We start from the raw sequence: 57,671 nt of genomic DNA, 5'->3' as shown, positions 1-57,671 counted from the left end.
GCTCTTTTTCGCATTTGATCTCCCCTTCTGTTGCCGTGCCGAACCGGATTTTCTCCCCTTTGTTCCATCAGAAGATCGTCACTCAACTACGGTCGGTACGCTCGCGTACCGCAACGTAAGCTGCCGGGATGCATTGGTTCCATATCAACGAAGGGGAATATGGATACTCATGCCACCAAGACCACATCCGAAATCACGACGACTGAAGCGCAGCTTGAAGAGTTGCGCGCAGGTATCGCCGATCTGAGCCCGGCATTGTCGGCGTTCGCACGACGTTTCGTGCGAACGGAAGAAGACGTCAATGATCTCGTTCAGGAAACCATGCTGAGAGGCCTGCGTGCCATTCACCGCTTCACACCTGGAACGGCTTTGAAATCCTGGCTCTTCACCATCATGCGCAATACATTCTGCACCCGTTACAAGGTTGCCCAGCGAGAGCGTGTCGGCCTACCTCTCGGCATTGAAAACACGATTTCGACATTGCCCAGCCAGGAATGGCGGCTGGAACATCAGCAGGTCATGCGCGCCATTGGCGATCTCGATGCCGATCAGAAGAAGGCGCTTCTGTTGATTGCGGATGGTACCAGCTATGCCGATGCCGCCGATCTTTGCGGATGCCGCATTGGCACCATCAAGAGCAGGGTCAGCCGCGCGCGCGAAGCGTTGAGACGCGATCTCTACTGATCTCAAACCGACAAGTTATAGAGCGCGGCGTTTCCTCTGGAAGCGCCGCACTCGATTTTTCTCTGTGTTTTTGATCATGGATGAAGGAGAATTTCGCGGCTGCTTTCCAACAACTCGTCGGTGCTGACGAGCGTGAGTTGCGAGGCGAAACGTCCGCCGAGAAGCACGAGCGACGCATCATGGGTATCGTTCTGCGCACTGCACACGGCATCCCGAACCAGAAATACGCGGTAGCCAAGATCGATTGCACCCAAGACCGTTGCCAGCACGCAGACATCCGTTTCACCGCCGGAGACGACCAGCGTCTCGACGCCCTCTCGCGCAAATTTTTGATGCAGCCTTCCATCGGTCCACGGGGAATATGTGGATTTCAAAAAATCCTGAGCAGGCGGAATGTAGCCGGCAAATTCGGGAATGACTTCGGTAAGCTCGCGGCGGATATGTTCGCCTGTCATCATCCACCATTTTTCGTAATATCGCTGCCACTGTCCGACTGCCGCGCGCGCATTCACCGGCGGAACGAAGCGGGTGAAAATCGTCTTGTGCGGCCATTCGTCAACCACGCGCCCGACATTATCGCGGATGTTCCCCATCCAGTCGACATGCCAGGGGGTGGGTTCGGAGAACATGCGTTGCATATCGATGCATAGATGGCGCCAGTCACCACCGCCTCTTTCACCAATGTTCATGACATCCTCGATAGCCAAGCGATGTGGTAAGATGCTCCGCTAACCGTGAAAGGGAAAGATTGTTCCTGTTAGAACAGGGAAACGTCAGGCTTGTTTCGACAGTCGGAGACGGCTTCGAAAGTGTAAGCTCGTTATCTGTTGCAGCTTCTGTGGGTCCACGATGCCCCGGTCGTACATTCTGAGAACGTAACGTGCAACTTCTGCGTGACAAGGCTCTAAGGTCTTCCAACCTTCCCCAATCACACCCGAATAAGCTGTCTGGACAATCCGCAGGTCATCATCAAGGAAGACGCCCGGGCTTTGATGTTGATAATGAAACGACATTTTACCTTCCGAGCAACGGAACTCGGCCTGCGCTTGAGGAAAGAAGAATGTCCTAAAACTATAGGCGGCATACGCGCAGCGGTAAATGTTCGCAACCGTACCTCAGCGCAAGTTTTTTGCTGCGCAGGAAGGAATTAAAGGTTGTCGCAGGTAATAATTTCTAATTCAATTGGGCAAATCTATCACAATCAGCGCTTCCCGGAATGGTACGATCTGCAACGGTGAGTTATCTTCATTGCAAATTTCGATCTTTCTCGAAGAAATATCCTTTCCTTCCAGAATCGCTTCGCTCATCAGTGCACGGGCATCTTCGATAGCGGAAACGTAAGCTTCGTCCATGCTCGGAAGATCGGTGCCTTCCGGGTCTTCCATCCTGCCGTTAACCGTCAATACGTTGAAATAGTATTTCGGCATTCTTCCGTTCCGACATGAAGAACCGCAGATAAGTATCCTGCTGCGTGCTCGGGTTATCCATCACGTACAACGTAACGTTTTCCGGTTTGGATCACTGCATTTTGCAGTGCCTACCATTTTCATCGTACCTCCTTTCTATTTTCATTGTTTTTCGTCTTCCCGCGTTTTCAATGCGTCGCTGATCTTGCGCTTTTCTGGATCCTTCAAGTTCTCACCGACGGCATCTCGGTCTTTTTCAGGATTATCCTTGGCAGGCATATAACCCCTGGGCGTCTGATTGGTTGGGCCTTCCCATCGGGGCCATTGGTCAGTCGTTCCGGCAGCGCCTTCTGATGGTGTTTTGGTGTTCATGCCCTTTTTCCTTTCGGCTCTCCTAACCTCTCGGACGATGCCGGGTTCCGGGTAAGACGCTCAAAGGTACTTGGAACCTACGATTGCTATGGTTGTTAGAGCCGACTGTCCAATAAAGGGAGATTAACAGACATGAAGGTCCTTATTACAACACTTGCCATCACTGCCGCCATAACAGGTCCTGTCGCGGCACAATCGGCGGCAGAAAGAACCGGCGTCAATTCCGTAATGGGAATTGCGCCCTCGACAGAAGACTTCGTTCGCGAGGCCTCTGCCAGCGATCTGTTCGAAATCGAGTCCAGCAAGCTTGCTTTGGAACGCGGCAACGAGCAGACGAAGGGTTTCGCGCAGCAGATGATCACCGACCATGAGAAGGTCACAGGCAGTCTCAAGCAGATGATCGAGTCGGGCAAGCTCAAAGCAACGCCATCCCCCACGCTTTCCTCATCTCAATCGGAAATGCTGGATGACCTGAAGGAGTTGAATGGCGCCGAGTTCGATGGGCAGTACCGAGAAGATCAGGTGACTGCACATGAGAATGCCGTCGATCTCTTCAAGCGATATTCGGAAGGCGGCGATCATGCAGAGCTGAAGAAGTGGGCTTCCGACAACCTTCCAGCGCTCCAGCATCATCTGGAAATGGTTCAAGCCATGGAGAAGTAGTCATTCATTTTACTCCACTGCTGACTTACAGATCGGTTTCCGTTAGACTGACGGTAGACAGGGCGCGCTACGTAGCTCCACCTCGATTTTGGCATAGACGAACTATCTCAGCGATGCCGTATCAAGCAAAAGTTTCAACCCGAGCATCCCGGATATTACATAGGCAGTCGAGAAGATTCCGCTCGTGAAGCGTGGAAATCCGCCGAATAACAGGTAACGAGCTCGCTGAGTAGAAGTATTAGCGCGCCAGCGTAGAAGAGGGTGTAAGCGAAAGAAAGTGGCGACGCCGCAAAGGCCAATTAGCGGGAAGCGTACCGCCCAACGCTCCCGCCAAAGCGTACCCGTAACCTGCTTCCTAGTCCGGCGCGGAAACCCAGAGAAACGGGAATGCCAAACAGCAGCAACTTGAAGAGCGTGACCGTGACTAGAAGCGTTAGCCGCATTGCGATCAGAGATGGTGGATCGCTGCTTTTGGAGTACGGCAGTACCAGTCCTTCTCCCGCATGGAAACCGCCTTCCGTGGGTGAGGCTGTATCGCTTGGCGTTTAGTGTAGGACAAGATGATCACGGCAAAAGGCGCCAAGAATCCGCCCCGCTTTCGTCTTTCAGCGCAATACGCCTCTTTTGCCGAACGCGGGACGGAGCCTGAGGTTCCGTGAGCGGGTAAGCGCTCAACGCCTTCCCGCTTCAAGTTTGCCGCGCATGCCCATGTTTTCCCGGAAGGTGCCTGCCGGGTGGCGCAACTCTTTTCCGGCCTTGCCGGAATGGGCGGCGTGGCGGGTCATCTCTTCTTTCACCGCCTGCAAGGCAAGGTGTCTGCTTGGATAGACCTTTGTCAGCGTGCCGTTGCGCATGATTGCCCAACCGCGTTCATGCGGCATGATTGTCGTGTTTTTTGTAATCTATTTTCCTCCCGCGCCCTAACGATGAACATTTCGTGATGTTCCGAAATGAGCATTCGATTGTTCGGAATAAATGAAGAGGTGACTACGCGGCGCGTTTTAGCTGGCAAAGCCCCGGCTTTGGGCGCTATGACCAGTCTTATAAAGTCACCAGAAGGCAATGATGCCATGGAAGGAGCAGAGCATGCCGGTTAACGACCGTCTCACGATAGCCGTGTTCGGCAAGAGCGACGCGGTGACGACCGAGATCGTCTCCTCATGGTCTGAAATTGCGATAGACCTGATGGGCCCTTACTCTCCGACCGATGGCAGCGGTCATGACTGGAACTTCGCGAGTGCCATTATCGATGTGCGCTATGGGCCTGAACTCATGCTGCCGCTTATGGATGAGCTTGAGGCGAAAGCCATTCCCTATATCTTCTTCGTACCCCTCAACGCTGTTGGCAGCGAGCAGGGGCCTTTCGTGCTGTCCACCGCAAGGGAAGATATGCGCCATATTCTGGCGGCCCTGTCCGCACAGGAACGCGGCACGACGCATTGATTTTGCTATCCTCGGCATGAAACGAAGAGGCCGACTGTCCAACGTCTTCGATAGTCTTTCATACAACTGTGTTGACATCTCACTACTGCGGAGCGAGACGACTGATATGTTCGGCAGCATTGCGGCCCATAAACCTGTAGCGGCTTGATGAAAATCTCCGAGCCGCAAGGATGAGATAACGGTAGATCGACCCACCCTTTTCAGGACTAAAGTTCGATTCCCATCAAGAGCTTAGACCGTGATTAGAGGCGCAATTTACAGTGTCCAGTTGTGATTCCTGGCAAGAGCGGTCTTGACGATAACGGTGCGGGTTTAGCAGCCTCCGTCTTGCTGTGAGGGCTCGCAATCCAACAAGCGTCGTGACGGGAATCCAGGCAAAGTTTCAAAGGAACTCTATGTGTGTTGCACGCTTTACCGGTGACATCTTGAAAGGAGTCACCAGATGGCATTTATCGAAGCAAAAGATGGCACGAAACTGCACGTCAAGGATATGGGAGAGGGTCGCCCGGTCATCCTCATCCACGGCTGGCCGCTGACCGGCGATATGTTCGAATACCAGACAGTGGCTCTGCTGGAAGCAGGCTTCAGGGTCATCACCTATGACCGTCGTGGTTTTGGCCAGTCTGGACATCCTGCAAGCGGGTACAACTATGATACCTTCGCGGACGATCTGGCCGCCGTCATTGATGGCCTTGAACTTCAGAGTGTTTCGCTTGTCGGCTTTTCCATGGGCGGCGGCGAGATAGCCCGTTATCTTTCACGCCATGGCGCGTCGAAGGTATCGAAAGCAGTTCTTGTCGCGTCGGTTGCCGGTTATCTTCTCAAGGACGAGAGCAACCCTGATGGTGTTGATGTCAGCGTCTTCGAAGGCATGAAGAAGGATATTCGCAAGGATCGCTTCGACTTCCTGCAAAGCTTTGCCAAGACATTCTACGGCGTCGGCTTCGTGACCAGTCCGGTCAGCCAAGGCGTGCTGGATTGGTCCTTCGTTCTTGGTGTCATGGCAAGCCCGAAGGCTACAATCGATTGCGTTGACGCATTCGGAAAGACGGACTTCCGGCCAGATTTCGCGGCGTTTACAGTTCCAACGCTTGTCATCCACGGCACGGGCGATAAGACGGTACCAATCGATCCGACAGGCCGAGCGGCTGCGAACGGTATCGCTGGAGCAAAGCTCATCGAGTATGACGGAGAACCTCACGGCCTGTTCGCGACCGTACCTGATCGCCTGAACCAGGACCTGATTGAGTTTCTTGCCTGATTTGAAGGGTGGGCGCATCCCAGCATGCGCCCACTGTCTCAATAATCAGACCTCATTTCAAAATATGTCAGCGCGGAAATCTCGCCAGTCCTTTGGCCAGTATAGGCCCGGTCGGACGACCGGTTGGTGATCCACCCGCCTGTTCCAGCGTGATCTCGTATAGCTGATTGTCACGCGGGGTTGGCAATGCGGGGCCGTCAAGGCGAGCCGAGTGAACGCCCTCCAGCAATCCAAGCGAAACAGGCCCCATTTCCCGGGACGGAAGCGTCCAGACCTCTATCGCTTTATCGTTTGGCACGGCAAAGTCAGCCAGCATACGGATCGTTGCCTGTTCATTGCCAAAGTCCTCAACGACGGCCTGAACCTCTCCAGCCTCATTAATTAGAACGGCGACAACAAGCGGCTCTATCGTGCGAGTGAGGCTGTATCCAAGACCGATCGCAAGCAACAAGGCAGCGGCAATCGATGAAAGTGCCGCGATCTTCCAGCCTTTTCTGCTGTTGTCATTCGCAACCGTGGAAACAGGCGTATCGTTTGTCCCACGCTGCGCAGGCAGCGCCGATTCAATGCGATGCCACAGGGCCTCGTTGACCGTTGCGGCTGCAACAGAAGTGTCCAGCGGCAGGAAGCGCTCACGGCTTGCGGCAATCGCCGCCTTCAGTTCGGGATCGCGCTCCATGGCTTCCTCGATTTCCGCGGCGGTGGCGCTCTCGGTCAAACCTAACACATATTCATCGGCGAGGTTTGGTATATCCTTACGGTCATATGTCATGCCATGCACTCCCGAAGCGTCAGAAGCCCGCGCCTGATCCAGGATTTCGCGGTCCCGATCGGAATGCGCAGTCTTCCAGCGATCTCCCCGTGAGAATATCCTCCAACATAGGCCATCAAAATCCCGTGCCGCTTCGTCTCATCGAGCGATCCAAGGCATTCGTGTAGCCGGGATTGTCGATCCAGCCGGTGCCACGCCGCCATGATTGTGTCTGCCTGCTCGGCCTCCTGAAGGGTTTCGACCTCTTCGACCGAATGTTCACGCCTGCCATCCCGCAGGAGATTGAGCGCTCTGTTCCGGACGATGGCATAAATCCATCCCCGCGCGGAACCGCGGTCGGCACTGTATTGATAAGCGTGGGTCCATATTCTGATGAAAGCTTCCTGCACCACCTCTTCGGCAAGTTCGCGACGCCTGACGATGCGTTGCGCCACAGCGACCAGCCGCCCAGCTTCCTGATCAAAAATGCGTCGCAGTGCCAATCGGTCACCCTTGGCGCAGGCGGCAAGCGCCTTATCCAGATCATCCGGCCCAGAGCCCATCAATATCCTTACCTTCCCGTGAAGCCACGCTGAAGAGCGTCATCTTTCAGTGACTATACCCAACCAGCCATCGAATGGATGCAGTCTCAAAATTATTTTTATGGCGTGCATCCAAACGCATCCTCTGCGGTGTCTTCAATAAAGAAGGGTCAAGAGCCGAGTGCCTGATGCCTTCTTGAATGTTGAACGCACGGGAGAAAGACATGAAGACCATTCGTTTCGCACTGATCGCCTCCGCTGCCTTTGCCGCCACGGCATCGACAACCTTTTCGGCACCCGTTGTCGGGCTGACGGGCGACAAGACACTCGTCATGTTCGATACTGAAAAGCCCGCGGTGACAAAGACCATGGAAGTAACCGGCGTCGATAAGCTCGTCGGCATCGACTACCGCCCCGGCAAAAAGACGGTAATCGGCGTTACCCCGGATCATCGCATCGTCACCATCAATCTCGAAAGCGGTGCTGCCACCGATCTCGCGAAAATGGACAAGATGCTGACGATGACCGAGGGTTCAGTCGTCGTCGACTTCAACCCGATGGCAGACCGTCTTCGTTTCATGACTGGCACCACCAACCACCGTGTCCATCCGGATACGGGTGCAGTCACGGTAGACGGCGTGCTGGCCTTCGAGGATGGTGACATGCACAAGGGCGAAACCCCGAACATTGTCGCTGCCGCCTATACCAACTCCATCGGCAAGCCAGAAAAGACGGCGATGTACAACATCGACGCGACCATCGGCGCTCTGATCCAGCAGACCAAGCCGAATGACGGTACGTTGAAGGCAATCGGCAAGCTCGGCCTCAAAGACAAGCCAGCCACCTATGCCTTCGACATTCAGGGCATGGAAGGCGGCAAGAACACTGCCTATCTCGCTGCAAACAAGATGCTGTACACCGTCAATCTCGAAACCGGTGCCGCGACGGAAGTCGGTGCGATTACTGGGGTCGAGAATGAAGTTCGCGACATCGCTGTTCTTCCGGCTATGTGAAACAGGAAGACGGATGGAGGCATCTAGCAGCAATTTGCCTCCGTCCGCGTTTCCGTTTTGGAGGCCGAACGTTTGCAAGAGCGATCCAGATGTCTGATTATCATTGCTTGTCCCGCGGCAAAGGTGCTTGCCTTGCGCGTACGAAACCCGAGAGTCTCAACGCGGCCGATGAGGCGTCCCTGATCGAGCCGTACAGCTGAAAGTCTTGATGCCAAGTGCTCGAGCTTCCAGCGAAACTTCGGCCATTGAGAGGATTTCAAGATATACGCCCCGGATGCGGAGAATAGAAAGTCTAATCTCCGCACGTCGCTTCAATTAGTGATGCTAGCTGGCGCCATGGGACAAAGAGGCTGATCGATCCTATGCACGTCGCACCAAGGAACTGTTTTGGTGAGACAATTTCTCAACCGGGGAGATCGATTTGCAGGCGCGCTGGTTTATATCCCTTCAGGGTGGATAAATTTACAAGTCTCCATGCAGTCAGGCCCCCGCAACCAAATAATGCAATATGCAAAAGCCCCGCGACCTCCGTTATGAGCTACGCGACCAAGCCGTTGCATAAGGCCGCGAGTTGGTTCCGCAGAGGTTGAAAGCGTGACCTGTCCGGCCGAACGCCCGAATGGCACAAGCCAGCTTTTCGTCTCATCGTCTTCTTTGTTGCATTGTTGCGTGTAGACCACAGGAGCATCGGTGGAAGCATCTCCCCCCATTCCGGTCTTTATCGAGTTCAGGTTTCCTCAAAAGGTCGCTTAGAGGCAGGACTATTAGCGCAATGGTTTAAACGCGTTATCGGTGACCTGAGACCCATCTTCCCTCCGATTTTCGGGAGAGTCTTGGGTTTTTAATCTGGCCTCATGCGGCCTGTTTTTCCATTGCCATTTTCATTGCGAACTCGCTGGGTGTTATGTTGCCCAGTGAAGAATGCGGTCTGTTCCGATTGTATCCTCCTTCCATGCCGCGATTTCTATCCTCGCCTGTGTCAGTGACGAGAACAGTGTTTCGTTGAGGCACTCGTCACGAAAGCTGCCGTTGAAGCTTTCTACGAAACCGTTCTGCATGGGTTTGCCCGGTGCGATATAATGCCATTCAACATTCGTGCTTTGGCACCATTCCAGAACGGCCATGCTGGTCATCTCCGTGCCGTTGTCGGAGACAATTGTTCGCGGCTTGCCTCGTCGAGCGATGACAGCATCGAGTTCCCGCACAAGCCGCCGGCCTGAGAGCGACGTATCGGCGACCAGCGCCAGGCATTCGCGGGTGAAGTCGTCGACGACAGCGAGAACCCGAAAGCGACGACCATCTGTGAAAGCGTCGCTGACGAAATCCAAGCTCCAGCGCTCGTTGGCACGCGAGGGCAGCGCCAGAGGGCGTCTCGTCCCCAAAGCCCGTTTGCGTCCACCACGTTTGCGCACCGTCAGCTTCTCTTCGCGATAGAGACGCCGCAGTTTCTTCAGGTTCATGATGATGCCCTGCCGACCCAGCATGACGTGCATGCGGCGATAGCCGAAACGACGGCGCTCGGACGCCACCAGCTTCATTGCTTCAGGGATATCAGCGTCATCCGGCCGAATGCTACGATATCGCACACTCGACCGATCAACGGACAGAACCTCACACGCCCGACGCTGGCTCACCCCATGTTGTTTGCAGACATGAGCCACAGCATCCCACTTCACATCGGGCGTCACCACTTTTTTGAAGCGACATCCTTCAGAATGGCATTGTCCAGCATGCTCTCAGCCAGCAGCTTCTTCAGCTTGGCGTTCTCGTCTTCCAGAGCCCTCAGCTTACGGGCATCGGATACCTCCATGCCGCCGAACTTCGCCTTGTATTTGTAGAAGGTCGCCTCGGATATCCCGTGCTTGCGGCAGACATCGGCCGTCCGCATGCCGCTCTCCTGCTCTTTCAATATCCCGATGATCTGCTCGTCCGTGAACCGTGAATGCTTCATTCCGTCCGTATCCTTGATACGACGGACTCTACCAAAATCTGGAGGAAGTTCAGGGGCTCAGGTCATAATCTATATTTGTCGAACATGGAGAGCGAGTCATGACAATTCCAGCATCAGCGCAAGAACTAGGTGGAAGGTTGCCTTCCGCCAGGGAAAAGGCCAGCGCAAACCAGCTTCGCAAAGTGCTCGCGGCACATGCGACGGGTACAAAGCTGCGGCTTTTGGATGATGCAACGAGGGAGCCAGTAAAGGTTACGCTTACTCCAGCGGTATTTGGCTTCCTCATGGAGCTCTTGCGACATATCGGTCGCGGCGATGCAGTAGCCTTGGTCCCGGTAAGCCAAATGCTGACGACACAGCAGGCTGCCGACATCCTTGACGTCTCCCGGCCGTTCATTATCACTCTGCTTGAGAGGGGCGAAATCCAACACACCCTGGTAGGCCGTCATCGAAGGATACAGGCTGAACATCTGTTCGCATACAAGAAAGCTAGGGACGAGAAGCGGACTAACGCATTGTGGGATCTGGCTAAAATGGACGCGGAGCTTTTGTAGAACGTGTTCGCCAACAGATTTACCGCTCTCATAGACGCCTGCACGCTTGCCGACACACTACGGAGAAGTCTCTTACTAACGCTGGCAGAAGAGGAATTCTTCCGCGTCCGTTGGTCACATCCCATTCTCGACGAGACACGAGGCGCGATCCATAAGATGCTGGTAGGCAGGGAGGCGGCCGATGCATCTGAAAAGAGTGCTCAGGCGATATCATATATGGAACGCGCATTCGAAGATGCCACAGTTCTCGACTTCTCCGCACATTTGCCGTCGTGTGATAGACTTCCGGACCCGGGCGACGCCCACGTCGTTGCCGCGGCACTGAAAACGCAAGCGAACTTAATAGTAACGGAAAATCTCAAGGACTTTCCTTCGGCAATTCTGGAACCTCTCAATCTTGAGGCAAAATCCGCCGATGCTTTTATCGCAGATACCATAGCCCTGGAGACGGGGAGGGCGGTACAAGCGATACAAAGGATGCGACTGAGATTTAAAAACCGGAACTGTCCGCCGATCAGTTACTGTTAGAGATGGAGGCATGCGGGCTAACCGAAACGGTGGATGTCCTCAGGCCGTATGTCCTGTCGATTTAATCAGGGTTTCCATCCTACGAAAACTCTTGGCCGGGACCTGCCCCGTATGACTTCAATATGGCAGCGATAAGAAGAAATGGCTCGGTAACCTGGATTCTCACATGATTTCAGCGGCTTAGAAGAAGGGTCTGGAAATTCCCTCTGTTTTCCCATCGCGAGCGACCGTGGATGCCACCTTTGTGCCCTGGCTTTGGGCATCAGTCAGAAGGGCAGGCGAGCGGCAATAATTTCCGCTTCGTGCCTTAAAAGGGCAGGTACAGGCGATGATGCGAGTTCAGGGCGATCTAAAAAATGCTTGCAACATATCATCGCCGGCGGCCCTCACGCTCTTTCCGGAGCAAATGGCCTTCAATTCGGAGTGGGTGATATGCACCGTGGAGAGTCCTGCCCACCGAACGCAATCCTCAAATTTTGCAAGCTTCTGCCCGTCATTCAAAGGCGCAGCTATAGAACCCTTGGCGTGAAGTCGCTCGGTGGAGAACCTACGCCCATCCTTTAACGAGATATGGACTTGATGCGGTAGGCGCTCAACGCCGCGCTCTTCTTCTGCGCTGTAAGAATTCATCGTGATCTTCGACATATGGACGCGCAAACCAGGCCGGGTTGCAGCTTGAGGAGTGAAGTCACGAAGCGACAATCCTCCGCCCGAAAGCGCGACGGCCAAGCAATACTGCATGGAAAATCTCGCCTGCATTTCATCGGAGGGATCGACGTATGGAAGGTTGTCAAATGCGGATCTTCCGACTTTCGTCTCGATCCGTTCGATGTCATCAAGCGAAAATCCATGCTTCCTTCGGAGGTCCAAGGCCGCGTCAATGGCTCTGTGAGTAGATGCGCAGCATGGGTGGAGTTTCGTGACCAGACCGCGGGTTTCGATGATGTGCTCCTCGTTCCATGAGAGGTCTGCCCACCCAGTCGCCTCGTTGCCTCCGAAGAGATCAAGGAAGCCTTGCGGGCGTTCGAGGATATCGAGCCTGCCGCCCAAATCCGATTGGGCAAGCAACGCGGCCTCGACCGCATTTCGAGCCGCGATGCCTGCGTGAAAGGGTTTTGCTCCGGTGCCAAATTGTCCTTTTAGACCTGAGGCCATGCTTGTGGCGAGGCTCATTGCGTTTGCTATCTGAGCTTCGTCAAGTCCGAGAAGGACGGCCACACCTGCGGCGGCTCCTATGCCGCCGATTGTCGAGGTTCCGTGCCAGCCCCGATTATAGTGGGAGGGGATGACGCCGAAGCCAATGGATGCCTGTGCTTCAAGCCCAGCGAGATATGCTCTGACCAGCATATGCCCCGAGAACTCGTTGCTGCTTGTTGCGACAGAGAGAAGTGCTGGCACGAGAACTGCTGATGCGTGCGCGCGTGCGGGATGAAAATTGTCATCGAAGTCCAGGCAGTGGGCGGCAGTGCCGTTGATGAGGGCAGCGATAGAGCGCGATGCGCGGCCCCCTGTGAAAACCAGCGATGAGCCGCTTTCGGTGATCTCGTCGCAAAAAGCGGCGGCCACGGACAGTGGGGCAGCGTCAATCACGCCCGCAATCATGCAGCCGATTGTATCTACAATCGCGTCTTCTGCCCGCTCTATTGCAACGGCTGAAAATGATGTTCTTGAAACGAGCTGGCCGGCAATCTTTTCGAGAACGGTTGTCATTGACGCGCTTCCTTGCAAATCTCAGAGGGAGCGGCATTTATGAACGGGCAGGTCTATCGGCGCAATCTTATGCAAATGACGGGTGACGTTATCCGGGAGAACAAGAATGAAGAGGTCGGGCGACGTCCAGATCAGCATCAAGCATATTCAGGCCTTCGACGCGATTGCGGCCACAGGCTCAACCATTGCCGCTGCCGTTGATCTCGGTATTTCTCAATCCAATACCAGCCGGCTTCTGCACCAGTTGGAAGTTTATCTCGGTGTTCGGTTGTTCGACCGGGATAAGAACCGGCTCTCCATGACACGTGAGGGTTCGAAGCTGGGACCGGAAATCCGCGCCATTGCGGACAAGCTTACGGCCCTGAAAATAACGGCGCAGGAACTGGAAGAGGGACGCTCGACGGAAATCCCGTTGAGGATAGCATTTCCTGCGAGCCTTTCCGCAACGCTTGTGCCGCGTCTGATCAAGAGATTTCTGGCCGAAGCAGGTCCCGTCAGAATCGAAATTGCCTCTGGGAATTATCTTGCAATAGAACGGATGGTAGCGGAAGGGGCGGTCGATCTTGGTTTCACGCGCCTGCCGTCGCCGACGCCGGGAATTCGCGAAGAGCACGTCATGCCGACGCAAAATATTTGTGTTCTCCGTAAGAGCCATCCGCTTGCCGGTCGGGAGAAGATCAACGTCGAACAGTTGAAGACCGAGAATCTGATTCTTCTGAACCGGGAGCGGGCAGTCCGTCATGAGCTGGAAGCGATCTTCTATCGTGCAGGGCTTCGACGCCGCCCGGCAATCGAAGCGCATTCCGTTGGTTGCGGCTGCACACTTGCGGCAGAAGGGCTGGGCATCGCAATCGTCAGCGAATTGCTGGCGCTTGAATATCAGGCCTTGCCACTGGCATTCGTTCCGCTTGAACCGACAATCTCCGTCGATTACGCCATCGTCAGTTCCGAGCTTTCCCCGCTTCCGAAAATCGCTCTGCCGTTCTTGAACTACATCCGGGAATGGGCTTAAGCATTTACGTATCGGCGGGCGAGGGAGTGGCGACGGCATGATAAATTTCAGACAGCTCGAGGTTCTGAAAACCCTGCTCGCGACAGGGTCGACCATCGCTACCGCCAAGAGCATGGGGCTCAGCCAGTCTGGCGTAAGCCGTCTTCTTCAGCAGTTAGAGACCGATTTGGAACTGAGGCTTTTTGATCGGGATAAGGGCAGACTAATTCCAACGCCTGAAGCCAGTATTCTGGCGCGAGATGCCGAAACGATCCTGCTTGGATTGAACAGGTTTTCGGGACTGGCGGAAGATCTCCGCAGTGGTGCGAAAGGGCCCGAACTGGTGCGGGTAGGGCTTCCCAGCAGCATGTGGGAGAATTTCGCGCCCGCGATGATGAAGGAATTCGTGCGTGATTATCCTTCGGTCCGGATCGAAACCTTTTTCGAAACGACATCCAACATCGCGCGGCTGGTTGAGCAGAAGGTCATTGATTTCGGCTTTCTGCGCAATGAACATCCCGCATTGCCTGGGATCGATATGGAAATCGTTGCATCAGGCACCAGCGTTTGCGTTCTGCCCGAAGGTCACGAACTGGCGTCGATGAAGGAAATTGGTGCACGGGACCTGCGTGGGGTGCCGCTCATTCTCATAGGTCGACAAAGGCCGACACGTATGCTGCTCGATCAGACCTTTACGCGAGAAGCCGTGAGGCAGAACGTGAAAATCGAAACTCATACCAACAGTTCGGCCTGCTCCTACGTGGCTCACGGTCTGGGAGTTGCCATATTGAGCAGCTTTTTTGCCAATCTCTACCGAAACCTTCCCATCGTGCAGCGTCCATTCGTTCCGGTCACCAAGCAGGAATTTGCGCTCGCTACCCCCTCTGGCACGTCTGCCTCTCTGGCAGCGAAAGCGTTGATGGACGCCCTCAAGCGCCAGATAGAAATCTCACAAAAGCATCAATCCAACGAGTAGACGACACGCCAGGGATCAATCGCTGCGCGCGCCTGCGTCTGCAAATAATGCATTAGCCTATGAGGTTAATGCATAATATTGCGCTCATTTTTTTGATCCGTCATAGTTTCACGCATAACACCCGGTGACTTTGTAGATCCGGTCCCGACAATCGTGTTCAGGGGAACCGATGATAAGATTCATAATCCATCGATTGCTGATGGCGATCCCGACATTGGTGATCGTCGCAATCACAGTCTTCGCTCTTATTCGATTCATCCCAGGTGATCCGGCAGCTCTGATGCTGGGAGACATGGCGACACCGGATCAGATCGCCGAGATGCGCACAGAGCTTGGTCTCGATACGTCACTGCCTCAGCAATTCGTTGTTTGGGCGGGCAATGTGCTGAGCGGCGATTTCGGCCAGTCCATCGTCAACAAGGAGCCGGTGCTACCGCTGGTTGTTTCGCGCTTCATGGTTTCGGCTGAGATCGTCGTCGTCGCAGTTATTCTGGCCAGCCTAATCGCAGTGCCTGCCGGTGTGATCGCGGCCTGGCGCCAGAACAGCGCGACGGACCTCGTACTGATCGGCACGGCGACAGTGCTGCTTTCGATCCCGACCTTCTGGCTTGGATTGCTTTTGCTCCTTTTCTTCGGGCTGAAGCTCGGCTGGCTGCCGGTGTTGGGATATGTGTCCCTCTCGGATAATTTCGTGTCCGGTCTACTGTATCTGGTCCTGCCCATAATGACGCTCGTCATCCATGAGGCTGGGGTTCTGATCCGCATGGCCCGTGCCTCCACGCTGGAAGTACTGCGGCTGGACTACATCACCCATGCCCGCGCCAAAGGACTTTCGGAGCAGGCGGTTCTATGGAAACACGCTTTCAAGAATGCCTTCGGTCCAACATGGACGATGATCGGCCTGATCCTTGGGAATTTGCTTGGCGGTATCGCCGTCATCGAAACGGTGTTCACCATTCCGGGCCTTGGTCGGCTGATGGTCGATAGCATCTTCCAGCGCGATTACCCCGTAATTCAAGGCTGCCTCCTCTTCGTCGCCATGTCCTATGTGATCGTCAATCTGATTGTCGATCTCCTTTACCCACTCTTTGATCCTCGCGTGGTGGCCGAATGAAACACGTTTCTCTCAATGGCCTGATCGGCGGCGTTCTCATCGCTGCTCTGCTCATCGTCGCAGGCCTGAGCCTCTTCTGGACGCCTTTCGATCCCATGAAGCTGAGCTTCACGGCAAAACTGGCTGCTCCCGGCTCACTCCATCTCCTCGGCACTGATGAATTCGGGCGAGATGTGCTCAGCCGCCTTATGGTAGGCGCACGTGCAAGTGTCTGGATCGGATGCCTTACGGTCGGTTTCGCGGTTGTCGCTGGTACATTGATCGGTCTGATCAGCGGCTATGTCCGTGGCTGGATCGATGGCCTAATCATGGCCGTGAACAATGCACTGCTGGCATTTCCCGGCATTCTGCTGGCACTCGGACTTCTCGCCGTGTTCGGCGCAAATCAATATGGCATCATCTTCGCTCTGGGCATCGCCTATACACCATCGATGGCGCGTGTCGTTCGGGGAGCAGTCCTGTCATTGCGGGAGCGCGAATTCGTTGAAGCGTCCCGCGTGATGGGCAATGGCGAAATCTTCACGATGTTCAGACACATCCTGCCTAATTGCCTTGCCCCAATTACCGTACTCGCAACCTCGATGTTCGGCTGGGCCGTTCTTTCAGAAAGTGCCTTGAGTTTCCTCGGCCTTGGCGTGCCACCCCCGGCACCCACGTGGGGCAACATGCTGGCCGCAGGTCGCCCATTCATCGAACAGGCCGTTTGGCTCGGACTATTTCCTGGCCTCTGCATCGCACTCACATTGCTTGGCATCAACCTTCTCGGAGATGCTCTGCGCGACAAACTCGACCCACGCATGAGAGGTTTGAAATGACTGAAGGAAAGCTTCTCAGCGTCCGCAATCTTTCGCTGGAAATCGTCCGCCGTGATGTTTGCGTGGTGAAGGATGTCAGCTTCGATGTCGCGCCGGGTGAAATCTTCGGCATCGTCGGCGAAAGCGGTTCGGGAAAATCGCTCGCGACGAGGGCGATGGTTTCTCTGCTGCCGCCCGTTATCCGCAAGACGGCAGGCAGAGTCATCTTCAAGGGCCGCGACATCACCACCATCAGTGAAAAGGATTTGCGCACGCTTCGTGGTGCGGAGATCGGACTAGTTTTTCAGGAGCCCATGACCTCGCTCAACCCGTCCATGACCATTGGACGGCAACTGGAGGAGGGGCTGGCTCTGCACACGCAGGATCAAGCCTCCACGAGGCGCGAGAAAATTCTCTCCATGCTGCAACGTGTCGGCATACGCGATCCTGAGCGAGCACTGACGTCCTATCCACATGAGTTCTCCGGCGGCATGCGCCAACGCATCATGCTGGCATCCGTCATGCTTTTGAAACCGGCATTGCTGATTGCCGATGAGCCAACGACGGCGCTGGATGCCGTCATTCAGCGCGATGTCATGGAACTGATGGTGGAACTGACGAAGGCAGAAGGCACGGCGGTAATTCTCATCAGCCACGACCTACCTATGGTGGCCCGCTACACAGACCGGATCGTCGTTATGGAAAAGGGCTCTATCGTTGAAGCCGGTACGACTGAGCAGATACTGGAACTCCCCCAGCACCCTTACACGCGCAAGCTTCTGTCATCCTTGCCCGTGCGCGGTGAAGTCAGGCCTATCGATATGACATCCGCACCGATGATTTCGGCCCGCAACATCGTCGTGGATTATCCTGGACGGAAATCGTTTCTCAAGAAGGGCGAGCCAAAACGCGCACTGCACGGTGTCTCGATTGACATTCATGCAGGCGAAGTCGTGGCTCTGGTGGGTGGTTCAGGCTCCGGCAAGACGACCTTGGGGCGAACCATCGCCGGACTCGTCAAGGAAACCGAGGGCGAGGTTTTCTTCCAGGGCCGAACGCGTGATCAGGACTGGCGCGATTATCGTCTCAATTGCCAGATGGTATTTCAGGACCCCTATTCCTCACTTGATCCTCGCATGACAATCCTTGCTCTTGTCGAGGAGGCCCTGCGTCTCGTTCCCGGAATAGACCGGGTGGCGAAGATGAAGCGCGCCTACGAAACGTTGGAAGAAGTTGGTCTCGACGCCGAATTCGCCCTTCGCTATCCGCATGAACTTTCGGGCGGACAGCGGCAGAGAGTGGCCATTGCCAGAGCGATTGCGCGACGACCACGCTTCCTCATTGCCGACGAGCCCGTTTCGGCGCTGGACGTGACCGTTCGCGCGCAGGTGCTCTCGCTCTTTTCCGATTTGCAGAAACGATATGGCTTCTCCTGCCTGTTTATCAGCCACGATCTCGGCGTCGTTGAACAGGTCGCTGATCGCGTCATCGTCATGCAGGACGGCAGGATCATCGAGGAAGGTGACCGCAACACAATCTTCGACATGCCGAAGGAGGCCTACACCCGGCGCCTTCTCTCGGCAATTCCCGCGCTCGATCTCAACGAGACTGGCGGCGTGAAACTCAAGTGGCGCTTGGAGGCGTGACGATGAATACAGCACCCATGACATCCGGCAACCTCGGATCAACCGCCGAAAGGCTGAACGCGATCTGTAATGGACAGCCATTCGTCACGCGCTTCAGCATTAAGAACCTGCGCAATGGCGAGATATTTGAACGCGGAGCGGATGAGGAAACTCCGTCTGCCAGCACCCGCAAGACCTCGATCATGATGGCTGCCCTGAGCGCGGTCCAAGATGGCAGGCTCGATCTGGATGAGCAGATTGTCTACGAGGCGCGCTTTGCCGAAGAAGTCGCAAGCGGAATGTTTCGCTATCTGACGCCGGGGATCGTGATTTCGCTTCGCGATGCCATCACCGGCATGATGGTGCTTTCCGACAATGTCTGCACCAAGATGGTCTTTGAGCGCCTGACGCTGGATGAAGTGGACAGCTATTGCAAGGCAATCGGCATGGAAGGCACGCATCACCGCTTTCTGATCCCGCCGCTCGCTCTGTCGCCCGATCATTCCTTAAAGTCCGTCACGACGACGACGGCGCGCGATCAAATGTTCCTGCTTCAGTCCATTCTCGATGCTCAGGGTTCCGAAGAGGCTTCGAAGCGGTTGGGCGTCTCCAAAGAATTGAGTGCCTACGCCTTGCAGACACTGAAAAATCAGATTCTGCGATACGCCATTCCTTCGCGTCTGCCGTTCGGTACGGTCGTCGCTCACAAGGGCGGCACAGGGAAGCGCGGCCGGATGAATGCGGGCATCGTCTACAGCGATGGTCAACCGCTCTACATCATCACCGCTTTCACGGATCAGGTGCCGCAGGAGATGCCGGATGGAACACCGGGATACACCATGTCTCTCGAAACCATCGGACGCCTTTCGCGCGTCTGCTGGGATGATTTTCGAGCTTGAGCCAACAGTATTAAGACCAACAATAACAGAGGGTAGAAAATGAAAAGCTTACTTCTTGCTGGAACTATATTGATGGCGCTTTCAGGCGCGACCCACGCGCGCGATATCGTGATTGCGCAGAGCTCGGATCTTCGCAGCAACATCCCCGGCGTTAACCGGGATGGGAATACGGATGGCGTCATCCTTCATATCGTCGAAGGGCTCGTGGGCTACGCCAACAACGGCGAAGTAAAGCCTTTGCTGGCGGAAAGTGTTGAAACCTCGAGCGATGGTCTGACATACACATTCAAGCTTCGCCAGAACGTCAAGTTTCACAATGGCAAGCCGCTGACCGCGGATGACGTCGTTTGGAACTGGAACCGATACATGGACCCCGCCACGAAGTGGACGTGCATCAAGGATTTCGACGGCGGTACGGTGAAGGTGACAGCGATCAAGGCTCTCGATGCGCATACCGTCACGATGTCGCTCGATAAGCCCTCCGCGGTTTTCCTCGGCCTGATGGCGCGGCCGGAGTGCGGCTACACAGGCATGATCTCGAAAGACTCCCTCAACGCTGAAGGTGCATTCGATAAGCCAATCGGAACTGGTCCGTTCAAATGGGATGGGTGGAAGAAGGGCGAATACATCCACTTGGCCAAGTTCGATGAGTACCAGTCTCCGGCTAATGACGGCAAACCGGATGGCATGGTCGGCTCGAAGCGACCACTGGTGGATGGCATCAAGTTCATGGTCATCCCCGATGCATCCACTGTGAAGGCAGGTCTCCAATCGGGTGTGCTCGACACTGCGGAAATCTCGCCTGATCTCATTCCGGAGTTTGAGAAGAGCGAAAAGGCCAAGGTCATTATTTCGCAGAACAACGGCAAAAACCTCTTCTACATCCAGACCCGCGACCCCGTCATGAGCAAACCCGGGGTTCGCCGTGCAATCGCGATGGCGCTTGACATGGACGAGCTTGTTGCTGCGGCCTCCAATGGTACCGGAAAGGCCAACGGCTCGATGGTGGCGTCGGACTCTATCTACTTCAGCGAGACACAGAAGAAGCGTCTTCCTTACGATCTTGATGCGGCGAAAAAGGAACTCGAAGCATCCGGCTACAAGGGTGAGCAAATCAACATCATCGCCAACAAGCGTGGCAATGTACCCAGCTTCCCGGCAGCCGTCATCGCTCAGGCGATGTTGCAGAAGATCGGTCTGAACGTGCAGATCGAAGTTCTGGATTATGCAACGCAGGTTGATCGCCGCCGCTCTGGCAATTACCAGATCATTTCGCAATCCGTCGCACCCCGTCTCGATCCTGCGTTGATGTACAGCTTCTATGTGGGCGATAAGGACAAGAACGCTTCGCTCATGTGGGATAATCCGAAGGCGATCGAACTGATGAAGGCTGCTTATGCGGAAATCGACCAGCAGAAGCGTCAGGCAATCTTCGACCAGTTCCACGAGCTCATGTTGCAGGATATGCCAGGCATCTTCCTCTACGACATGATCGACGTTTGGGGAGCGACCAAGTCGCTTGAGGGTCAGCCGGTCTGGCAATCCAACGCGCGGCTTTGGGAAGTGTCGGTCGGTAAATAATTCAGTCATTAGGCACGGCGAATAAGCGTTGCCTTTCATATGCACAGAAGCCCTCTGCCATCATCGATGCGCGGTGCCGGTTTCGCTTTGTCTCGAGGAACAGCATGCCAGATCAATCAGCCCTGAAATCACTAACGCAATCGATCGACGACCTAGCTCCTAATTTTACATCCATAAGTGATCAAATATGGGATCTGGCAGAACTGAAGTACGACGAATATAAATCAGCCAAACTTCTTGTTGAGACATTGAAGCAGCATGGTTTCTCCGTTGAGGAAGGCATCGCGGGAATGGAAACCGCATTTGTCGGCCAATTCGGGCATGGCAAACCTGTCATCGCATTCCTTGGCGAATATGATGCTCTTGCAGGCATGAGCCAGCTTTCGGACATCGATGAGCAACGGGAAGGTGAGCCGGGCGCCAGCGGTCACGGCTGCGGCCATAACCTATTAGGAGTCGGGTCTCTCATCGCGGCAATCTCGCTGGCAAGACATTTGGAGGCTAACGGTCTGCCGGGGACAATTCGATATTATGGTTGCCCTGGAGAGGAGGGCGGTTCCGGAAAAACCTTCATGGTGCGGGCAGGTGCCTTCGACGATGTGGACGCCGCACTGACCTGGCACCCAGCCCCATTCAATGGCGTCAGATCGACAAATAACCTCGCGGTACTTGAGTATTACTATAGGTTCAAAGGCACTGCCGCGCATGCCGCCAATGCGGCTCATCTTGGGCGGTCGGCTCTCGATGCCGTCGAACTGATGAATGTCGGTGTCAACTTCCTTCGCGAGCACATGCCGCAGGATTGCCGCGTGCATTATGCCATCACCGATGCAGGCGGACGTGCCGCTAACGTGGTTCAGGCAAAAGCAGAGGTGCTTTATCTCATTCGCGCGCCCGAAATGTCCCAGGCTCTGGCACTGGCCGAGCGCGTGGATCAGGTCGCGCGCGGTGCCGCCATGATGACCGGAACTGAGGTGGAGATCGTGTTCGACACCGCCGCCACAAACTTGCTGCCGAACCTCACGCTTGAAAACGCAATCCACGAAAATCTGATGGCGATTGGGCCGGTGCCGTTTGATGAGGCAGACATGGAGTTCGCCCGTAAAATCCAAGCCACATTTACGCAGGAAGCGATCAAGAGCAGCATCAAACTTTATCAGATCAAGGATGATGTCTTCTCCAACGAGAAGATTGACGGATCGACGCCGCTACATTTGGGATTGCGTGCTTTCGAAGGGCACTCCCATTTTCGAGCAGGATCTACCGATGTGGGCGACGTCAGCCGTGTGACACCTACCGCACAGTGCTGGGCGCCAACTTGGGCGATAGGAACAAACCCTCATACATGGCAAGTCGTGGCGCAGGGCAGAAGCCGTGCAGCCCATAAGGCAATGGTGCATGCTGCTAAAGCTCTTGCTTCGACGGGCCTTGATTTGGCAACATCTCCGAGTCTGTTGGCCAAGGCAACAGCAGAATGGAAAGCTGCAAGGGGCGACGACCCTTATGTCTGCCCAATACCTGAAAACGTCATGCCTGGTGCTTTGCATTCCAGTAAGGAGCAATCGCTGGGGTAACGGATGAATATCAAACAGACGCTAAAGCGCCCCAGTCAATAAGGAGCGAGCGTTAAAGCGAGCTTCCTGAGGTGGATGCTGTTGCGCCTTCTGGGCGTCAGCGCGCCTCAATTCGCGTTCTGGAAGCGCGTGCCGGAGGGCATTGTGAGTCCGCCTACTTGCCGATCTGACGTTGTACCGCATGGTTGTCAGACAGATACTCTATGCTTTGAGTATGTTGGTTTCAGATCGGAACGCTTCGCTAGGCGTCTTAAAGATTGTTGCTTATTTTAGAAGAATTACGGAACCAGATTCTCACGAATCGACGAACGAACGATTTTTGTTCTAAGTGAACTTGCGCTGATTTCGCTGCGACGATAAACCGCAGCGGCCCACCTGACTCATTTCCCGATGGATCTAAACAACAATTTTCAAGTGATGCCCGTCACAAAGCGAGTTGCCTATGAGAGACCTTCCAGGCCGTCCTTCACGTCGAAATTTTCTTAAAGCGTCCGCTGCAAGTGCTGCAGTCGCTGGACTCGCAGCCGTGCCGCTGAAGGCTGAGGAGCAACTAGAGCCGGTCGCGCTGGATGCGTACACGCCTATCTGTCTCAAGCCCAGCGAGTGGGCTTTCGTAGTGGCAGCGGTAGCAAGATTGATCCCTTCCGAGGGCGAGGGCCCCGGAGCCATCGAAACACGTGTCCCGGTCTTTATCGATATGCAGTTGGCTGGCGATTTCGGTCGCGCTGCCGATTGGTATATGGAAGGTCCTCATGAGGCCGACGCAAGTCCGTTGCGTGGCTGGCAGACACCGCTGACGCCGCTTCAGATTTATCAACAAGCCATCCCGGTATTTGACGAATGGTGTCGCACGACACATGGGAAGATTTTCGCGGAGCTGGATGAGGCGACGCAGGATCAGGCGCTTACCTCGCTTCAGAAAGACGAAATGAAGCTTCATCCGGAAATGCGTGATTTCTTCTCCATTCTGCTTGGAAACACCAAAGAGGGTTATTTCGCCGATCCACTGTATGGCGGAAACCATAAAATGCAGGCGTGGACCTATATCGGTTTCCCCGGCGCGCGTGGATCGTACAAGGAATGGGTTCTCAAACATAACGTCAAATATCCGCTGGGACCGGTTTCGATCTCCGGCGAGAGGGCATGAACGATGGCTAGAACTGAAAAGAAAAAAGATGTCGTCATCGTCGGTCTTGGTTGGACCGGATCGATCCTCGGCATGGAGCTTGCGCAGGACGGGCTTGAGATCGTCGCGCTCGAGCGCGGTCATGACCAGAATACCGTTCCCAATTTCCAATATCCTGAGATGATCGATGAGCTGAAATACGGCGTACGTCTCGGCATGATGCAAAAGCCGCGCAACTCGACAGTGACAATCCGTCGGAGCGAGACCGAGGTGGCATTGCCCTATCGCAGCCTCGGCTCCTTCCTTCCGGGCATCGGTGTCGGCGGTGCCGGCACGCACTGGAACGGGCTCAACTGGCGTCCTATGACGTCAGAATATCGTCTTCGATCCTATGTCGAGGAACGTTGGGGGGCGACCATTATCCCCGAAGATATGACCATTCAGGATTACCCGGTCACATATGACGAGCTCGAGCCCTATTTCGACCGTTTCGAACGGGTTGCAGGCATCTCGGGCAAGGCTGGTAACATCAAGGGTGAGAAGATCGAAGGCGGTAATCCGTTCGAGGCTCCACGCTCCCGCGATTATCCCATGCCGCCTATGCCGACGACCTGGGACGGAGCCAAGTTCGGTGAAGTCACTCAATCCATGGGCTACCATCCGTTTCCGCGCCCCGGCGGTATAGCGTCGCAAGCCTATGTCAACGAATACGGCATGCAGATGGGCCCATGTAATCATTGCGGCTTCTGCGAGCGTTATGGTTGTTATAACTATTCGAAATCTTCGCCGCAGACCGCCATTCTTGACGCCCTGAAGCGCAAGCCGAATTTCGAATATCGCACGGAATGCGAAGTGTTGCGCATCGAAATGGCACCGGATGGCAAGACCGCGACCGGCGTGACCTATTTCGACGAAAAGGCGCAGGAGGAAGTCTTCCAGCCTGCCGATCTGGTAATTCTGGCTGCCTATCAGCTGCACAACGTTCACCTGATGCTGCTATCCGGCATCGGGCAGCCCTATGATCCCAATACGGGAGAAGGCGTTACCGGCCGCAACTATGCCTATCAGATGAATGGTGGCTACACGCTGTTTTTCAAGGACGAGGTTTTCAATCCATTCATCGGCACTGGTGCCAATGGCATGACCATCGATGATTTCGGTATCGATAACATCGATTTCGGTCGGGAAGGCTTCATTGGCGGCTCCTACATCTCCGCCGGGCAATCGAATGGTCAACCGATCCGCTCCATGGCGCTTCCAGCAGGCACCCCAAGCTGGGGCGCAAAGTGGAAGCAGGCCGTGGGTGAATGGTACGGGCACTCCATGTCCATCGGTTCGCACGGGTCCCATATGGCCTATCGTGGCAATCACCTCGATCTCGATCCGACCTACAAGGACCGGCACGGGCGTCCCTTGATGCGCATGACGTTCAACTGGAATGCCAATGACATTCGCATGACCCAATTCATGAAGTCGAAGATCGAGCCGATTGCGAAGGCTCTCAACCCGACATCCATGCAGGAAGGCTTCAAGAAGGAAGGTGCCATGTATGATGTCAGGCCCTATCAAACCACGCACAATGTCGGCGGCTCCGTAATGGGCGACGATCCCAAGACATCGGCGGTCAACCGGTACCTTCAGGCCTGGGACAAGCACAATATCTTCGTTCTTGGCGCCGGGGCATTTCCGCAGAATACGCAGTATAACCCCACCGGCATGGTGGGTGGTCTCGCCTATTGGGCAGCTGAGCATATCCGCAAGGACTACCTTCCCAACCCACGGCCACTAGTTTGAGGAGTGCCACCATGAAAACGCTTCTCAAAGTTCTCGCCGCTCTCGTCCTCGTTGGCATTGCTTGTCTTCTCGCCTTCATTTTCGTGCCCGTTCAGCGCACGGAAGCAACTGCTGAACTGGCAGCAAATTTCAAGCCAGCAGAAGGTCGTGGGGAATACCTCATGCGTGCCAGCGATTGCATGGCCTGTCACACGAATGAGGGTGGAACACCCTTTGCAGGCGGTCGTGCGATCCAGAGCCCGATGGGAACAATCTGGACCACCAACATCACGCCTGACAAGGAAACCGGTATCGGGAGCTATACGCTCGACGATTTTCGTGCCGTTCTCTATGATGGTGTGACGCCGAACGGCACGCATCTTTATCCCGCCATGCCGTATGAGAATTACCGCAAGCTAACGGAAGAAGACGTAGTTTCGCTCTACGACTACTTCATGCATGAGGTGAAGCCTGTCTCGAATAAAGTCGAGCCAACGAAACTCGCATTTCCTTTCAATATGCGATTTGGTCTGCGTGCATGGAACTGGGTTGCTTTGCGTGGCGAAGCCGGATTTGCACCCAACACAGCAGAAGACGCCATTTTTAACCGTGGCAAATATCTGGTCGAAGGGCCGGGTCACTGCGCCGCCTGTCACAGCCCACGCTCGGTGCTGATGACGCAGGATGGTATCGACGAGACGTACAAGAGCTTCCTCTCGGGTGGTGAAATCGACAACTACACGGCTCCGGATCTCAGAGGCCCTAGCAGCGGTCCACAAAAATGGGGAGTCGAGGAGACGGCAGCTTATCTTGCCACCGCTCGCAACGCTCATTCAACGGCAACAGGAGAAATGATGCTGGTGGTGCGCGATTCCACTCAGTACCTGACGCAAGATGACAATCGGGCGATAGCAAGCTTCCTGACGAAGATCGGGACGCCTGGACAACAGGCCGCAAAATCGGCCGACGCGCCAACGCCGACGGAAGAACTCTTGTCGAGCGCTGGACCTGACATGCCGCTCGGAGCGCGGCTCTATCTGGACAATTGCGGTGGATGTCACCTCGTGAACGGTAAGGGTGCGCCGGAAATATTCCCGGAACTTGACGGAAACTCACTGGTGACAGCGAAGTCTAGCAAAGGCCTGATTAGCGTGATCCTCCATGGTGCAGAGCTTCCCTCAACTGAAAAACGCCCCATGAAGGTGAGAATGCAGGGCTACGAGGATCGCGTGTCCGACGAGGAGATCGCAACGCTTGCCACCTTCCTGCGCAACGCGTGGACGAACAAAGCTTCTGCGGTAACCACGCAGGACGTGGAAGCGATCAGAAAGCTCGGCAACGCTCACTAATGGCCACAACAAGTAAGTAAGAGCCCTCGTCATCTCAATGGGGCTCTTTCGTAACCGAATTTGATGATCGCCATCCTTGTGCGAGATACGGTGTATTTTGGCTTTCTTCCTGAGAGGGGCGACAACTGAGAAGGAAGTCGTTCGTTTCATCGACGCTTAGAAGGTACCCACATTGAACAAGGTCGCAGCAGAACTGTAATCGAGAGGTCGGTCGACGGAGGTGGAGCGATAAGCTTCCGGTCTTTTTACACTTCGATGCCCGGCGGCGGACGTACTCGACTTCATTTGCGTTGTCACCTTGCAGAAACATCGCGTTCCAAGTTTCACAACGATCCGAGCAGGAAAGGCGGAATACCCCTATAAAGCACGTAAGTTCTTCTCAAGCGGCAATAGCGGGCACATTCAGGAGATGATTTGACTTCAGGACAATTTGAAAAACACATGCGGTGTATCATCGCTGCCTTCACTTTTGTCCACTCGCGTTTCTGATCTCTCCAACCAATCGCCAATCCCCATGCCCAAGTACTTAGAAAGACGCAAGGCCGCCGCATGTAGCGTGCTTTACAGAGAAAGCTCACTCATTGGTGATGAGGTGCATTCGCGCAAACTCAATGAGGCTCTCAATGTGCGCTTTCGTTGCTTCAAACGCCGCGCCGGGGTCGTTGCGCTGCAAGGCGTCGATGATGGCAAGATGTTCCGTAGAATCTGGTGTCAGGCGGTCTTTCAACTGGCCGATTTCAAAGAGGCGCGTGGCGGCTCGCAGATTGCGTAAAACACCTGCCATAACTTCGTTGCCACAATGGTCGATTATCAGGTTATGCAAGTGGTCGTCTGAAAACCAGTGGGCATCCGTATGGTACGCAGTAGCGCCCATAAGCTCGTCAATTTCGCGCCGCACCTCGACGAGTTTGCGACCGGGTATGCTTGGCATGGCCTGTACAGCCGCGTGTGGTTCGATCAACAGACGTAGCTTCAGGCTCTGGATGTATTCTCCGATATCGACGTGTCGCACCACGTAGTTGCGGCCGTCGCCTTTGTGAACCAAGCCTTCACCTTCCAGCCGCTGCAAAGCTTCACGCAGGGGCGTGCGCGACACACCGAGCATCTCGGCAAGCTGCGCTTCGATGATAACGTGGCCGCCTCCAAGACGACGGTGGCGGATCATGTCAGAAACAGCGTTATACGCGAGGGCGGCAAGCTTGTGGCCTGCGTCTTTGGACCGTTTTCCTATGCCAGGATCAGTGTCTGTTTGTGTCAAAGCGCATCAGCCTCCAGGCAGCTATTGGTCTATTCCCAGTTGATGTTGCCCCAAAGGCTTTTCTTGTTTTCAGCCATGGTCCATACCGCTCGATATTGTCAACTACCGGGGAGTAAATCGCATGAACGGTCAGGTCACGGCGGAACGAAGCCTTGCAGATGAGACCTATTCTGCACTGCTCGGGGAAATCCTCTCCGCGCAAATGGCGGGTGGTGCTGTGGTGCAGGAGCGCAGGCTTGCGGCGCGACTGGGCGTCTCTCGTTCGCCAATGCGTGATGCGTTGGGACGTCTTGAAGGGCAGGGGCTTCTTGCGCGCAACGCGAAGGGCGTTCTCACGGTGCGTATCGTCACCCTGTCCGACTACCTGAACAGCGTGGCGATGCGAATGCTCGTTGAGCCAAGTGCGGCGGCGCAAGCGTGCAAGGGAATAACGGCTGAGACAGTCGCAGACCTCGCTGCGATGCTTCGAGACATAGAGTTGGATCCAGATCCTGATCCCGAGTTCGTATGGAACTTCGATGATGCTTTGCACCAGGGCATTGCTGATGCCAGTGGAAATCCCTTCATGGCGGACACCATCTTGCAAATGAGGCGCTACACCACGATCTTCGAGCGCCAGCGAAAACTCGCCCAGCGGAAGCCGGGTCTTGCTGACCATCAGGGCATCGTAAAAGCACTGATGGACCGCGATGCGGATGCCGCCCGCGTGGCTATGACGTTGCATCTTGAACGGGTGCGCGAGAACGTCCTTTCGACGTACTGAGCCGAGCCAGCCTATCCCAAACCTCAGATATTTCAATTTTTGACTGCCTTGGCGGAAAGATGTTGCATACGGCAAATGATTGTGTATGAAAGTGGTATACCAAATGAATGCGAAATCAACAAGCATCGTTGTTCAGGTCCACAAGAAGATCGAAAAAACCAGAGGGTCATCATGTCATTCCGCACCATCTCCATTGCCTCCCTTCTATTACTCTCCACGGCAGCGTCGGCGTTTGCGCAGAGCTGCACGCCTAAGATTCCCGATTCCGAATTGGTCAAGCCTGGGACGCTGACAATGTCGGTTAATCCAACATTACCGCCGATGCAGTTCGTCGATTCCACCGGGGAGCTCAAAGGCATGCGGGTCGAACTTGGCAAAGAAATCGCCAAGCGGCTTTGCCTTACGCCTGAATATGTCCGTATCGAATTCTCGGCGATGATCCCCGGTCTTCAGGCTGGCCGATGGGATATGATCAACACTGGAATATTCTTCACGAAAGAGCGCGCGGCCATCATGCAAATGATCCCCTACGAGGATCAGGCCATCAGCGTTTCGGTGGCGACGAGCAATACGACGGTGAAGGACAAGGATGGGCTTGATGGTCTGCGTGTCGGCGTCGAGCTCGGCGGCTTCGAAGAAACGAAGACCCGTGCTCTTGACGCTGAACTCAAAGCCGCCGGCAAAACAGGGCTCGTCATTCAGACCTTCGATAATTTCGCGCTAGCCTTCCAGGCGCTGCGCGCCGGTCAAGTCGAGGGTGTTGTCTCAATCGATGGTGTCGCAAAGGAATATGATAGCCGTGGCGATTTTCGTCGTGCCGTCAGCGGTCTTTATCCAGCACCGGTTGCCGTTGCGTTTAAGAATGCGAAACTTGCAGACGCGGTATCCGGCGTCCTCAAAGACATGAAGACAGATGGTTCGTTGGGAAAACTTTTCGACAGCTACGGCCTGCCGATGATCGCAGGCGACTACTCAGTCAAGGGTCCAGGCCGCTGATCTGAACGGTTCATCATTCTGATGGATGCCGGCTCGTCCGGCATCTCCTTAGCATTAAAGGTCCCTCCATGTCGTACTGGAACTGGTCTGGCTTCTTCGACTATCTCGTCAATCCCTTCATCCTCGGAGGTGTTGTCACCACGATCTGGCTGACCTGCGTCTCACTTGTGTTCGGCCTACTACTCGGCTTTGTCGTGGCCCTCATGCGCCGATCCAAGCTAAGGCTTATCAGGTGCATCGGGTGGTTCTATATCTGGCTGTTCCGTGGCACGCCGCTGCTCGTGCAATTGATCGTGCTCTATACCGCATTACCGCAGCTCGGGATCAAGTTCTCCGTTGTACAAGCCGCGTTGATCGGACTGGCTTTGAACGAAGCAGCATATCTGGCGGAGATCATCCGGTCCGGCATCGAGGCAGTTCCTGCAGGACAAGCGCGTGCGGCGAGAGCTTTAGGCATGACCGAGCGTCAAATCATGCGCCACATCGTCATGCCGCAGGCGTTCAAGGTCATCATCCCGCCCCTTGGTAACTCGGTCAATGGTCTGCTGAAAACGACATCCGTTACCTCCGTCATTTCAATGGAGGAACTGCTACGGCGCACCCAGGTGCTGATCCAGGAAAAGTTCATGGTGCTCGAACTCTTCGCCGTGGCTGCCATCTATTATCTTCTTCTCACGACCCTCTGGGACTTTGTGCAGCGGCATATCGAAAGGCGCTTCGGCCAGTCCACAGCTCCGCTACAGCTCAGCGAAAAGCGCTGATATTCAATAAAGGACTTACTGCATGCCAAAGCCGTTTCGTGGTGTCTTTACCGTGATGATCACTCCCATCGACGCAGATGGGAAAGTCAATTTGCCAGCACTCGCTGCTTTTACGGATTGGCAGATCCGGGAGGGCGTCCATGGACTCATTCCTCTTGGTTCGACAGGAGAGTTCCTTTCACTATCCGATCAGGATTGGGACGACGTCGCCCGCACGGTCATCCAGAGCGCCGCCGGGCGCGTACCAGTTCTGATCGGAACAGGTGCTGAAGATACCCGTGAAGCGGTTCGCTTGAGCTGCAAGGCCGAGGCACTGGGCGCGGATGGCGTGATGATAATCCCGCCATTCTACTCGACACCAACCGACGACGAACTGGTAACACATTACCAAACCATCGCCCGCTCGATTTCCATTCCGATCATGGTCTACAACAACCCTGCAACGTCGAATGTGGACATGAAGCCCGAACTTCTCGCTCGCATCGCCGAGATTGAAGGCTGCGACTATGTCAAGGAATCGACCCTAGAAGTCACGCGTATCCGCGATATCGTTCGCCTGGCTGGTGACAAATTGACTCCTTTCGGCGGTATTCTCGGCTTTGAATCTTTCGTCATGGGTGCGCAGGGCTGGGTAGCCGTTGCATCCAATGTGGCGCCAGCAGCAATGTCACGTATCTTCACACTAGCAGCCGATGAGAAGAAGTACGATGAAGCGCGTGCGCTTTATCTGGAGTGGCTTCCCATCATTCAGGCGGTCGGTGGGCAGGCCTATGTCGCTGGTTCCAAGGCCCTGCTGAATCACATGGGATTTGCCGCAGGATCGCCGCTCCCACCGCGTCTGCCGTTGCCATCAGATCAGGATGCCGCGATGAAGACTTTGGTCGAGCGTTTCGGCTTAAGCTTTTCGCAGAACTGAGCCGGAGAAAACAGATGCCCGGTTCGATCATCCAGGATGCAGGCGTGACCGTCTATTTCGATGGCGTTGCGCATCGTGTCGATCCGGGCCTTTCGGTTGCCGCCGCGCTGACCGCGCTGGATCGAGCCGACTTCTCCACTGATGCAGCCGGGAAGAAGCGTGGTCTTTTTTGTGGCGTGGGTGTGTGTCACGATTGCCTTGTAACTGTCGATAGCCGCACCAGCCAGCGCGCCTGTATGACGCCTGTCCGAGACGGCATGCGCGTCGCTCGTCAGCAGGCGCGTCCCGATATCACTTCTACTGACCTCGCCGACCTGAGGTCTGTCCCAACAGAACTTGCTGAGTTCGAAATGGACTTGCTGGTCATTGGAGCGGGGCCGGGTGGTCTCGCTGCCGCGGTGGCAGCGGCAGAAGCCGGGGCCTCTGTAACTGTGGTGGACGAGCGGCACACATCGGGCGGCCAATTCTTCAAGCAGCCTAACACGGATGCAGCACGCCTGGCGCTCAACGCTGACCGGCAGGCCGCAGATGGGGCTGCGTTGATCGAAAGAGTACGTTCGCTTGGCGTGACCATTCTGTCAGGCGTGACGGTCTGGGGCGCGGCTCACGGAGAAGATGGACGAGCAGTAATTTCCTGCCTGGGCCATGATGGTGTTTTCTATTGCCGACCTACGATGCTTGTCATCGGCACCGGGGCTTTTGAGCGACCGCCGGCCATCAAGGGTTGGACGCTGCCAGGCGTCATGACGGCAGGGGCTGCACAAACCCTGGTTCGCAGCTATGGCACGCTTCCTGGCCGGCGCATTCTGATTGCCGGGAACGGTCCTCTCAATTTTCAGGTCGCAAGCGAGATCCTCAAGGCGGGCGGTGACGTCGTCTGTCTGGTGGAGCAGGCAGGCGCACCATGGAGCAGACCAGTCGAAGCATTTAATGTTTTTCGCCATGACGCGGCACTTGCCCTCAAAGGCATGAAAGAGATCGCAAGATTGGAGCGAGCAGGTGTCAAGCTCGCCTGGAACGCGCAAATATCGGACATCAAAGGTGATGGCAGGGTAGAGGCGGCGACGGTTTCCAGTCTTGGGGCCGACTCAACTTTCGAAGTCGATACCGTTTTGTTGGGGGGACATTTTACCTCGTCCAACGAGTTGTCGCGGCTGCTCGGTTGTGCCCATCGCGTAACCGAGAATGGCACCCTCACGGCAGATTGTGCCGAGGATGGCGAAAGTTCGCTGCCTCACATCCATATCGTCGGAGAAGCTGTGCGTTTTGGTGGTGCCCACCTGGCAATGGCTGAAGGTAGGCTTGCCGGTCTGGCGATCGCCGCCACGCTCGGGCTGAAGCCCCAGACAGACACCACAGCAAAGAAAAAACTTGCGCGCGCCAAAGCGTTTCAAGCAGCGCTTTGGCGATTGTTTGCGCCAGCGCCAACACCATTGGAACTCGCAGACACCGCGCTCGCCTGCCGGTGCGAAAGTGTTGCAATAGGTACCCTAAAGCGTCTTGCTGTTGAGGGTCCGCTGGACATCGCAACAATGAAGCGCCTGACCCGTGCCGGGATGGGACGCTGCCAAAGCCGCTACTGTGGCCGGACGCTCACAGAATTGACCGGCCGACCCAGGAGCGAGACCGACGGCCTGCTTGCACCGCAGATGCCACTACGTCCGGTGCCGCTTGCGGCACTTGCGATTGAGAAGCCGGAATGGGGAGGGCATAGACGAGCACTGTTGCCCGCACGTCCGCCATTGCACCATTCCGAACCGCTACCGATGAGAGAAGCGTCCACCGTTGTCATCGGCGCGGGAATTGCCGGACTTTCGAGCGCCTTGTTTCTGGCAGAAGCTGGCGAAGATGTCGTGGTGTTGGAACGTGGCTTTCCTGGCGGGCTGGCATCGGGCGGGAATGCTGGCAGCCTGCATGCGCAATTGTTGTCATTCGATCACGGAGCTCGCGCAGAAGCAGGTGGAGGGCCAGCCGCAAAAACGCTTCCGTTGCAGCGAGACTCCATTTCGCTATGGCAGATGCTGGAAAAAAAGCTCGGTCGCGATTTTGAGATGAAGATCACGGGCGGCCTGATGGTTGCCGAGACCGAAGCACACATGCGCTTCCTTGAGGAGAAGACTCGAGTTGAACGCGAAAATGGCATCGATTGTCATGTGATTGGCGCTGAAGATTTACGGAAGCTAGAGCCCGCGCTTTCTCCGTTGATGATTGGAGCCGCATATTGTCCAATGGAAGGGAAGATCAACCCGCTTGTCGCGACGCGACACGTGTATGACGGCGCTGTGGCCGCTGGTGCTCGCGTATTGGATCGAACCGCAGTGCTGTCGATCCGCCGCGAAGGGTCAGGATTTATTATCGAAACCTCGCGGGGACCGCTACGGGCAGGCCGCATCGTGAATGCTGCCGGTGCTTTTGCTTCGCGCGTAGGGGCAATGCTGGGGCTGGACATTCCCGTGTTCGGGGCGCCGCTGCAGATGGTGGTGACCGAGGCTGCCGCGCCAGCTATTTCGCATCTGGTTGCCCATGCCGATCGTCATTTGACGCTCAAGCAGGCTGCCAATGGGAATTTTTTGATCGGCGGAGGTTGGACGGCTGGTCTCGATCCTGTCCACAGCCATCCTCGCCCGATGTTTTCCAGCCTGGAGGGGAATCTTTGGGTGGCGCAGCACGTTGTCCCGGGTTTGCGAAAACTACACGTCATCCGCAGTTGGGCTGCCATGAACATCAACATTGACGGCGCGCCGATCCTTGGAGAGCATCCAGATGTGCCCGGTTTCTTTAATGCAGTCACATCCAATGGCTTTACGCTTGGGCCTCTCATAGGCCAACTCACGGCCAATCTCGTCCTTGGCCAAGACTGCGGGCGCGATTTGTCGGCCTTTTCCATCAACCGTTTTCAGGGAGTTCGATCATGATCGAAATCACCGGCGTCACGAAATACTATGGCAATTTTGCCGTGCTCAAGAATTGCTCAACGAGTGTTTCCAAGGGCGAAGTGGTCGTGGTCTGTGGGCCGTCCGGATCTGGCAAATCGACCCTGATCAAATGTGTCAATGCGCTGGAGCCCATTCAGGAAGGGTCTATCCGAGTGGATGGCATCGAAGTCAATGATCCCGGCACTGATCTTCCTGATCTTCGTTCTCGTGTTGGTATGGTGTTTCAAAACTTTGAACTCTTTGCGCACCTAACAATCGAAGCAAACATCATGCTTGCACAGCGCATCGTTCTTCATCGCAGCGAAAGCATTGCCAAAAGGCGATCGATGGATCTTCTGGATCGCGTGGGGATGACAGGGCATGCCCACAAATATCCAGGCCAATTGTCTGGGGGACAGCAGCAGCGCGTGGCGATAGCCCGGGCGCTTGCCATGAACCCGAAAGCCATGCTGTTCGACGAGCCGACGTCAGCCCTCGATCCCGAAATGATTTCCGAAGTGTTGGATGTAATGACCGACCTTGCCAAAGAAGGCATGACGATGATGGTTGTTACCCATGAGATGGGTTTTGCACGCAAAGTCGCGACACGGATGATCTTCATCGACCAGGGCGAAATTGTCGAGGACCGAGCAACGGAAGATTTCTTCAGTAATCGTCACAATCCGCGCACAGAAGCCTTTCTCAGCAAGATCCTCCACCATTGAGAGTTTAAAATGACCGAATTCGACCTAGTGGTAAAGGGTGGCACCATAGCGACCGCCTCCGACATCTTCAAAGCCGACATAGGCATTCTCGGCGGCAAAATCGTCCAGATCGGCGAGAAGCTCGACGGCGGTGCCCAGACAATCGACGCCAGCGGCAAATATGTTTTGCCGGGTGGCATTGATAGCCATGTCCATATCTCCCAGCCCTCGGGAGATGGCATCGTCATGGCCGACGATTTCGAAAGCGGTACCCGTTCTGCCCTTTTCGGCGGCAATACGACGATTATGCCGTTTTGCCTGCAGGAGAAGGATAAGCCGATGCGCGAGGCGCTTAATGCTTATCACGAGCTCGCTGAAGGCAACTGCTATACCGATGTGAGCTTTCATCTCATCGTTTCGGATCCGACGGATAGTCTCCTTGGGCAGGAGCTTCCGGCTTTGGCTGCTGACGGCTATTCTTCCTTCAAAGTCTTCATGACTTATGAGGGGCTTCGGCTCAACGATGCAGAAATCCTAAAGACGCTGGACGTTGCACGATCGACTGGCGCGACTGTCATGGTCCATTGCGAAAATGAAGATGCTATCCGCTTTCTGATCGCAAGACATGAGGCGGAGGGTGACGTTGCTCCGCGAGCGCATGCCTCTACACGGCCGGTGGCGGTTGAACGCGAGGCGACACACCGGGCGCTAACACTTGCGGAAATCGTTGATGTGCCAATTGTCATTGTCCATGTCTCCAACGGCGAAGCGATGGAGGAAATCGCAAGAGCCCGATCTCGTGGCCTCAAGGTGGTTGGCGAGACATGCCCTCAATATTTGATGCTGACGGCCGATGATCTGGACGGCATGGATTGGGAGGGCGCGAAATTTGTCTGCTCTCCTCCACCCCGCGACAAGGCTGCTCAGGAAGAATGCTGGAGAGGTATTGAAACCGGCATTTTCGATCTGTTTTCTTCGGATCACTGCCCGTTCCGCTATGATGACGAGCGCGGCAAGCGCAGTCCGAAGGGACTTGAAAGCTTTCGTCATATTCCAAACGGTATTCCCGGTGTCGAAACTCGCCTGCCTATCCTTTTTTCGGAAGGGGTCATGAAGGGGCGTATCGATTTGCCGCGCTTTGTAGCGCTTTCGGCGACCAATCATGCCAAGACCTATGGGCTCTACCCGGAAAAAGGCACGATCTCGATCGGTGCGGATGCCGACATCGCCATTTGGGACCCGACCATCAAACGCACGATACGCCATGCCGATCTGCACGATGGTGCCGATTACTCGCCCTATGAAGGTATCGAGATTACGGGCTGGCCGACCACCGTCATCCTCGGCGGTCGGGTAATGGTTCGTGACGGCGCGCTCGTCGGGAAAAAGGGCGATGGCACCTACCGCTCAGCCCGCAACAAAAGAACTAAAACTATCTAAGCAATTTGGAGAGCTGAATTTATGAAACTGAAAATCACCGCTGGCCCATTCGTTTTCGATGCCGTGCTGGAAACAGAAAAAGCCCCTGAGACCTGCAAGGCTTTCATTGAACGTCTGCCTTTTGAAGGCCAGATCGTGCATGTTCGCTGGTCAGGGGAGGGCGTATGGGTACCACTTGGAGACTATAATTTCGGCGTCGGCTATGAAAACCACACCAGCCATCCCGCACCTGGCCACATCATCCTTTATCCCGGTGGCATCAGCGAGACGGAAATCTTGCTTGCTTACGGCGGTGTCGATTTCTCATCCAAGATGGGACAGCTCGCTGGCAACCATTTCATCACCATCACGTCTAACCTCGAGAATTTGGCCGTGCTTGGTAACAAGACACTTTGGGAAGGTACGCAGCAGATTCGGTTCGAACTTGTGTAGAAACGTTTCGAAGCAGACACGCAACAGCGAGACCTTATGCAACAATCCAATTCGACCAAAGCACTAGTGGTGAGCGTCCGCTGTTGCGACTGCTTAACAACAACGCGGATCAAACGAGAGATTTTGGGTTGAAGTCTGCGATCTGCCGATCGATTTGTTTACCATCGGTTTAAGGAGCGGATCCAACCTTCGGATTCTGCTATCTTTCAGGAGGAGGCGTCGGCGTAGTGAAGGAGACCTGTCGTCTGGCCTTCCAGCTTATGTGAGGTGGCCGATGCACGAGCGCTTTCGATCCTTCACCGAAAATCTCCATCTCAAGTTCGAAAGCGATTTGACATCGGACCAGGCGCAATCTCGAATGCTCACCAGCAGCGATCATGGATGGCTCTATACTTTATCGTCATCGTCGCCACGGCACTGTTTTAGCGTGATCGCATGACCCGCTCGGAAAAGCGTCACGGACAGGGACCAGTCCGCATCAAGCCTTCCGCCGAGGATCACCAGAAGAGGTGTAACGCAGCGATAGGCCTCATCATCCGCGACAGCGAGCATCGCGCGAACATCGGAGCTACTCGGCGTAGGCGAACCGCCTGGGTGGGAATGCCACTCCCCCAGATAGTGCAGGCCTTTGCTCCAGCGGTCATTCAGCAGGGAGGTTAGCCCGGTGCTCGAGCGCTGGAACCAGAATAAGCCGGATCTCGAACCCTTGGGCTTCGGCGTAGCCTCGACGATGTCGGCGACCCAGCCTTCCGGGCCGTAGCGCCCAATTAGGATGCCGCCGGTCTCGATACGATTAGCCGCTCGCGACGCTTCGACAATCGAGGCGATCGCAGCGGGCGACACCCATATTGACGCGCCGCCAATGCCGCCCTCGCGGAATTCGATCGGCTCACGCATCCCGCCGCTCCACGCTTCCGTCCTCGCCTAGCACGAACAGAATCGCCGTCTTGCGCCGCTCGATCACGGCACGTCGAACGAACTTAGAACCGATCGCGGCCCACAGGTTTACGTCGTCGGCCGTGGCGGGGAAGACGGGGTGCCAGCATCCGATGCCCTCCATTTCGCCCAACTGCTCCCCCGCGGGCGGCGGCGACGCCGCCGCGAAGCGCTCCTGGGCGTCGATTGCCGGGAATCCGGTTTCTGAGGCTGCGTAGACGAACAGCCCCTTGGCCTGCCACGTCATCGACAGGCTCACGAACAGGCGCTCCGTCACCCAAGGAAACTCGCCCATCGCACGCATCACGGCGTCCGAGGCGGTGCAGTCGATCACTACGTCCCACCCATCCAGACGCTCAGCATCCGCCGGCTTCATGGGCGGGAAGGCGAACGGCAACGCGACGACCTGGGCGTCGGGCGCAGCCATGTTAAGTCGCGCGGCCATGCGTTCGGCCTTGCCGTGCCCGGCATCCGCCATTGTTAGGAGGTGTCTGCTCAGATTTGCAACGAGCATCGTGTCGTCGTCCACCAGCCCCATGCGCGTGACGCCCATGCGCAGCAGGTTCTCCGCGACTGCCGCCCCAAGCGTGCCCACGCCGAGGACGAGGACCGACTTTGACCGGATGGCTGCCTCGGCCTCGCCGCGCTTGCGGAGCTGGTCGGGCGCCCAGTTAGCCGTGCGGCGCCATTCGAGCTGACGCGGGGACAGCGCCAGTTCACGATCCAGCGCCCGACGCGCCCCCGGCAGGTCGGAATACCCCTTGCGTACGTCATCGCGCCGGCAGAGCTGCATGTCGCGGATAGCGCTCCAGTGGAACCGCTGATGCTCGCCGCCGATCCGTTCCTCGAGCGGGAACCCGATCAGGAGGTGGACAGGACCGGCGTGCTTCGGCCGCTGGATGCGGCGAAGCCTCGCTCCTGCGTCGGCGAGAATCGCGGGCAGGTCGATTGAGGTGCTGCCGAAGAGCTGGCTGAGCTCCTTCCAGGTCGTCGCCGCCCGCCACGGCTCGAACGTGATGAGCTGCGGCAGCAGCATCCAGACCGCATCGACGCGGCCCTCATCGAGGGGTATGGCGTCGCTCCACGGGATGCGCCGGATGCTTCGTCGCATCGGATCCATAAAGTCGGCGATGACGGCCGTGCCGCGCGCACCCGGTATCCGGGACAGCGTCGCGAAGCCCCAGGTATCGACCTGCTCCTGCCACCAGTTCAGGTCCTCGGACGTCTCCCTAAAGCCCAGCACCGTGGTGGTGTCGGCCACCGGATAGACCGGCAGCTCGACCGGATCGGCCGGCTCCAGGAGGCGCCCGGCCGCCGCCACGTCGATCCAGACGAGAAGCCTGCCGATGCGCCACACCAGTCGCTCGCCGAGTTCGAACGGCTCGCCGGCCCAGCCGTCCCTGCGGAAGACGGCCACCGGCCGCTCAAGGCACGGCTTGCCCGTGCGCCAGGGGAGACCGTCCCGCGGCTCGCCGTTGTAGTCCTGATGGGGGAAGGTCGTATCGATCCCCTCCACCGCATCCGGATAAATGCGGATATCGGGGTCGCCTAGATCACCCACGACGACGAGGTGCCACGCCGTCCACTCTGGCACATACGCCGTCGGCGCCTCGGTCAGGCGCGCGCGGAAGCGGAAGGACCAGACGCCGCCGTCGCGACCGGTCCAGCTGTCGGTCAGTTCGAAGCGAGGGTCCTCCGGCAGCGCTTCGAGCGCTGCGGTCAGTATCGACGGCGGGCGCATGCACTAAGCGAAACGTCCCGACTGACGGGGCGTCGCGGCCGCGGCCGGCGTCGTGAACCCGCGGTCCCGATCACCACCGCCCGGACCCGGAAGCGGGAAACATTTGCCCAGCAGCTCCTGCCACAGCGATCCGCTCACATCCCTGTCCGGCTCGTCATAGGCGCGCCGGGCAAGGTCGGCCGCCTTCGCCGCCTCCTTGTAGAAGGCTGCGAAGTCTTCGGCTGAAAGCCGCTTGAGGACGTCATGGCTCGGCACGCCATGGTCGGGTAGGGTGGGGACCATGCCGTTCATGGCTTCGAGGCGAAACGTGTCTCGGAGCCCCTCAAAGGCCTTCACCACGCCCTCAGCCACGCAGGTGATGCCGTCTGGCAGCACGTGCCCGATCATGTGCTCGAGCGGATAGCCCTTGGGATACTTCGGCAGATCCGACGCGTGCTCGTGCCGCCACCATTTGATCGATCGGACTACGCTCACATAGTGGCCGTAGCACTGGCGGTTTTTCTCGGCGGCCCACTGGATCTGCGCAAGGGGATGGGTCGGGCCCCAATCTTTGATGGTCCGGTCTGGCAACCAGGGCGGATCGTCCCGCCAGTTCGATGCGTCCTCGGCGAGAACGACCAGACCGCCATTGGCCCGGGAGGGATCCCAGCTTTTGTTGAGCACCCAGTCGTTGCGCTCCTCGATCGATTCGTCGGTCTGCACCGCCTGGCTGCGATATAGCTTCTGGAGGGCGGCCCTAGCGTCGGGCTCCGTCGGCAGCGCCGTGATCACGAGGTCTAGATCGACGTACGACATCTCGATGCCGAACGATCGGTCCTGCTGCTCCCACTTGCCCTCGTAGAAGCGATCGAGGAACGGTTCGAACCGCTTCATCGCAACCGCCGGCGTCTCGACGTTGTGGTCGATAGTGGTGACGACCACCACGTCGACGTCGGAGCGCTTGCCACCGGTCGGCCGCACAGCTGTCGAGCGACGGACGCTGCCCTGCAGGAACGTGGTGGTGATGAGGGGCCCCAGGTCGGGATCGGCCAGAAGGCGCGTGCGCAGGGTGTTGGATCCGCGCTTCCACTCCTCCTTGTGGCGCTCGCTCGGACGGATGTCCTGCAGGAATTCGTTGAACTGGGGACGAAGCTCCATAAACAGACCTCAAATGATGAAGGTTGGCTGGTAGCTGCCATCGGTCTGGCCGCTGAAGTCGAACTCGTAGGGTATGCAGCGCCCCATGGCCTCGGCTTGCTGGCCGAGCATGAACGAGAAGGCGTTGGGCGCGACCAGGAAGACGTGCACTGTGCCCGCCGGCTTCCGAACCGCTCTGACCGCGTCGGCGATCGCCGTCGCGAGGGTCGCGGCGTGCTGCCCACCGACGATGGCGTTCTGGCTGACGCCGCCGGCGGGCGAGACGTGCAGGATAGTACCCACATCCGGCAGGCAACGCCCGACATAAGCCCTCACCGTCTCGGTCGGGTCGCGGGTGAGGCCGATCGCCAACGCGATATCCTTGCCTGTCCCGATTATCTCGCTGTTGATCAAGGGAGGTGGACCGTCGGCTCCGTCGGTCGAGTCCCACACGATGCCTGGGTTTCGGTCGCCCTTCTGCACAATCTCGACATCGGCACCATCCTTGAAGCGCAGCGCCGACCCGGCGAGGAACGCCACGGAAGAATGCGCCTCGAGGAATAGCCGCATTGCCGGCTGCTCGGCTAGCCTCGTCTTTAGGAAGTCGACGATGGGGGTCTTCAGGTCAGACCATGCGACGCCTTCGCGCAGATGACGACCCTCGAACCGATCCACCAGGCTCAACGTGCTCTCCTCGTCCGCGCCGCGCATATGCGCGGGGGTTGGGCGGGAAAAGAAGGTGGCGAGGGCGACGCTGCGACGCGCGATGACAATCTTCGGCGAGAACCACTTCTCGGTCTCGCACCACTGCTGGAAGCTCGTCCGGTCGAAGCGGTTCACCTGTTTGATTAGGAGTTGCTTGGCTGCCTCGTCGTAGATGAACGCGGTCTCGCTCTCGGCGCCGACCAGACCTACGAGCCGGAAGTTCAGGCTGACCTCGTGGCGCAGCTTCTCGAGGGACGAGTGACCCTCGGTGATATGGAGGCTATCGAGCAGGGCATAGAGCTCGTCATCGGAGGACAGTCCGAGGTGTTCGCGCCAGCACTCGCGCACCTCACCCATCCTGCTTCTGGCGGTCTTCCCCTCTTTCAGGATCTGAAGTCGTAGTAATCCATCCACCTGCGAGATCAGCTCGCCGAGCTGGTCGCCGTCGGCAACGCGGTCAGTGGTGATGAGATGAAAGGCGGCGCCGTCCTCCGCCTTCTCCTTCGCCGTCTTCAGCCGTTCAAGAATGGAGACTGACGTCGCTCCGATGAAGGCGGGATCGGTCAAATCCTTGAAGCCAAACCGGCCGCTCGCGTCGACGTGCCACTTGATTTGATGATAGTCGACGGTGACGCGGCCCGGTCCTGAAGCCCGCGGGCGGCCAGGCTCGTAGCGGACAACGACGTCGTCGAAGGCCTTCGGGCCGTCGGCCTCGAAGGTGACCTCAACCACCTCAGGCCGACCCGGATCCAGCAGCGATGCCGCATGGATCCAAAAGAAGCGGGATTGGTAACTGTCACCGTGCCACCGCGGCGTAACTGCTTTTGACAATCGCCCCGCCAAGAAAATGGCGTCCCCACGCCAGAGGCATTTGAATATGGTCATTTAGGGATCGCTTTAAAAGGGCTAATTTTCTTTTTCTGTTCGTCAGAAAAGCAGAGTCATCTCGTCGCACGATTTCTTGACGGCATGCGAATGGCCGGGTCTGGCGAGAGCAGACTTTCATGCGTTGGCTCGGACTGGCTTTAACTCGTCGATACTGTCGAGAAACTAATGCTGTCAGCCCCTCGTAAAGTTAAGCTGAAATGGAAATGCTTAGGGGTGAAAGGCCTGTCCAGTTGCTATGCCGCCCGGTTTGTCGCAGTATGGGCAGGGGGCGCGTTCACCTCGATTGACGATCTCTGCAGCACGGGGCGTCCCAGTTGTGGCCCTCACTCAGACCGCCGATGCTGACGGCTTCCATCCCTGCTTCCGGCTAGGGCGCCGCGCTGAAGGCATTGCGGGACGAACCTCTGCAGCTCTTCGCGGCCGCATCATCGCGAGAAGCCCGGACGGCGCAGGAACTTACCGAGCCGGATGTCGCCCGACAATTGGAAATCGGTTTCCCGTTAGCATAAGGCCCGAGGGACTTGGCGTGATGACCCACGAGCCGACGTTTTAGGTTGCTACGGTTGTTTATGGAAGCAGGCGTCCTCCATTCATCCGTAACGGGGCTCCCGCCGCACTGGTATGCTTCTCGCGCTTTTGGCGCGGCGTCCCGTGCAACCATCCTATGCTACTTGGTATAACCAGTAAGATCGCCCACCCAAGGGTCTTTGTGACCAGAGCGATTTCAATCTAAGCTCAATCCCCAATAAATGCGAGCTTGCCATCCGTTGGGGGCTGTGGCTTGTATGTTATTTATAACGTCTCGCATTCAGCGCTCTACGACTGCGTGCATATGCTCATATGGGATCATCGCGGATATGTCTGCGCCAACTATCGACAAACCTGTACTATATTCTACTATAACGTTCCTTGCGTATAACATAAATATGCGGTTCTATGGGGGTCTACACTATACATGGTGCACACCATACTTCGGGTCAGACATGGCGACGCCGGTTTTCACGGTGCCGCCCAGCTCATCCCCATTGCAGATTTATCAAGATTTGAAGCGCGAGGTTGATGGCGGTGACCTTCATGGTACCATCATTAAAGTCAAACGACTTGGCATACGTCGGGGTGCAGATGTCATGCTGAAGCGCGGTAAGATTGATATGGGTCAAAGAGACGAAATATTGGCTATTTGCAAAATGGCCACTCCTGAACATTTTAGACCTATATTGTGTGTACTACCAAAGTCCGATGTCTTGCCATATGTTCAGGCGGTTCCGGTGAAGGCGAGGGCAAACCCTTTGTCGCAAGAATACATCGTGGCGGACGTGCCTACGACGGCATTTGACGTCATCAAGATCGGGTGACACGATGATTGATCTCAACGAAGCGCTGGTAGATTTCTCTGTCGAAGAAAAGCGGGAGATAGCGTATTTCCTCAGTCGATATTTTAAAGGTTCGCCGTACCTGGAAGAAGAAGGCAAAGATATTTTTGCCGAGGTTTTTGACGAGCCGGTGAGCGCGCGTGTCAAAGAGGCAACTTTAAGCGCAGTTGAAAGTATTGAGTCAGAGGTAGGTTCGGCCCTTGAATACAACGAGGAGACCTCTCAGAAAGTCTTGGATCACATCACAGCCTATGAAGATACCTTAACGCAAGAGCCGACTGACATCGAAAAAGCTGATGTGTATAACTTCTTCGGAAACGCTAAATCCCCACTTACTTAGCGTTATTATAAACAGTAGTTTGGTGATGCTGCGTGTTGCCTTTGCCCAGTACGCCGGAAGCTTAAAAACTTGGGTTGGCTCAGGTCTGGCTGTACAAAAGGACAGACGCGTGTTCAGGAAGCGGACTTTACTCACTGGATGGCACGGCGAGATTGAGGTGCAACCGCGAATATCAGCGGCCGCCCCGCAATCGCGTCGATACCCGTTACCTCTAAAAGCGGGTCCAGCCGGAGCTGGCGCTGCCTCATGATGAAGGCGAACCATGACGACCGTCAAATCGAAAGGAAGCGGCAAGGAGACTCCATCTGGCGGGTCTGATGCTGAGTAAGGTATTTCGGGCATACGAGTTCTTTGGATGTGAGGATCTATGTCTGGACCTGCGGCTTGCTTTGGGTTGATGCGAATGATCGAGGCGGTGCCCGATCGCCTGGACGGGTCCCCGCTACAGTTGCGACGGTTCTGGTCTGACGAATTTAATGAGACAGCGGTTGAGCAGATCTGTCAGCCTGGTTTGAACATGTCGGCCGTGGCGCGGCAGATCGGTATCTTGCCATCTCAACTCTACCGCTGGCGTAGAGAGCTGTTGGCCAGTGATAAGCCTGGAGAGGCACCAGCGGCAGTTGATCCGCAGAGCGTCGCACCTGACGCCAACCCCGTTGTCGAAATCGTCATTGACGGTATCGTCGTGCGGGTCGGCCGGCATATCGAAGAAGCGCATCTGCAGCGCGTGATCCGGGCGGTTCGCTCAGCATGATCCCCGCAGGTGTAAAGGTCTTCCTGGCCAGCCATCCCATCGACTTCCGCAAAGGGCCGGACAGCCTGCTGTCGCTGGTGCGGGATACTGGCAGTGATCCGTTCAACGGCTCGCTTTATGTCTTCCGGGCCAAACGGGCCGACCGGATCAAGATCGCCTGGCGGGATAAATCCGGGGTTTGCCTTTACGCCAAGCGACTGGAGAAGGCGCAGTTTTGCTGGCCGCCGATAGGCCACAACCAAGTCCAGCTCAACCGTGCCCGGCACATGGCGCTCGTTGACGGCATGGACTGGAAACGGGTGCGCTCGGTGGCGGTGAAGCCGCCGGAGATTGTTGGGTAAATGCCTGCGGCAAAGTGTATCAACCCCCTGAAAGGGCAGGAAAATCGGAGCAAATATGTTCTAGTAGACGTCATGACGCCGCCCGATCTGCAGCTCCTGGATGATATAGTGACTTTGAAAGCTATGGTCCTTGCCATGGCCGAGAAGGCAGCGCGCACCGATGCTCTTGAGCGAGGTCGCAGACCTAAAAGCCAGAAACGCCGATGCTGATGAACTCATGGAACGACTGACCCAGGTCCTGAAAGCCTTCGATCGTGCCTGTTTCGGCCGGCGATCGAAAAAGCTCGGCTCTCCTGGCATCGATGATGAGAAGCAGGCCTTTGTCTTCGAGGAAATCGAGACCGGTATCGCGGCGATTCGGGCCAAGGTGAACAAGGGTGCAGCCGATACCGAAAAGCGTCCGCCGAGACCGCGTAAGGGCTTTGCTCCTCATCTTGAGCGGGTCGAAGTGGTGATCGAGCCGGATGAACTGCCCGAACACGTCGACAAACAGAAGGTGCTGATCGGAGAAGACGTCTCGGAGCGACTTGACGTCGTGCCGGCGAAGTTCCGCGTCATCGTTACACGCCGACCGAAGTATGCCTTCAAAAATGAAGACGGCGTCATTCAGGCCGCCGCACCCCCGCACATTATCGAGGCGGGCATTCCGACGGAAGCGCTTCTCGCGCAGATCGCCGTCTCGAAGTATGCCGATAGCCTTCCGCTCTGTCGGCAGGAGGCAATCTATGCCCGCGACAAGGTGGAGCTTGACCGGAAGCTGATGGCTCAGTGGATGGGTAAGCTCGGCTTTGAACTTGATATCCTGGCCGACTACATCCTCGCCGAGATCAAGAAGGCTGCGCGTATCTTCGCTGACGAGACAGAAAGCGGAGCGCAACGGCGCTCTTTCCCAACATACACGGTGGCAAGCTCAGCGCTGACGGCGTACAGGCACTGCTGGAACAAGTATGTTGCCAGAGCACGTGAGCAATGCGCCTCGCTTCGGTCGAAGCGGGTGTCACCCCATGTCTTGCGGCACTCCGCCGCCATGGAGTTGCTACAAGCTGGCGTCGCTCGATCATTGCCCTGTGGCTGGGCCATGAGGCGATGGAAACGACGCTGACCTATCTTCATGCACATCTCGAACTGAAGGAATCTGCACTCGCAAAGCTGAAGCCGTACGAACGCGTCAAGGCCGAGCGATTTCGACCAAGCGACCGGCTTCTGGAATTCCTGAACGCCCTCTCACCATGAGAAATATGCCGGGTGTCATCCACCGGCACCCGGCCAAACCTGCCGGGAACGCCCGATAGACCGTTATTATCAGAAGAGGCATTCGGCATCGTTCGCCAGTCGGTATAAACAGCCGAGATAAACGACGTCGATCCGGAGGCCTGGCTCACCCAAACCCTCGAGCGCATCGCCAAAGGATGGCCCAGCAGCGATATCGATGCACTCATGCCCTGGAATTAGACGGGCTGAACGGTCTCAGCTTGCCGCTTACCGCCTTCTGAGGGCGCGCTGCGTTTGTTTCGCCAAAACGCAATAAATAAGTATCTGGCGTAGGATGCCGTTGCAGGTACGCCGCATTTCGAGTGCGGTGCATTCGACCACTCTGCCACCTCTCCGGCGCGCTGTGGTAAGCGGGCCGTTCATAGCCACAGCCATGGCGCCATGCTGATCAGGTTAGCTAAGCGATAAATTGCGCCGCGTGTGTGTCAATATGACCTAGACGGACAACGCACCCTGTGCCTTGCGGATGCCACTAAGGAACGAGGAGAACACATCTCCTGTCAGCCACTCGTCTTTCGAAGATGATAGACGCGTGAAGCGCTTAAATTGCGAGTGAAGCTCGGCGATTAGTTCAGCATCTTCTTTGCTGATTTTGTTCGTTCGTCTCCCGTGGGAAAGCCGCCAAGCCATCGCACCGATCTGACGGCGATCGAAGTATTCTGGATTACCTAACCGTTCTCTAAGTGTCTCAACAAGGGTGTCCCATTCGCCTTTTAGAATATCCATCATCTCATCGGCAGATGGCTCTGATTCAGTAGCTACTATGACACTTTCCTCATCAGGCAGTGAGCTATCGACAACCCTATTTATCTCCTCCTGGACCTCGACAATCCTTGATTTATCCATCTCGTCCAGCGCTTCCCGGACTTCTGTGAGTTGGTCAGAGATACGTTTAGAAAGACGGTCGATTCGGTCCTCCAGTCCCTTATACTCTTCAGAGAACCTCGTGGTTATCTCTTGTGCTTTTGCAACCAAGGTTTCGGTATCGGAGCGAAGAACAGACGCCGTCTCCTTCAATTCTGGAATAGCTCGCGTGAAATCGCTGATGGACCGGCCCAAACGGTCTGTAAACGCCAGTAGAACACCGCCAGGACCTAAAACCATTATCCCGATGATGGCGACGATCGGCCACGCAGCAACATCGAGAAACCTAATAAAGAAATCCATTTACGAGCTGCCTTACAATTTTACCGCGATCAACTAAAGATAGACTTGCAGCAAGTCTGATACAATTTCCATAGGTGATAAAGTTGACCACAGAGATTTCTCCGTAGCGTTGGTCTTAAGACAGGCTACCCTTCTTCATACGCCCGCCGCAGCAGCGCTTGTGCTTTCTCAAAATCCAACATCGACTTCAACGAAAGCTCTAGATCTCCTGTCCCGTGATGACCAATATTCCTCACGTCCCGAGAGAAGCCTTCCTCGAGTTCAACTGCGGACGGATTCACTTTAAGGTATGCCACCACACTGCGTGCCTGCGGATAGATCTGCAGGCACACGAAATTTTTGAGCCGCTTAAATCCTGTATATTGTTGTAACTCTTTCACCTGCACGTCGTCACCGAGCCCCAAGATAAATTGTTGCACGGCGTCGTAAATGTCGCGCAATTCGCTCGAAGACTGGGAGAGTCGATAGGACATTCGATTTCTCCAATAGGGATCGCTGTCGTCCGACTCGACCTTGGGGGAGGCCTCTGTCGTTGTAGCCTTACTGACCACCGGCCCGAAAGTCCTGGCTGACTTGGGCGCATGCACGAGTTCGATCATTAGCAAATTCTCGCCAAACTTACGGTAACGGATAAGTTCGATGTTTCGGGCAATCTGCTTGACTGCATGCTCATCATACCGCGTGAAATCGCCGGCGATACAAAGCAGACGCGGTGCAGTCCAATCGACAGCTTTAGCTACTTCCGGCCCCAGACGCTCCATCACCAGCCATTGAAATTCCTTGCGATGATCGAGCAACCAATCAAGATAAAAGAGCCCTTGATTGATAACATTCTCATTCACCGAACGCTTGTATTCGATAATGACTGGCGAATTGTCCTCGTCTACGCCCAGCGTATCAATCCTGCCGCCATGCACTGCACCGGTTGAATGTTCACTGGCAAGAAATCGGATCCCGAGCAAAGCTTCCAAATTCGCTTCAAATAGCTTTTGAAGTGACTTCTCGACCTGGACCGCAGCACCGGCGAGTTCAGTTACGTTTGGGCCATTGAAAGAAAATAGCTTTATATCGCTCAATATTCGCTCCGACAAACGACCAAAGTTGCAAAGAGCCTTCTATTCGCCTTTCAAGCGTTGTCCAGACAAATTGCCAGAGTGTCTCAATCTGTCTAGTGTTTGCGCGGACGCATGACGGGGAATACATACGTGACGACTTTGAGCCTTTCGCAGCTGGAAAACCATCTCTGGCGGGCAGCGGATATCCTGCGGGGATCGATCGATTCCGGCGATTACAAACACTACATTTTCGGCCTTCTGTTTTTCAAGCGCCTCTCGGATGTCTGGGAGGAGGAGTATGAGGAACGGCTGGCGCGCTATCACGATGCGGATCTGGCCGCTGATCCGGATGAGCACCGCTTCGATATTCCCAAGGGCCATTTCTGGAAGGATGTGCGCAAGCACACCACCGATATCGGCACGCATCTGAACGCTGCCTTCCGTGCCATTGAAGACGCGAACATGAAGCTGCGCGGCGTTTTCCAGGATGTCGATTTCAACAACAAGGAGCGCTTTCCGGATGCCATGCTGGAAAGGCTGCTGCAGCATTTCGAGACCTATCGGCTGCGGAATTCCGATGTCGAGCCGGATGTGCTGGGCCAGGCCTATGAATATCTGATTGCCCAGTTTGCCGATGACGCCGGCAAGAAGGGTGGCGAGTTCTACACGCCGAAGATGGTGGTGCGGCTGATCGTCGAATGCCTGAAGCCTCAAGAAGGCATGTCGATCTATGATCCCACCTGCGGCTCGGGCGGCATGCTCCTGGAGGCGGTGCATCACCTGGAGCGGCAGGGCAAGAACCCCAAAAGCCTGTCGCTGTTCGGTCAGGAGCGCAACCTCAATACCTGGGCCATCTGCCAGATGAACCTGTTCCTGCATGATATCGACGATGCGCAGGTGGCGCGCGGCGATACGCTGCTGGAGCCGAAACATCTGACCGGCGATAGCGTGAAGGCCATCCGCACCTTCGACCGGGTGCTAGCCAACCCGCCCTTTTCGCTGAAAAGCTGGGGCCATGATGTCTGGTCGAAGGGTGATGCCTATGGCCGCGACCGCTATGGCTGCCCGCCGAAATCCTATGGCGACCTCGCCTTCGTGCAGCATATGGTGGCGAGCCTCAAGGAAGACGGCATCTGCGGCGTGGTGCTGCCGCATGGCGTGCTGTTTCGCGGCGGAGCCGAGGGCAAGATCCGCGAGGGGCTGATCAAGGATGATTTGATCGAGGCCGTCATCGGCCTGGCACCCAACCTGTTTTACGGCGCGGGCATTCCGGCCTGCATACTCATTCTGCGCAAGCAGAAGCCGGCGGCGCACAAGGGCAAGATTCTGATCGTCAACGGGGGAGAGCAGTTTTTAGAAGGCAAGTCGCAGAATCATCTCTCGGAAGCCAATGTCGCCACGCTGGCGAAGGCCTATGGTGACTTTGCCGATGTCGAGCGGCTAGCGCGGATCGTGCCAGTCAGCGAGATCGAGGCGAATGACTTCAACCTCAATATCAGCCGCTATGTGCATCTGGGCGAAGAGGCCGCAGAGGTGGATGTTTCGGCGGAAGTGGAAAAGCTGGTCGAGCTTCAGGCCGAGCGGGATGCGGCAGAAGCGCGGATGATGGGCTTTCTGCGGGAGCTTGGTTATGTCGCGTGAGGTGCCAGACGGGTGGACACCGGTAAAGCTTGGCGCTGCGGCCTTGAACGTCGCGGAGAAGTGGGAGCCGGGTGAGCATGCTGAACCTTATGTCGGCCTTGAACAGGTGGGCCAAGGAACTGGCAGGCTTCTGGACATCGGCGTGTCGGACGGCCTTCAAAGCATCAAGACGCGCTTTCGCGCCGGCGATGTCTTGTTTGGAAAGCTTCGACCGAACTTGAAGAAAACAGCACTTGTTGATTTCTCGGGGATCGCATCGACAGACATCCTGGTTATCCGTCCAAGTGAGCGCATGACGCCTGAGTTCGCGTTCTATCGGGTAAGTTCCGATGAAGCCTTCGACTATGCCATCAAGTCTGCTGCTGGCACAAAGATGCCTCGGACGTCCTGGAAGGACATGGCAGACTTTGAGTTTCCTCTCCCTCCACTGCACGAACAGCGAGGCATAGCGGAAATCCTGTCCAGCGTCGATGAGGCCATTGCGGCAACGCGGGCGGTGATCGAGCAGACCAGAAAGGTCCGCTCCGAGATCCTTTCGACCTCGTTCCCTGAGGATCAGGCTGCCGGACCGTCAACTGCAAATGACACCTTCGAAGGATGGTCGGTAGAACCTGCTTCAAGCATATGCGAGAGCATCATCGACTGCAAAAATCGCACTCCTCCAGTGACCGAAGATGGTTACGCAGTTGTCCGAACGCCAAACGTTCGTAACGGTCGCTTTCGATATGAAGGACTTCAGTTCACTGATAAGCAGAGCTTTCAAGAATGGACGGCGAAGGGGATACCTAGAGCAGGCGATATTCTTTTCACCCGAGAGGCTCCATATGGCGAAGTCTGCATGGCCCCTGCAATGGCGTTTTGTCTTGGGCAACGGATGATGTTCCTGCGCCCAGACACATCTCGGGTTAGCTCCGACTTCCTATTGTATGCGCTCCAGTCTGGGCCGGTAAAAAAGGAGATGTTCCGGCGGGCTGGCGGTTCTACAGTCGGCCATCTGCGAGTGGGAGATGTTCGTGAGCTACCTATACCTGTGGCTCCCCGAGATGTTCAGTTGCACTTGACGTCCACCCTCAGGTCGCTGGATGTGGCGCTATACAGCAACGAGGAGAGCTTATCGCGCCTTGAGGGTTGCAAATTCGCCCTGATGTCTGACCTCCTAACCGGTCGCAAGCGCGTCTCCGACGCCCTGCCCATGGCTGCGGAGTAAGCGCCCATGAGCCACGGTCCCGAATGGCATTTTGCCGAGCGCCCAACGATCGAGCACATGAAGGCCATGGGCTATGGCTTTGTGATGCCGGTGGAGCACGCCACCTTACGCGATGGCGAAAATCAGGTTCTGTTTCGCCCGCATCTGGTCGAGGCGCTGATGCGCATCAATGGGATCGACCGCGCTTCTGCCGAGGCGGCCTATGGCGAGCTTGCGGCGATCAGCGACAATGAAGCCTGGCTGAAAGTGCTGCGCGGCGATTATGCCCGCAAGGTGACCGGCCAAGAGACGCGCCAGACGCTGCGGGTGATCGATTTTCTCGACCCCGGCAGTAACCAGTTCACCGTCACACATCAGCTCAGGGTAAAGGCGGAGAATACGCGCAAGCCGGATGTCGTTGTTTATGTGAACGGCATCCCGCTTGTCGTGATCGAGGCGAAAAGCCCGCTGAATGTGAAGGATAAGACCGGCGAGGCCTTTGAGCAGATCAGGCAATATGAGCAGGACATTCCGCGCCTGTTCTTCTCCAATGTCTTCAATATCGTCACCGATGGCGCGCTGGTGCTCTATGGCGCCACCGGCTCCGGCTCGAAGTATTACGCCGAATGGCGTGACCCGTGGCCGAAGGTGGAGGGTGATTTTCCCGACACGCTCGCCAAGGGCCTCTGCTGCCTGTTGGAGCCGAGCCGGCTGCTGGACCTGATCGCGCATTACGTGGTTTTCGAGAAGACAGAGACCGGCACGGTCAAGAAAATCTGCCGCTACCAGCAGTTCCGCGCCGTCAATCGCATCGTTGAGCGGGTAATCGAGGGCAAGCACCGCCAAGGGCTGATCTGGCACACCCAAGGCAGCGGCAAATCGCTGACCATGGTGTTTGCCGCGCTGAAGCTGAAGACGCACCGGACGATTCAGTCCGAGCGGCTCACCAATCCGAATATTCTGGTGCTGACCGACCGGGTGGATCTGCATTCCCAGATCAGCGGCACCTTTGTCGCCTGCGGCCTGCCGAACCCGACGGCGATCGAAAGCATCAGGGATCTGCACGCGCTGATCCGCAGCGGCAAGGACGGGCATACGGCGCTTTCCACCATCTTCAAATTCCAGGGCTCGAAAGAGGCGATTGCCAATTCGGAAAACTGGATCGTGATGGTGGACGAGGCGCACCGGACCCAGGAAAAGGATCTCGGCGCCTACCTGCGCGCGACCCTGCCGAACGCCCGCTTCTTCGGCTTTACCGGCACGCCGGTGAAGAAGGACGACAAGAACACCTACGAGAATTTTGGCGTGCCGGGCGAAGGCTATCTCGACAAATACGGCATCGACGACGCCGTCGCCGATGGCGCAACGGTGCCGATCTACTATACCGGCCGCAAGACCGACTGGCATATCGATGAGGCGAAGATCGACATACTTTTCGAAACTTGGTTTGCCGAGTTTGATGATGACAAGCTCAACGAGATCAAGAAGCGCGGCGTGCAGATCGAGGATCTGGTCAAGCATCCGCGCCGCATCAAGCTGATCGCCTACGACATCTGGACGCATTTCAAGCAATATGCCCAGCCTGATGGCTTCAAGGCGCAGATCGTCGCCATCGATCGCGAGGCGGTGATCCTCTACAAGCAGGCACTGACCAAGGTCATTGCCGATGATTTGGTGGCGCAGGGCGTGGCGTCCGAAGAGGCGCTTCGCCAGGCCGACGCCATGTCTGCCTGCGTATATTCTGTCAATCAGGAAGACGGCAAGCCGAGTGAGGACGCCCACAAACAGGCCATCCGCACCGCATTGAAGGCGAATTATCTGGATGCCGAGGCCGAAAAGCTGGCAAAGAAGGCCTTTGGCCGCAAGGGCGAAGATCCGCAATTCCTCATCGTCTGCGACAAGCTTCTGACCGGCTTCGACTGCCCGATTGAAAGCGTCATGTATCTGGACAAGCCGTTGAAGGAACACGGGCTGCTGCAGGCGATCGCCCGCACCAACCGCGTATCCGACGCAAAGAAGCGCAATGGGCTGATCGTGGATTACATCGGCGTGTCCGGCCATCTGGAGGAGGCACTGTCCTCCTATCGCGCCGACGACGTGAAGAACGCCATGCGTAATCTGGACGATTTGCGCAATCAACTGCGCGCAGCACATTCTGCCACGGCCGCGCTGATGAAGCCGCTGAGGCGCAAGGCGAGCGACAAGGACGCGCTGAAGGCGGAATATGATGCCTTCGTGATGCTGCTGGGCACCGAGGATAAGTGGTTCGACTTCAAGGCCAGGGCGCGCAGCTTCATTGCGCTCTACGAGACGCTGAGCCCGGACCCGAGCGTTCTTGAGTTCACCGCCGATCTGAAATGGATTGCGAACTTCCTGCTCTACGGCACGCAGCATTTTGAAAAGCGCGAGGCCTTCGACCAGATAAATTACAGCGAGAAGATCCGCGAGATGCTGGAGACGCATCTGGAGGCGACGGGTCTCAGCGTCACCGTCAAGCTGCGCCACATTACCGACCCGGAATTCTGGGAGGATTTCGATCCTGCCGACAAGACCGAGGAAGATCTGATGACGGCGGCAATCCGTAAGACGACCGAGCTGCGCAAGACCGTGACCGAGCGCATCGACGACAGCCCGCATCAATATGGCAAATTTTCCGACCGCCTGCGCCAGCTTTTGGAAAAGCTGGAAAGCGCGCAGTTCTCCTGGTCAGAAAAGTTGAAGGCCGCGGAAGAAATGGCCATGGACATCACGGCTGAAGATGCGGCTCATGTTGAGGCGGGCCTTTCTCCCGGCGCCTACGGCATTGTGCAGATCCTCAACGATTTTACGTCTGACCTCGAGGCAACAGATCTGGCGATCCAGCTGGAGAAGCTTTACACCGACCCGGTAACGGCACCCGCCGACTGGTGGGAGAAAGATGGTTTGCGCCAGAGCCTGCGCCAGAAGGTTCGCTCCATGGTGCATCATGCCGGACTTACCCAGCTCAAGGAAATTCCGCAGGAAATCGAGGCCTACGCGCTCAAGCATTTCGCGAGGCAGTGATATGCCCGTCTATCGCATCGGCAATCGCGATATCGAATACACGCTTCGGCGATCGGCCAAGGCGAAAAAGGCGAGCCTCAGCCTGACGCCACAATCTTTCGAGCTGCTGGTGCCTCAAGGTGCCAGTGATGAGCAGATAGGTGCCGTGCTGGACCGTCGGCGCGGCTGGATCATCCAGACGATGCAGCATATGGAAGAGCGCGCCAAAGCCCAGACACGCGTCTACCAGTTCGTGACCGGCGCCAAGATCCCCTATCGCGGGCGGATGACGAGGCTCACCATCGATCCCTTCGACGGCTCCCTCGTCGAGGTCAGCTTCCGCAACGGCTTCCAGATCCGCAAGCCCGCCGATCTGTCCCCCGAGTCATCCGATGCCATCATCGAAAGCGCTCTCCGGCTATGGCTCAAACGCCGTGTGCGCGACGACGCCCGCGACTTCGTCCGCAAGCATGGCGAGCGCCACGGATTGAAGCCGCGCGGGGTGGGGATCAAAGACCAGAAGCACATGTGGGGCAGCTGCGGCCAGGACCGGCAGATCAATCTCAACTGGCACCTGATCTTCGCGCCTAAACCGGTGCTCGAATACGCCGTTGTCCACGAAATGTGCCATCTGAAGCACCGCAATCATCAATCGGAGTTTTGGGACTTTGTTGGGCGTGTGCTGCCGGACTGGGAGGGGCGTAAGGCTTGGCTCGACAAGAACGAGCATTTGTTGGGGTGGGAGAAGGTGAAGGCGGTGAGATAATCAGACTGTTTTTTGGGGATCTTGGGGAGTGTGTCATATGACCAAGCCCATTTGAGGAAAAGTTGTTAGCTTAAGACTCTCTAATCTTGCGGTAGGCGTTGTTCTATGCAATCTACGAGCGAGTAAAAGAGAGCTAAAATGGCGAATATTATTGAGCGCGTACAGGTAACTGGATTCTGGGGCGAAAAGTCCGTAGATGTGCGGTTTTCAGCGCTAAACAACTTCATTATCGGAGTGAATGGCTCAGGTAAAACGACGTTCATAAATCTACTCAGTGGGTGCCTGAGACTAGATTTCGATGTTCTGAACAAAATCGCCTTCGATGAGATTATAATTACGCTCAAGACCCTCGGGAAAAACCAGAAGCCCATTATTCGGGTCAAAAAGACCTCTGTGAATGAGTATCTTTCGCACATCACATACGTTGTAAAGACGAGCACATCGGGGGCAGTAGACACGTATGACTTCGAAGATTTCGCAGACATAGCTTTTGCTCGACGTCGGCGAAATGCACCTTCTCAGGACCTTAACCATGCGAGCCTAAGGAACCAACTTCGAAGCTTAGTAGAGTTGTCATGGTTGCCGCTATGGCGCTTTCAGCCGTCCCGTGCACTCGAGTTCGATGAGAGGATGCCAGCCTCTGTTGAAGCAAAACTCGAGCAGGTCAAGAAAGATTTCGCAACCTATTTCTCTTCACTTCAAGCAAAGGCTCAACGGGAAACGGACTTGTTTCAAGAGAAAATTTTTCTCTCACTTATCCATCAAGCCGATAGAAGAGCGCCTCTTACGACCGACATTGTGGACCTTGTAGCTGAGCAAGCAGAACTTGAAGCTATATTTAAAGAGTTCAATATGGATCGCGCAAAATACAGGCGTTCCATCGTTTCTCACTTCGAAAACGTAAAAACAGCTGTTTCTAAAATTAAAAGGGAGAGCAGTGAGAGTCTTAGTCAAACGGATTTCGTATCGCTAATTGATAATCAGCGTATTCATCGTTTGGTCCACGACTGGAGGCAGCTTCAGAAGACCAGAAAGGATATATATTTCCACCGCAGCATGTTCATCTCGATACTTGACGATCTATTTACGAGAAAGACCGTTCGAATTACTGATCGGAATGAAATCGAAATCGTTACGCAGTCTGGTAAGCCGTTTGGACCCGACGTACTTTCTTCAGGCGAGAAACAGCTATTCGTAATGCTTGGCGAAGTCTTGCTTTTCGAGCAAAGACCGTTCGTTTTGATCGCTGATGAGCCGGAATTGTCACTGCACGTTGCTTGGCAGTCTGCTCTAGTCGAAAGCATTAGACTACTTAGCGGCAGAGTTCAGATCATCTTTGCAACGCACTCCCCCGATATCGTAGGCGAAAATGAAGCAGACATTATCGAGCTCGAGGAGCACATTCTTTGAGCTTTCGTCGGAGCAATGCAGGAATATCAAATTACAAAAGATTTTTGAAAGTTGACTACACAGTCTACATTGAAGGAAAATCTGATGTAAAATACTGGAAAACGATGTTTGAAGTCTTTAGGCCCGAACTAAGGATCGATCTTAAAAAAAGAGACGGTGTTAAAAACCTAACCGATATTGTTGCTGGTATAGCGAATGGTTCGATCAAGAACGTACTCGTTTGCCGAGACAGCGATTATGAAGTTGTTAGCGGTGAAGGTGTCGAACATGCTAACATTATATACACGTACGGGTATAGTTTCGAGAACGATTTTTTCACCGCTGCGTCGGCTGTCAGCGTAGTCAAGTTTCTTTCGAGTGAACCCGTCAATTCAAAACTAATTAAGAGAGCATTTAGCCAGTATTACCGGTCGCTAACCAAAATAGGGGAGTGGCTCCTAAGGATGGACATTTCTTATGGGGCGAATGGAAATAATCTAATTAATAGAAGTAACCCTAAACATCTACTGTTTGAAGAAAGTGGAGCAAAATTAAGCTTTGACATCAATCAGATCGTATCAGGATTAAAGCACCTGACAGCCGGGCGGAAAAAGATCAATTTTGAGCCTTTTGGTAAAGTTTTTCCAAGGTACTACTGCGGCCATTCGATTTTTTTTATTTTAATCGGATGGTGTAGGACGATCGCTCGTCGATTGTTTCCGAAGCTACCCAACGCAAGTGAGGTACTGATCAGAAATCATCTTCTCAGTCATTTTGAGTCGGTAGCAAATTCCGATGCGTTTAATCACGTGAGATCAAAGCTCTTGGCAGTTTAACACAAAATTGTTTCCGGCCGAGATCAAATATTCTCCGTCAGTGATGCAAATATCGCGCGTCGAACTCAGGAAACTCTGCCACCTCTATCCAAGGCTTGAGTGTGTCCGTGAACCGCGCCGGGTTTGCCGGAGGCTGTTTGGTTTAAGTGACCTTGCCCCCAAGTTTTATCCAGTTTTGAGTTCGCTCCAGCGGTTTTGGGTTGCTGTATTCGGGGCGGTAGCGGCGGGTTGCGGTGCGGAGCCATTCCGGCTGCGCAGCACCGCATCACGCGGGTTGAT

52 protein-coding genes and 3 pseudogenes are annotated in these 57,671 nt (G+C 55.9%); 39 read left to right on the top strand and 16 right to left on the bottom strand.

The genetic code is table 11. The features are described from left to right. The first annotated feature begins 159 nt into the window (after window positions 1-159). A complete protein-coding gene (locus QZ862_RS01925) occupies window positions 160-684 on the top strand; it encodes a sigma-70 family RNA polymerase sigma factor (protein WP_296020729.1) in 525 nt (174 codons plus the stop codon). 74 nt (window positions 685-758) lie between these two features. Here QZ862_RS01925 and QZ862_RS01920 read toward each other — a convergent pair whose 3' ends face one another. The 3 genes from QZ862_RS01920 to QZ862_RS01910 form a co-directional block, all read right to left on the bottom strand. Beyond that, on the bottom strand, window positions 759-1,367 hold the full coding sequence (locus tag QZ862_RS01920) for a cysteine hydrolase (protein WP_296020769.1): 609 nt from the start codon (window positions 1,365-1,367) through the stop codon (window positions 759-761). A gap of 495 nt (window positions 1,368-1,862) precedes the next feature. Next, window positions 1,863-2,111 (bottom strand): hypothetical protein, encoded by a 249-nt coding sequence (locus QZ862_RS01915; protein ID WP_296020727.1) that lies wholly within the window; start codon window positions 2,109-2,111, stop codon window positions 1,863-1,865. A gap of 141 nt (window positions 2,112-2,252) precedes the next feature. Next, window positions 2,253-2,462, bottom strand: a complete 210-nt coding sequence (locus QZ862_RS01910; RefSeq protein WP_296020725.1) for a hypothetical protein — start codon at window positions 2,460-2,462, stop codon at window positions 2,253-2,255. A 132-nt stretch (window positions 2,463-2,594) separates the two neighbouring features. Here QZ862_RS01910 and QZ862_RS01905 point away from each other — a divergent pair, with 132 nt between their 5' ends. After that, on the top strand, window positions 2,595-3,125 hold the full coding sequence (locus QZ862_RS01905) for a DUF4142 domain-containing protein (protein WP_296020722.1): 531 nt from the start codon (window positions 2,595-2,597) through the stop codon (window positions 3,123-3,125). Between the two features lie 671 nt (window positions 3,126-3,796). Here QZ862_RS01905 and QZ862_RS01900 read toward each other — a convergent pair. After that, entirely contained in the window at window positions 3,797-4,006 is a 210-nt protein-coding gene (locus QZ862_RS01900; protein WP_296020720.1) for a hypothetical protein, read from the bottom strand. Window positions 4,007-4,211: 205 nt separating this feature from the next. On the opposite strand from QZ862_RS01900, the gene QZ862_RS01895 reads away from it, so the two are divergent. After that, window positions 4,212-4,568, top strand: coding sequence for a hypothetical protein (locus QZ862_RS01895; protein ID WP_296020718.1), 357 nt, complete (start codon window positions 4,212-4,214; stop codon window positions 4,566-4,568). Window positions 4,569-5,010: 442 nt separating this feature from the next. Further along, the gene (locus QZ862_RS01890) at window positions 5,011-5,829 is read left to right on the top strand and encodes an alpha/beta hydrolase (RefSeq protein ID WP_296020716.1); all 819 of its coding nucleotides are present in this window, start codon (window positions 5,011-5,013) and stop codon (window positions 5,827-5,829) included. A 67-nt stretch (window positions 5,830-5,896) separates the two neighbouring features. Here the strand turns inward: QZ862_RS01890 and QZ862_RS01885 are convergent, their stop codons facing one another. Then, window positions 5,897-6,601, bottom strand: coding sequence for an anti-sigma factor (locus tag QZ862_RS01885; RefSeq protein WP_296020714.1), 705 nt, complete (start codon window positions 6,599-6,601; stop codon window positions 5,897-5,899). Further along, window positions 6,598-7,143 (bottom strand): sigma-70 family RNA polymerase sigma factor, encoded by a 546-nt coding sequence (locus QZ862_RS01880; protein ID WP_296075035.1) that lies wholly within the window; start codon window positions 7,141-7,143, stop codon window positions 6,598-6,600. Before QZ862_RS01880 ends, QZ862_RS01885 begins: the two co-directional genes overlap by 4 nt. 203 nt (window positions 7,144-7,346) lie before the next feature. On the opposite strand from QZ862_RS01880, the gene QZ862_RS01875 reads away from it, so the two are divergent. Next, a complete protein-coding gene (locus tag QZ862_RS01875; RefSeq protein ID WP_296020710.1) occupies window positions 7,347-8,135 on the top strand; it encodes a DUF4394 domain-containing protein in 789 nt (262 codons plus the stop codon). Window positions 8,136-8,158: 23 nt separating this feature from the next. Here the strand turns inward: QZ862_RS01875 and QZ862_RS01870 are convergent, their stop codons facing one another. Together QZ862_RS01870 and QZ862_RS01865 are read right to left on the bottom strand one after the other, a co-directional pair. After that, window positions 8,159-8,440, bottom strand: a complete 282-nt coding sequence (locus tag QZ862_RS01870; protein WP_296020707.1) for a DUF4172 domain-containing protein — start codon at window positions 8,438-8,440, stop codon at window positions 8,159-8,161. Between the two features lie 547 nt (window positions 8,441-8,987). Continuing rightward, window positions 8,988-10,086 (bottom strand): annotated as a pseudogene (locus QZ862_RS01865) (IS3 family transposase). 98 nt (window positions 10,087-10,184) lie between these two features. Between QZ862_RS01865 and QZ862_RS01860 the strand changes: the two are divergent. Further along, on the top strand, window positions 10,185-10,640 hold the full coding sequence (locus QZ862_RS01860; protein WP_296097184.1) for a helix-turn-helix domain-containing protein: 456 nt from the start codon (window positions 10,185-10,187) through the stop codon (window positions 10,638-10,640). Window positions 10,641-10,643: 3 nt separating this feature from the next. After that, window positions 10,644-11,168, top strand: a complete 525-nt coding sequence (locus QZ862_RS01855) for a PIN domain-containing protein (RefSeq protein WP_296020702.1) — start codon at window positions 10,644-10,646, stop codon at window positions 11,166-11,168. A 339-nt stretch (window positions 11,169-11,507) separates the two neighbouring features. Here the strand turns inward: QZ862_RS01855 and QZ862_RS01850 are convergent, their stop codons facing one another. Beyond that, window positions 11,508-12,878, bottom strand: coding sequence for an MmgE/PrpD family protein (locus tag QZ862_RS01850; protein WP_296020699.1), 1,371 nt, complete (start codon window positions 12,876-12,878; stop codon window positions 11,508-11,510). 106 nt (window positions 12,879-12,984) lie between these two features. On the opposite strand from QZ862_RS01850, the gene QZ862_RS01845 reads away from it, so the two are divergent. The 11 genes from QZ862_RS01845 to QZ862_RS01795 all read left to right on the top strand — a co-directional run bounded on the left by QZ862_RS01845 (window position 12,985) and on the right by QZ862_RS01795 (window position 26,680). Further along, window positions 12,985-13,890 (top strand): LysR family transcriptional regulator, encoded by a 906-nt coding sequence (locus QZ862_RS01845; protein ID WP_296097183.1) that lies wholly within the window; start codon window positions 12,985-12,987, stop codon window positions 13,888-13,890. Window positions 13,891-13,930: 40 nt separating this feature from the next. After that, window positions 13,931-14,845, top strand: a complete 915-nt coding sequence (locus QZ862_RS01840) for a LysR family transcriptional regulator (RefSeq protein ID WP_113326611.1) — start codon at window positions 13,931-13,933, stop codon at window positions 14,843-14,845. 169 nt (window positions 14,846-15,014) lie between these two features. Then, window positions 15,015-15,959 (top strand): ABC transporter permease, encoded by a 945-nt coding sequence (locus QZ862_RS01835; protein WP_296020695.1) that lies wholly within the window; start codon window positions 15,015-15,017, stop codon window positions 15,957-15,959. Further along, the gene (locus QZ862_RS01830) at window positions 15,956-16,774 is read left to right on the top strand and encodes an ABC transporter permease (protein ID WP_296097181.1); all 819 of its coding nucleotides are present in this window, start codon (window positions 15,956-15,958) and stop codon (window positions 16,772-16,774) included. The genes QZ862_RS01835 and QZ862_RS01830 overlap by 4 nt, the downstream gene beginning before the upstream one ends. Continuing rightward, window positions 16,771-18,399 carry an ABC transporter ATP-binding protein gene (locus QZ862_RS01825; RefSeq protein ID WP_296097180.1) on the top strand — a complete coding sequence of 543 codons (1,629 nt, stop codon included), beginning with the start codon at window positions 16,771-16,773 and terminating at the stop codon, window positions 18,397-18,399. Before QZ862_RS01830 ends, QZ862_RS01825 begins: the two co-directional genes overlap by 4 nt. 17 nt (window positions 18,400-18,416) lie before the next feature. Next, window positions 18,417-19,277 carry a class A beta-lactamase-related serine hydrolase gene (locus tag QZ862_RS01820; RefSeq protein WP_296020765.1) on the top strand — a complete coding sequence of 287 codons (861 nt, stop codon included), beginning with the start codon at window positions 18,417-18,419 and terminating at the stop codon, window positions 19,275-19,277. Between the two features lie 39 nt (window positions 19,278-19,316). Continuing rightward, entirely contained in the window at window positions 19,317-20,858 is a 1,542-nt protein-coding gene (locus QZ862_RS01815) for an ABC transporter substrate-binding protein (protein WP_296097177.1), read from the top strand. 104 nt (window positions 20,859-20,962) lie between these two features. After that, a complete protein-coding gene (locus QZ862_RS01810; protein WP_296097175.1) occupies window positions 20,963-22,432 on the top strand; it encodes a M20 family metallopeptidase in 1,470 nt (489 codons plus the stop codon). A gap of 442 nt (window positions 22,433-22,874) precedes the next feature. Beyond that, window positions 22,875-23,579, top strand: a complete 705-nt coding sequence (locus tag QZ862_RS01805; RefSeq protein ID WP_113261162.1) for a gluconate 2-dehydrogenase subunit 3 family protein — start codon at window positions 22,875-22,877, stop codon at window positions 23,577-23,579. Between the two features lie 3 nt (window positions 23,580-23,582). Continuing rightward, entirely contained in the window at window positions 23,583-25,352 is a 1,770-nt protein-coding gene (locus QZ862_RS01800; protein ID WP_296097172.1) for a GMC family oxidoreductase, read from the top strand. A gap of 11 nt (window positions 25,353-25,363) precedes the next feature. Continuing rightward, window positions 25,364-26,680, top strand: a complete 1,317-nt coding sequence (locus QZ862_RS01795) for a cytochrome c (RefSeq protein WP_296097170.1) — start codon at window positions 25,364-25,366, stop codon at window positions 26,678-26,680. Between the two features lie 574 nt (window positions 26,681-27,254). On the opposite strand, the gene QZ862_RS01790 is transcribed toward QZ862_RS01795, so the two are convergent. Further along, window positions 27,255-27,938, bottom strand: a complete 684-nt coding sequence (locus tag QZ862_RS01790) for a GntR family transcriptional regulator (RefSeq protein WP_153310389.1) — start codon at window positions 27,936-27,938, stop codon at window positions 27,255-27,257. Window positions 27,939-28,059: 121 nt separating this feature from the next. Here QZ862_RS01790 and QZ862_RS01785 point away from each other — a divergent pair, with 121 nt between their 5' ends. The 8 genes from QZ862_RS01785 to QZ862_RS01750 all read left to right on the top strand — a co-directional run bounded on the left by QZ862_RS01785 (window position 28,060) and on the right by QZ862_RS01750 (window position 36,865). Next, complete coding sequence (locus tag QZ862_RS01785; RefSeq protein ID WP_296097167.1) at window positions 28,060-28,701, top strand: GntR family transcriptional regulator; 642 nt, start codon at window positions 28,060-28,062, stop codon at window positions 28,699-28,701. A 171-nt stretch (window positions 28,702-28,872) separates the two neighbouring features. Beyond that, window positions 28,873-29,697, top strand: coding sequence for an ABC transporter substrate-binding protein (locus QZ862_RS01780; protein WP_296097165.1), 825 nt, complete (start codon window positions 28,873-28,875; stop codon window positions 29,695-29,697). A 68-nt stretch (window positions 29,698-29,765) separates the two neighbouring features. Next, entirely contained in the window at window positions 29,766-30,458 is a 693-nt protein-coding gene (locus QZ862_RS01775; RefSeq protein ID WP_113261166.1) for an amino acid ABC transporter permease, read from the top strand. A 22-nt stretch (window positions 30,459-30,480) separates the two neighbouring features. Then, window positions 30,481-31,374, top strand: a complete 894-nt coding sequence (locus QZ862_RS01770) for a dihydrodipicolinate synthase family protein (protein ID WP_296097163.1) — start codon at window positions 30,481-30,483, stop codon at window positions 31,372-31,374. 14 nt (window positions 31,375-31,388) lie between these two features. Further along, on the top strand, window positions 31,389-34,289 hold the full coding sequence (locus tag QZ862_RS01765; protein WP_296097161.1) for an FAD-dependent oxidoreductase: 2,901 nt from the start codon (window positions 31,389-31,391) through the stop codon (window positions 34,287-34,289). Then, complete coding sequence (locus QZ862_RS01760) at window positions 34,286-35,014, top strand: amino acid ABC transporter ATP-binding protein (protein ID WP_062424504.1); 729 nt, start codon at window positions 34,286-34,288, stop codon at window positions 35,012-35,014. The genes QZ862_RS01765 and QZ862_RS01760 overlap by 4 nt, the downstream gene beginning before the upstream one ends. 9 nt (window positions 35,015-35,023) lie before the next feature. Then, window positions 35,024-36,433, top strand: a complete 1,410-nt coding sequence (hydA, locus tag QZ862_RS01755) for a dihydropyrimidinase (RefSeq protein ID WP_296097158.1) — start codon at window positions 35,024-35,026, stop codon at window positions 36,431-36,433. Between the two features lie 21 nt (window positions 36,434-36,454). Next, on the top strand, window positions 36,455-36,865 hold the full coding sequence (locus tag QZ862_RS01750) for a DUF3830 family protein (RefSeq protein WP_296097156.1): 411 nt from the start codon (window positions 36,455-36,457) through the stop codon (window positions 36,863-36,865). Between the two features lie 387 nt (window positions 36,866-37,252). On the opposite strand, the gene QZ862_RS01745 is transcribed toward QZ862_RS01750, so the two are convergent. Genes QZ862_RS01745 through QZ862_RS01730 form a run of 4 tightly spaced genes read right to left on the bottom strand, consistent with a single transcriptional unit; the run spans window position 37,253 to window position 42,248 of the window. Next, window positions 37,253-37,762 (bottom strand): Mov34/MPN/PAD-1 family protein, encoded by a 510-nt coding sequence (locus QZ862_RS01745; protein ID WP_296097154.1) that lies wholly within the window; start codon window positions 37,760-37,762, stop codon window positions 37,253-37,255. After that, on the bottom strand, window positions 37,755-39,542 hold the full coding sequence (locus QZ862_RS01740; protein ID WP_296097151.1) for a ThiF family adenylyltransferase: 1,788 nt from the start codon (window positions 39,540-39,542) through the stop codon (window positions 37,755-37,757). The genes QZ862_RS01745 and QZ862_RS01740 overlap by 8 nt, the downstream gene beginning before the upstream one ends. Before the next feature lie 3 nt (window positions 39,543-39,545). Next, window positions 39,546-40,679 (bottom strand): hypothetical protein, encoded by a 1,134-nt coding sequence (locus tag QZ862_RS01735; RefSeq protein ID WP_296097150.1) that lies wholly within the window; start codon window positions 40,677-40,679, stop codon window positions 39,546-39,548. A gap of 9 nt (window positions 40,680-40,688) precedes the next feature. After that, window positions 40,689-42,248, bottom strand: coding sequence for an SAVED domain-containing protein (locus QZ862_RS01730; protein ID WP_296097148.1), 1,560 nt, complete (start codon window positions 42,246-42,248; stop codon window positions 40,689-40,691). Window positions 42,249-43,234: 986 nt separating this feature from the next. Here QZ862_RS01730 and QZ862_RS01725 point away from each other — a divergent pair. The 7 genes and pseudogenes from QZ862_RS01725 to QZ862_RS01695 form a co-directional block, all read left to right on the top strand. Further along, window positions 43,235-43,606 carry a hypothetical protein gene (locus tag QZ862_RS01725; protein WP_296097145.1) on the top strand — a complete coding sequence of 124 codons (372 nt, stop codon included), beginning with the start codon at window positions 43,235-43,237 and terminating at the stop codon, window positions 43,604-43,606. A gap of 4 nt (window positions 43,607-43,610) precedes the next feature. Beyond that, on the top strand, window positions 43,611-43,964 hold the full coding sequence (locus tag QZ862_RS01720; RefSeq protein ID WP_296097144.1) for a hypothetical protein: 354 nt from the start codon (window positions 43,611-43,613) through the stop codon (window positions 43,962-43,964). 403 nt (window positions 43,965-44,367) lie between these two features. Continuing rightward, complete coding sequence (locus tag QZ862_RS01715) at window positions 44,368-44,718, top strand: transposase (protein ID WP_296097142.1); 351 nt, start codon at window positions 44,368-44,370, stop codon at window positions 44,716-44,718. Next, window positions 44,715-45,059 carry an IS66 family insertion sequence element accessory protein TnpB gene (tnpB, locus tag QZ862_RS01710; RefSeq protein ID WP_296097140.1) on the top strand — a complete coding sequence of 115 codons (345 nt, stop codon included), beginning with the start codon at window positions 44,715-44,717 and terminating at the stop codon, window positions 45,057-45,059. The genes QZ862_RS01715 and tnpB overlap by 4 nt, the downstream gene beginning before the upstream one ends. A gap of 72 nt (window positions 45,060-45,131) precedes the next feature. After that, window positions 45,132-45,921, top strand: a pseudogene (locus QZ862_RS01705) (transposase); the annotation flags it as partial. Between the two features lie 224 nt (window positions 45,922-46,145). Further along, window positions 46,146-46,292, top strand: coding sequence for a hypothetical protein (locus QZ862_RS01700; RefSeq protein ID WP_296097139.1), 147 nt, complete (start codon window positions 46,146-46,148; stop codon window positions 46,290-46,292). Between the two features lie 102 nt (window positions 46,293-46,394). Then, a pseudogene (locus QZ862_RS01695) lies at window positions 46,395-46,511 on the top strand (transposase domain-containing protein); the annotation flags it as partial. A gap of 255 nt (window positions 46,512-46,766) precedes the next feature. On the opposite strand, the gene QZ862_RS01690 reads toward QZ862_RS01695, so the two are convergent. Both QZ862_RS01690 and QZ862_RS01685 read right to left on the bottom strand, forming a co-directional pair. Next, window positions 46,767-47,498: a methyl-accepting chemotaxis protein gene (locus QZ862_RS01690; RefSeq protein ID WP_112957061.1), complete on the bottom strand. Its 732-nt coding sequence runs from the start codon at window positions 47,496-47,498 to the stop codon at window positions 46,767-46,769. A gap of 125 nt (window positions 47,499-47,623) precedes the next feature. Further along, window positions 47,624-48,574, bottom strand: a complete 951-nt coding sequence (locus tag QZ862_RS01685; protein WP_112957093.1) for a DUF5655 domain-containing protein — start codon at window positions 48,572-48,574, stop codon at window positions 47,624-47,626. 129 nt (window positions 48,575-48,703) lie between these two features. On the opposite strand from QZ862_RS01685, the gene QZ862_RS01680 reads away from it, so the two are divergent. The 6 genes from QZ862_RS01680 to QZ862_RS01655 all read left to right on the top strand — a co-directional run bounded on the left by QZ862_RS01680 (window position 48,704) and on the right by QZ862_RS01655 (window position 57,392). Then, window positions 48,704-50,194, top strand: coding sequence for a type I restriction-modification system subunit M (locus QZ862_RS01680; protein ID WP_296097134.1), 1,491 nt, complete (start codon window positions 48,704-48,706; stop codon window positions 50,192-50,194). Further along, window positions 50,184-51,401 carry a restriction endonuclease subunit S gene (locus QZ862_RS01675; RefSeq protein ID WP_296097133.1) on the top strand — a complete coding sequence of 406 codons (1,218 nt, stop codon included), beginning with the start codon at window positions 50,184-50,186 and terminating at the stop codon, window positions 51,399-51,401. Before QZ862_RS01680 ends, QZ862_RS01675 begins: the two co-directional genes overlap by 11 nt. A gap of 6 nt (window positions 51,402-51,407) precedes the next feature. Further along, window positions 51,408-54,422 carry an HsdR family type I site-specific deoxyribonuclease gene (locus QZ862_RS01670; RefSeq protein ID WP_296097131.1) on the top strand — a complete coding sequence of 1,005 codons (3,015 nt, stop codon included), beginning with the start codon at window positions 51,408-51,410 and terminating at the stop codon, window positions 54,420-54,422. Window position 54,423: 1 nt separating this feature from the next. Then, window positions 54,424-55,167 carry a SprT family zinc-dependent metalloprotease gene (locus QZ862_RS01665; protein ID WP_296097129.1) on the top strand — a complete coding sequence of 248 codons (744 nt, stop codon included), beginning with the start codon at window positions 54,424-54,426 and terminating at the stop codon, window positions 55,165-55,167. Between the two features lie 138 nt (window positions 55,168-55,305). Next, complete coding sequence (locus tag QZ862_RS01660; protein ID WP_296097127.1) at window positions 55,306-56,577, top strand: AAA family ATPase; 1,272 nt, start codon at window positions 55,306-55,308, stop codon at window positions 56,575-56,577. Further along, window positions 56,574-57,392: a DUF4435 domain-containing protein gene (locus QZ862_RS01655; RefSeq protein ID WP_296097125.1), complete on the top strand. Its 819-nt coding sequence runs from the start codon at window positions 56,574-56,576 to the stop codon at window positions 57,390-57,392. The genes QZ862_RS01660 and QZ862_RS01655 overlap by 4 nt, the downstream gene beginning before the upstream one ends. The last annotated feature ends 279 nt before the right edge of the window (window positions 57,393-57,671 follow it).

This window comes from uncultured Agrobacterium sp., assembly GCA_913777615.1.
In the GTDB taxonomy this organism is placed as follows: Bacteria; Pseudomonadota; Alphaproteobacteria; order Rhizobiales; family Rhizobiaceae; genus Agrobacterium.
Note: the sequence above shows the minus strand (reverse complement) of the source record. Positions and strands in the feature narration are given on the sequence as shown.

Coding starts and splice junctions, on each gene's coding strand:
- QZ862_RS01815 (WP_296097177.1), top strand. CDS start 19,317: ATGAAAAGCTTACTTCTTGCTGGAACTATATTGATGGCGCTTTCAGGC.
- QZ862_RS01925 (WP_296020729.1), top strand. CDS start 160: ATGGATACTCATGCCACCAAGACCACATCCGAAATCACGACGACTGAA.
- QZ862_RS01885 (WP_296020714.1), bottom strand. CDS start 6,601: ATGACATATGACCGTAAGGATATACCAAACCTCGCCGATGAATATGTG.
- QZ862_RS01895 (WP_296020718.1), top strand. CDS start 4,212: ATGCCGGTTAACGACCGTCTCACGATAGCCGTGTTCGGCAAGAGCGAC.
- QZ862_RS01860 (WP_296097184.1), top strand. CDS start 10,185: ATGACAATTCCAGCATCAGCGCAAGAACTAGGTGGAAGGTTGCCTTCC.
- QZ862_RS01675 (WP_296097133.1), top strand. CDS start 50,184: ATGTCGCGTGAGGTGCCAGACGGGTGGACACCGGTAAAGCTTGGCGCT.
- QZ862_RS01785 (WP_296097167.1), top strand. CDS start 28,060: ATGAACGGTCAGGTCACGGCGGAACGAAGCCTTGCAGATGAGACCTAT.
- QZ862_RS01665 (WP_296097129.1), top strand. CDS start 54,424: ATGCCCGTCTATCGCATCGGCAATCGCGATATCGAATACACGCTTCGG.
- hydA (WP_296097158.1), top strand. CDS start 35,024: ATGACCGAATTCGACCTAGTGGTAAAGGGTGGCACCATAGCGACCGCC.
- QZ862_RS01760 (WP_062424504.1), top strand. CDS start 34,286: ATGATCGAAATCACCGGCGTCACGAAATACTATGGCAATTTTGCCGTG.
- QZ862_RS01875 (WP_296020710.1), top strand. CDS start 7,347: ATGAAGACCATTCGTTTCGCACTGATCGCCTCCGCTGCCTTTGCCGCC.
- QZ862_RS01890 (WP_296020716.1), top strand. CDS start 5,011: ATGGCATTTATCGAAGCAAAAGATGGCACGAAACTGCACGTCAAGGAT.
- QZ862_RS01810 (WP_296097175.1), top strand. CDS start 20,963: ATGCCAGATCAATCAGCCCTGAAATCACTAACGCAATCGATCGACGAC.
- tnpB (WP_296097140.1), top strand. CDS start 44,715: ATGATCCCCGCAGGTGTAAAGGTCTTCCTGGCCAGCCATCCCATCGAC.
- QZ862_RS01765 (WP_296097161.1), top strand. CDS start 31,389: ATGCCCGGTTCGATCATCCAGGATGCAGGCGTGACCGTCTATTTCGAT.
- QZ862_RS01745 (WP_296097154.1), bottom strand. CDS start 37,762: ATGCGTGAGCCGATCGAATTCCGCGAGGGCGGCATTGGCGGCGCGTCA.
- QZ862_RS01770 (WP_296097163.1), top strand. CDS start 30,481: ATGCCAAAGCCGTTTCGTGGTGTCTTTACCGTGATGATCACTCCCATC.
- QZ862_RS01715 (WP_296097142.1), top strand. CDS start 44,368: ATGATCGAGGCGGTGCCCGATCGCCTGGACGGGTCCCCGCTACAGTTG.
- QZ862_RS01880 (WP_296075035.1), bottom strand. CDS start 7,143: ATGGGCTCTGGGCCGGATGATCTGGATAAGGCGCTTGCCGCCTGCGCC.
- QZ862_RS01735 (WP_296097150.1), bottom strand. CDS start 40,679: ATGGAGCTTCGTCCCCAGTTCAACGAATTCCTGCAGGACATCCGTCCG.
- QZ862_RS01690 (WP_112957061.1), bottom strand. CDS start 47,498: ATGGATTTCTTTATTAGGTTTCTCGATGTTGCTGCGTGGCCGATCGTC.
- QZ862_RS01670 (WP_296097131.1), top strand. CDS start 51,408: ATGAGCCACGGTCCCGAATGGCATTTTGCCGAGCGCCCAACGATCGAG.
- QZ862_RS01900 (WP_296020720.1), bottom strand. CDS start 4,006: ATGCCGCATGAACGCGGTTGGGCAATCATGCGCAACGGCACGCTGACA.
- QZ862_RS01795 (WP_296097170.1), top strand. CDS start 25,364: ATGAAAACGCTTCTCAAAGTTCTCGCCGCTCTCGTCCTCGTTGGCATT.
- QZ862_RS01910 (WP_296020725.1), bottom strand. CDS start 2,462: ATGAACACCAAAACACCATCAGAAGGCGCTGCCGGAACGACTGACCAA.
- QZ862_RS01850 (WP_296020699.1), bottom strand. CDS start 12,878: ATGACAACCGTTCTCGAAAAGATTGCCGGCCAGCTCGTTTCAAGAACA.
- QZ862_RS01830 (WP_296097181.1), top strand. CDS start 15,956: ATGAAACACGTTTCTCTCAATGGCCTGATCGGCGGCGTTCTCATCGCT.
- QZ862_RS01800 (WP_296097172.1), top strand. CDS start 23,583: ATGGCTAGAACTGAAAAGAAAAAAGATGTCGTCATCGTCGGTCTTGGT.
- QZ862_RS01915 (WP_296020727.1), bottom strand. CDS start 2,111: ATGCCGAAATACTATTTCAACGTATTGACGGTTAACGGCAGGATGGAA.
- QZ862_RS01825 (WP_296097180.1), top strand. CDS start 16,771: ATGACTGAAGGAAAGCTTCTCAGCGTCCGCAATCTTTCGCTGGAAATC.
- QZ862_RS01775 (WP_113261166.1), top strand. CDS start 29,766: ATGTCGTACTGGAACTGGTCTGGCTTCTTCGACTATCTCGTCAATCCC.
- QZ862_RS01725 (WP_296097145.1), top strand. CDS start 43,235: ATGGCGACGCCGGTTTTCACGGTGCCGCCCAGCTCATCCCCATTGCAG.
- QZ862_RS01835 (WP_296020695.1), top strand. CDS start 15,015: ATGATAAGATTCATAATCCATCGATTGCTGATGGCGATCCCGACATTG.
- QZ862_RS01845 (WP_296097183.1), top strand. CDS start 12,985: ATGAAGAGGTCGGGCGACGTCCAGATCAGCATCAAGCATATTCAGGCC.
- QZ862_RS01905 (WP_296020722.1), top strand. CDS start 2,595: ATGAAGGTCCTTATTACAACACTTGCCATCACTGCCGCCATAACAGGT.
- QZ862_RS01700 (WP_296097139.1), top strand. CDS start 46,146: ATGGAAACGACGCTGACCTATCTTCATGCACATCTCGAACTGAAGGAA.
- QZ862_RS01750 (WP_296097156.1), top strand. CDS start 36,455: ATGAAACTGAAAATCACCGCTGGCCCATTCGTTTTCGATGCCGTGCTG.
- QZ862_RS01805 (WP_113261162.1), top strand. CDS start 22,875: ATGAGAGACCTTCCAGGCCGTCCTTCACGTCGAAATTTTCTTAAAGCG.
- QZ862_RS01730 (WP_296097148.1), bottom strand. CDS start 42,248: ATGACCATATTCAAATGCCTCTGGCGTGGGGACGCCATTTTCTTGGCG.
- QZ862_RS01780 (WP_296097165.1), top strand. CDS start 28,873: ATGTCATTCCGCACCATCTCCATTGCCTCCCTTCTATTACTCTCCACG.
- QZ862_RS01740 (WP_296097151.1), bottom strand. CDS start 39,542: ATGCGCCCGCCGTCGATACTGACCGCAGCGCTCGAAGCGCTGCCGGAG.
- QZ862_RS01720 (WP_296097144.1), top strand. CDS start 43,611: ATGATTGATCTCAACGAAGCGCTGGTAGATTTCTCTGTCGAAGAAAAG.
- QZ862_RS01660 (WP_296097127.1), top strand. CDS start 55,306: ATGGCGAATATTATTGAGCGCGTACAGGTAACTGGATTCTGGGGCGAA.
- QZ862_RS01820 (WP_296020765.1), top strand. CDS start 18,417: ATGACATCCGGCAACCTCGGATCAACCGCCGAAAGGCTGAACGCGATC.